The organism is Paraburkholderia caffeinilytica, from assembly GCF_046030355.1.
GTDB lineage: Bacteria > Pseudomonadota > Gammaproteobacteria > Burkholderiales > Burkholderiaceae > Paraburkholderia > Paraburkholderia caffeinilytica_B.
In genome coordinates this window covers 115,344-171,741 of the sequence record NZ_JAQQCQ010000013.1, presented here as the reverse complement: position 1 = coordinate 171,741, position 56,398 = coordinate 115,344, and the positions used below count along the sequence as shown (strand labels likewise).

The window sequence follows — 56,398 nt, the reverse complement described above, 5'->3', positions numbered from 1 at the left end:
GCCGAACGCGATGGTTGCCGCCGTGGATCTGTCCGCGGCGAACGCACCCGCACTGCTCGAGGCGCATGCGTCGTTCGCGAATACGCGTGGCATCAGGCAGATCCTGAACGTGCACGAAAATAAGCTGTTCGATTACGTGGGCCGTCATTTCATGCGCGAGCCACAGTGGCGTGAACATTTTGCGTTGCTGCGCCGGTACGACATGTCGTTCGATCTGCAACTGTATCCGTCGCAGATGGAAGAGGCGGCGGCGTTGGCGCGCATGCACGGCGAGACGATTTTTATCGTCAATCATGCGGGCATGTTCGTGGACCGCAGCAGCGTCGCCGGTTATCGCGCGTGGCGTGACGGCATGCGGACGCTCGCGGGTTGCAGGAATGTCGCGGTGAAGATCAGCGGGCTTGCAATGTTCGATCACCAGTGGACCGTTGAAAGCCTGCGGCCTTATGTGCTTGAGACGATCGATACGTTTGGTGTCGATCGCGCGATGTTCGCGTCGAACTTTCCGGTCGATCGCCTGTTCGGCTCTTACCAGGATTTGTGGCACGCGTACGCAGCGATCGTCGACGGCGCGAGCGTTGCCGAAAAAGAAGCGCTGTTTTGCCGTAACGCCGAGCGCTTTTATCGTATCTGACGTACCGGCCGCATCCGACGCATTCCCGAAGTCGAAAAAGAAGGAGACACGTAGTGCAGCAATCCCCATCCGCCGTGCCCAGACTCGAACTACGGCACGCGAGTAAATCATTCGGCCGGGTCCGTGCCTTGTCCGACGGCGATCTCGCGTTGTGGCCTGGCGAAGTGCATGCGTTGCTCGGCGAAAACGGCGCGGGCAAATCGACGGTCGTGAAGATTCTCGCGGGTGTGCATCAGCCGGATGTGGGCGAGTTGCGGGTCGACGGCGTGGCGCGACGCTTCGCAACGCCTGCCGAAGCGCGCGATGCGGGGCTGGCCGTGATCTATCAGGAGCCGACGCTGTTCTTCGATCTCTCGATCGCGGAGAACATCTTCATGGGACGGCAGCCGGTCGACCGGATCGGCCGCATTCAGTACGATGCCATGCGCCGCGAGGTGGACGGTTTGCTGACTTCGCTCGGCGTCGATCTGCGCGCGGATCAACTGGTGCGTGGGTTGTCGATTGCCGATCAACAGGTGATCGAGATTGCGAAGGCATTGTCGTTGAACGCGAACGTGCTGATCATGGACGAGCCGACCGCAGCCTTATCGTTACCCGAAGTAGAGCGGCTCTTTGCGATCGTTCGCAAGCTGCGCGAACGCGATGTGGCGATTCTGTTCATCACGCACCGGCTCGATGAAGTGTTCGCCTTGACGCAACGCGTAACGATCATGCGCGACGGCGCGAAGGTGTTCGACGGGCTCACCGCCGATCTCACCACTGAATCCATCGTCGCGAAGATGGTGGGCCGCGATCTGGAGACGTTCTATCCGAAAGCCGACCGGCCGCCGGGCGAAGTGCGTTTATCGGTGCGTGGCCTGACGCGCGTGGGCGTTTTCAAGGACATTTCCTTCGACGTCCGCGCGGGCGAGATCGTCGCGCTGGCGGGACTCGTCGGCGCGGGCCGCAGCGAAGTCGCACGCGCGATCTTCGGCATCGATCCGCTCGACTCGGGGGACATCTCGATTGGCGGCAAGCGTCTCGCCGCAGGCAGTCCGGCTGCCGCGGTGCGGGCCGGCCTCGCGCTGGTACCGGAGGACCGCCGTCAGCAAGGGCTGGCACTGGAGTTGAGCATCGCGCGCAATGCCTCGATGACGGTGCTCGGACGTCTCGTCAGACATGGCCTGATTTCCACCCGCAGCGAAACGCAACTCGCCAATCAGTGGGGCACGCGTTTGCGCCTCAAAGCGGGTGACCCGAATGCGCCGGTCGGCACGCTTTCCGGCGGCAATCAGCAGAAAGTCGTGCTGGGCAAGTGGCTCGCCACTCATCCGAAGGTCTTGATCATCGACGAACCCACGCGCGGTATCGACGTCGGCGCCAAAGCCGAGGTGTATGGCGCACTGGCGGAACTGGTGCGCGACGGCATGGCGGTGCTGATGATTTCGAGTGAACTGCCGGAAGTACTCGGCATGGCCGATCGCGTCCTGGTCATGCACGAGGGACGTATCAGCGCGGAGATCGCGCGCGCTGATGCCGACGAAGAGCGCATCATGGGCGCCGCGCTCGGCCAGGCGGTTCCACCGTTGGGGCACGCCGCATGATGCGCCATTCTTCGACCCATCCCGCGCCGGTTCAGGCGCCCGCCCTCAAGCGCGCCGGCGGTGCGCCTGGCGGTGTCATCGCGGGCATTGCGAAGAGCCGTGAGACGACGCTCTTTGTCGTGCTGATTCTGTTGATCGTGGGGACGGGGCTCGCGAAGCCGCAGTTTCTGAATCTGCAGAATCTGCGTGACGTGCTGCTCAATGTGTCGATCATCAGCTTGCTGACAGCCGGCATGACGGTCGTGATCCTGATGCGGCATATCGATCTGTCGGTGGGGTCGACGGTCGGCATCAGCGCCTATGCGGTCGGCAGTCTGTACGTTGCGTTTCCGAACATGCCGGTGATCGTCGCGTTGCTGGCCGGCCTCGCGATCGGTCTGGTGGCGGGCAGCATCAATGCCTTGCTCGTTGCCGTGGGGCGCGTGCCGTCGCTCGTGGCGACACTTTCCACGCTCTATATCTTTCGCGGCGCGGATTATGCATGGGTTCATGGCGGCCAGATCAACGCGACCAGTTTGCCTGACGCGTTTTCCCGTCTCGCGACCGGCACGTTCTTCGGCATACCGACGCTCGCGCTCATCGCAATCGTCGTGCTGGCCGGTCTGGCTGTCTATCTGAAGCAGTTTCGCGGCGGACGCGAACACTATGCGATTGGCTCGAATCCGGAGGCAGCGCGGCTTGCCGGCGTGAATGTCGAACGCCGCGTCATGGCGGGTTTTCTGCTGTCAGGTGCGATTGCCGGTTTCGCGGGCGCCTTGTGGCTGGCGCGCTTCGGGACCGTCGATGCCAGCACTGCGAAGGGCATTGAATTGCAGGTCGTTGCCGCCGCCGTGGTGGGCAGCGTGGCGATCACGGGGGGCGTGGGCACCATTCTCGGCGCCACGCTCGGCGCGCTCGTGCTGGGCGTGATCAGCATCGCGCTCGTTGTGCTGCACGTGTCGCCGTTCTGGGAGCAGGCGATTCAGGGTGCGCTGATCGTTGCTGCGATTACCGCCGACACTTTGCTGGCCCGTTCCGTCGCCAAACGCATGATGAGGAAACGCGATCATGGCTAAACCCGATTCCGCGCTGCTCACGCGCAAACGCGAAACGCCGTTGCAATGGGAAGTGCTGCTGGTCATCGTGCTGGCGTTGTCGCTCGTGCTCGGACGCGTGTTGTCGCCGGTATTTCTCACCGGGGCGAATGTCAGCAACATCCTCGCCGATCTGACCGAGATCGCGCTGATGGCGCTGCCCATGACGCTGATTATCGTTGCCGCGGAAATCGATTTGTCGGTTGCATCGGTATTGGGCGCCTCCAGCGCGTTGATGGGCGTGCTGTGGCACATGGGCTTGCCGATGCCGCTTGTCATCGTACTGGTATTGATTGCTGGTGCGCTGGCGGGTCTGCTGAACGGCCTCGTGATCGTCAAGCTCAATCTGCCTTCGCTCGCGGTCACCATCGGCACGCTGGCGCTGTTTCGCGGCCTCGCATACGTGCTGCTGGGCGATCAGGCCGTCGCGGATTTTCCGGCCGGGTACACGGCCTTTGGCATGGATACGGTCGGCTCGACCTTCATTCCGTTGCCCTTTGCGATCGTGATCGTCGGCGCGGTGCTGTTTACCGTGCTGCTGCAATCCACGGCATTCGGCCGCAGCCTCTACGCAATCGGTGCGAATCCGACGGCGGCGGCCTTCTCCGGTATCGAAGTCGCAAAGATCAGGCTGCGTCTATTCGTGCTGTCCGGCGCGATGAGCGCGCTGGCGGGCGTTGTGTACACGCTGCGCTTTACCAGCGCCCGCGGCGATAACGGCGAAGGCTTCGAATTGTCCGTGATCGCGGCGGTGCTGTTCGGCGGCGTGAGTATCTTCGGCGGACGTGGCTCGATGTTCGGCGTCCTGCTGTCGCTGCTGATTATCGGCGTGCTGAAAAACGCGCTGACGCTCGATGACGTGTCGAGCGAAACGCTCACGATCGTCACCGGCGTGCTGCTGCTGGCGTCGGTGCTGATTCCCAATCTGGTGGCGCGCTGGCGTGCGGCGCGCGACCGGCGTTTCATCGCGAAGTCCGCTTCTTCTTTATAAGGTTCTCTTAAACCGGCTCCACAAGAAATACCCAATACCAAATACCGACAACCCGGACAGCATGTCGTCCAACAACAAAGCAGGAGACGCCTCATGTTCAATCCTCTACGTCACACCGGCAAGACTGCGCTCTGCATTGCTTTAGTCGCGCTCAGTTGTGCCGCGTCCGCGGCGGGCCTGAAAAACGGCCTGAAAATCGCCTTCGTGCCGAAGCAGATCAATAACCCTTATGAAGTGATCGCCGACGACGGCGGCATGGCCGCGATCAAGGAATTCGGCGGCGTGGGCAAGGTCGTGGGGCCGTCGGATGCGGGCGCATCGTCGCAAGTGCAATACATCAATACGTTGATTACGCAGCGGCAGGACGCAATCGTGATCGCGGCCAACGACGCGAACGCGGTCGTGCCGTATCTGAAGAAAGCGATGTCGCAAGGCATCAAGGTCGTGACCTTCGACTCCGACACGGCGCCGGAAGGCCGTCAGTTGTTCGTCAACCAGGCGAATGCGGAAGGCATCGGGCGGGGACAGATCCAGCTGGTCGCGAAACTGATGGGCGGGGAGGGCGAGTTTGCGGTGCTGTCGGCCACGCCTAACGCGACGAACCAGAATACGTGGATCAAATGGATGCAGGAGGAGTTGAAAAAGCCCGAGTACTCGAAGATCAAGCTCGTGAAGATCGCGTACGGCAACGATGACGACCAGAAGTCGTTCGTCGAAACCCAAGGTTTGCTGCAAGCGTATCCGAACCTGAAGGCCATCGTCGCGCCGACCACCGTGGGTATTGCGGCGGCGGCGCGTTATATCTCGTCGTCGTCGAGCAAGGGCAAGGTGCAGGTGACCGGGTTGGGCACGCCGAATCAGATGCGTGCGTTCGTGAAGAACGGCACCGTCAAGGCGTTCCAGTTGTGGGATCCGAATCAGCTCGGTTATCTGGCGGCTTATGCGGCAGCGGCGCTGTCCTCGGGGACGATTGCGGGCAAGGAAGGCGAATCGTTTGATGCGGGCAAGCTCGGCAAGCGCACGATCGGACCGCAAGGCGAAATCATTCTTGGACCGCCCACCACGTTCGATGCGAGCAATATCGACAACTTCAATTTCTAGCCAGCGAGCCGGGCGTCGCCGCGCAAGACGTAAGGCACCCGGCGTGAGGCAGGAAGCTGCGCGTTGAAGTGTTGGACTCAGTTAGATTGCTCTGTTTGTCACTCCTCTACAGCGGCGCCGTCCCATCAATGGGCAAGGGCGCCGCGCCCACCTCGAGCGCGGCATCAGCGTTTCCTATCCGATCTTTTCTGGTTATCGAAATCGGGTACGGGATATGCATACCGACCGGTCGCGCCGGAAGTCGCTGCGGATACGCGCGGAAGGCTTGGGCGTGAACTTTAAGACCTATACTATGAATCGGTCAATCGACCGTGGGCGTAGCGGGCTCGAGCTGCTATCTTGAGTGAGAGCCGTTCGGACAGTAGGTGATTATTGACACGGCAGTTGATGGTCGCGTCTTTCCGCGAGGGCGAAGGCGAGCAGTTAGAACGGATGCCGTGCACGCAGACAAATTCCTGCTTAGAGGTGCATGATGATCGGAATGACGTGGCTTGTTGTGGCTGACGGAGGTCGTGCGCGTGTTTTCCAGACGCCGGGACTCACACTCGACTTGCATGAAAAAGAAAGTCTCATCAACACTGAATATACCGGCACGATGCTGACCGAAAAGGACCGCGAGAAATTCGCCAAGCGCGTTGCTGAATATCTGGAGGCAGGGCGGCTCCATCAACTCTACAATCGGTTGAGACTTGCCATCGAGCCGAAATTTCTCGGCATGGTGAAAGCGGATCTCAGTGAGGAAACGCGTCGGCTGATATTCGATCAGGTCAGCGAGGATCTGTCGACGCTCAATGCCCGGGAAATTGAGGCGCACCTGCGGCGACACTGATCGGTACGCCTGGCGTGTCATATAGCCTTCGCACCGTGATTGCGGCCCGGCCGCGGGTCGTCGTGGCCGCGCAGGGCCGCTGGGTTGACTACGCGTTGGTTTCCGGGTCACCCGATTCCTCGGTATCGCGGAACCAGGTTTCCGCATGAGCGCGCTCGGCAACCCAGGAGCGAGACTGCGGCGAGTTGAACTCACGATCGATAAACCGGCGTCCCCATTCGACCCCGTCTCTTACCGCCTCTTCTTCGGTCAGCCACTCGGGTTGAACGGTCATGGGAACCGTATCGACGACGGTTCGGGCGCCTTGACTCACGCTCACACTTGCAATCCAGGCGCCGAGCGTGTTGCGCTCAGGGTGCACGGTGATCTCGAATTCGCCGTAAGAAACAGTGCGTTCTGGCATCGTTCTCTCCTTTGCAGCATTCATGATCGATAGTCGCCCGCCATGCAGCGCGCGAGTTTCCCGTCAAGCGCCATCATGCCGTAACTCCAGCCGTCCGACACGCGGATCGTGAGGTTAAGTGACAAACCCCTAACCATATTTCGCCAATAGCTAGCATCGGAGAAATCCATGTTCACATGGACATGACTTGCTCATAGACTTCGGGTACAAAAGGAATCGTGAGGCTCAAACTTTTCGGTTGATGGGAGGTTTCATGGCAGAGAATGAACTTTCATACCGGCGGTTTTTGATCGCCGCAACGATTTCCCCTTTGCATGGTAACCGGGGGATCGTCACAGTCGATGTCACAACCTTGGATCAGGAGCGCGTTGCCGATCTGGGAACCGCACGCTTTCTCCATGTGGAGCGGTGGGTTGAACGTAATGAGCCCGCTTTCCTTCAGGTCGTTGTGGACGAATGCAAAGTCGCTATCGACCATTATGCGGACAACGTCGACGATAGTTGATTCTCCGTATGTCGCATGAGGTGTTGCCATGCAGCAGGAATTCGATTTCTACATCAACCTGAAGAAGCCGACACTCGGCCTCTATGTACGCACGGGAGCGGGCCTTCCCGACCTCGTTGACACGAGTGACTGGCAATTCGATGGACACGTGTGGCAAAGCGAACTGGCGCCAGACATCCTGAAGGGACTCGAGGCCAATGGCCATGCGTTTCAGGAACTGGGTGGATGAGGGTGGATGGCGAAGGAGAGAACCATGTCGGAACAGCAGGGTACATTGACCGCCGAGTTCATCGCGCAGCAGCGCACGCGCCTCCTCGCATTACGCCAGGAACTGTTGGGTGGCGAGGAGAAGACGATCGCCGGCGAGCGTGCGGCCGAGGAACTGCATGGCGACGAGGCAGAAGAGCTCGAGGACGAGGCGCAGGGCATGGCGCAGAATGAGGTCAACCAGGCGTTGCACGACGTGAACGACCAGCGCATCAGCGATATCGAACGCGCGCTGCAGAAGATCGCCGAGGGTACCTACGGTCTCTCCGACGTGAGTGGTGAACCGATACCGAAAGCCCGGCTCGAAGTCGCGCCGGAGGCGATCATGACTGTTGAAGAGCAAAGCCGTCGCGAGACCGGCCAATGATGGCGTCCAATGCCGCTGTGGTGTCAGAAAAGAGCTAATGCAGTCCTTATATTCTTCAGGCACCGCCGGAGGATTGCGCCCATGCCTATTATCGGAAAAGCCGATATTCCCTTATTCACAAACCGCTCATAGCTCACACGAACGCATCCTACAACCTTTTAAATAGCCGGATGCTTTAACCGAAAAGGTGACTCTCGATGCCAGCCCTCTGCGAAATCTGTAACGCCCGTCCCGCTGTCGCCCGTGTAACCGTGGTGCAAAACGGGGAGCGGAAATCTTTATCGATCTGCGACTACGACTATCGGCAATTAATGCGGCACCAAAGCATGCTGAATCCATTCGATTCGCTGCTGGGGGGCAGCGGCCTGTCGCGATTCTTCGGTGGCGGCATGGAGGACGGGGAGGATGATGACGCCGGCTTCGCCGCCGAGGTGCCGCGCGAATCGGTCGATGCGACGGATGCTTTCAGCGAGCAGACGCTCGAATTGCTGCAGCGCGCCGCGGAAAAGGCGCACGAGTTGGGCCGCAGCGAGCTCGACACCGAGCACCTGCTGTACGTGCTCGCGGACGCCGACGTGTGCGCGGCGTTGCTGAAGGAACTCAAGCTCTCGCCGGAGGACATCAAAGGGTACATCGATCAGCATGCGCAAAAGGGAACCGGTAACCCTGACTCGGCAATCGAGAAGATGACCGTCTCGCCGCGTTTGAAAAAGGCGTTCCAATATGCATTCCAGGCGTCGCGCGATCTGGGCCATTCCTACGTCGGTCCGGAGCATCTGCTCATTGGGCTTGCGGCCGTGCCGGACAGCATCGCGGGCACATTGCTGAAGAAATATGGCGTGACGCCGGAGGCGTTGCGGCAGAAGGTCGTGAAAGTGGTGGGTAAAGGCGCGGAGGACGGCCGCGTCGACACGCCAACCGGCACGCCCAACCTCGACAAGTTCGGACGCGACCTCACGGCCATGGCGCGTGAGGGCAAGCTCGACCCGGTGCTCGGTCGCGCGCAGGAAATCGAAAGCACGATCGAGGTGCTCGCGCGGCGCAAGAAGAACAACCCGGTGCTGATCGGCGAGCCGGGTGTCGGCAAGACGGCGATCGTCGAAGGGCTGGCGCAGCGCATCATCAACGGCGACGTGCCTGAAGTGCTGCGCGGCAAGCGGCTCGTCGAGGTCAACATCAACTCGATGGTGGCAGGCGCGAAGTATCGCGGTGAATTCGAGGAGCGCGCCAAGCAGTTGATCGATGAGGTCACGGCGAAGCAGGATGAGCTGATACTGTTTATCGACGAACTGCACACGATCGTGGGCGCGGGACAAGGCGGGGGCGAGGGCGGCCTCGATATCGCGAACGTGCTCAAACCCGCGCTTGCGCGTGGCGAACTCAGCCTGATCGGCGCAACCACGCTCAACGAATATCAGAAGTACATCGAAAAGGATGCGGCGCTCGAGCGGCGCTTCCAGCCGGTGCTGGTGCCGGAACCGACGGTGGAGCAGACCATCGTCATTCTGCGAGGTCTGCGCGACAAGCTCGAGGCGCACCACCAGGTGACCTTTGCCGACGATGCATTCGTTGCTGCGGCCGAACTGTCGGATCGCTACATCACGTCGCGTTTTTTGCCTGACAAAGCCATCGACCTGATTGACCAGGCGGCGGCGCGCGTGCGCATCGGCGCGACTTCGCGCCCCGCGGCCATCCAGGAGCTCGAAGCCGAAATCAGCCAACTCAAGCGCGAGCAGGATTATGCGTCCTCGCGCAAGCGCTTCGACGAGGCGAAAGCTTTCGAGGCGCGGATTGGCGAAAAGCAGGAGAAACTCGACGAGCAGATGGAGGCATGGCAGCGCAAGACCGGTTCGGAAACGCTCGAAGTGACCGTGCAGTCCATCGCCGAAGTAGTGTCGCGTCTTACCGGCATTCCGGTCACGGAGCTCACGCAGGAAGAGCGCCAGAAGCTGCTGGAGATGGAAAAGAAGCTGCGCGAACGCGTGGTCGGCCAGGACGACGCGGTGATTGCCGTGAGCGATGCCGTGCGCCTGTCACGGGCCGGACTCGGCCAGGCGAACCGGCCGATCGCGACGTTCCTGTTTCTCGGACCCACTGGCGTCGGCAAGACCGAACTCGCGAAGGCGCTGGCAGAAACGGTGTTCGGCGACGAGTCGGCGGTTATTCGCATCGACATGTCCGAGTACATGGAGCGTCACGCGGTCGCACGGCTGATCGGCGCGCCTCCGGGCTACGTGGGTTACGACGAGGGCGGCCAACTGACCGAGCGTGTCCGGCGGCGCCCGTACAGCGTGATTCTGCTCGATGAGATCGAGAAAGCGCACCCCGACGTGAGCAACGTGCTGTTGCAGGTGTTCGACGACGGGCGGTTGACCGACGGCAAGGGCCGTGTCGTGGACTTCAGCAACACGATCATCATTGCGACGAGCAATCTCGGCGCAGCGATCATCATGGACAACCTCGAAAAGCCCGAGTCGGATCGTCTGACTGAAAAAGCGGTCCGCGAGGAGTTGATGGGGGTGCTCAAGGGGCACTTCCGGCCTGAATTCCTGAACCGGATCGACGAGATCATCGTCTTCCATGCGCTCTCGCGCGACAACGTCCGCTCGATTGTGCAGATTCAGCTCGAACGGGTGGTGCGCACCGCTGCCGCGCAGGACATTACCCTCAAGATAGACGAATCGGTGATCGATCACCTTGCCGAGGCCGGTTACCGGCCGGAGTTCGGCGCTCGCGAGTTGAAGCGCCAGATTCGTCAGGAACTGGAAACGCGGCTCGCAAAGGAGATTCTCGGCGATGCCTTCAAATCGGGTGACAGTGTCGAGGTCAGTTACGACAAGGAAAACGACGAAGTGAAGTTCACCAGGAGCGAGGCGCCGCCTCCGTCCAAGGTGACGGGCGCGAAGGGGAGCCACGGGCGCGCGAAGAAGAAACCATCCAAAGAGGACAGCAGCTCAGAGCCAACCGAAAGCGCCGCCTCGAAAGCCTGATATCTGTAGCAAGCCGGGAGGAGCCGCCGCGTCGCCGCCGACGCGGTGCGGCGTTTCCTGCCTGAACGGGACAGGCGTGGGTGTGTCGTGTACTTGTACTGTGCACGCCCGCCATCGATCGATCTGTACCTTTCGCGGCGCATTAACCCAACTAGACTGAGCCGTATTCCAATCTTGCGCCGTGACGCGGCGTAACCCCACGCAGGACAGTCTCCAGGTCTCCTGGAGCAGCTCATGGAGTCACACATGACTAATCGACGCGAAGTGCCCGGTGTCCGGGAATATGACCACCCGGCTGGTGGTTGGGGCGCACTCAAGGCGACATCGCAAGCCATCCGGCTGCAAATGGAGAGTATCAAGGCGCCTATCACGTTGCTTCGGACCAATCAGCCTGACGGTTTTGATTGTCCTGGGTGCGCATGGCCTGACAAGGAGCACAAGTCCACGTTCCAGTTCTGCGAAAACGGCGCCAAAGCGGTCACCTGGGAAGCAACGACCAAGCGGGTACACCCGGAGTTCTTCGCCGCCAACACGGTGTCGTCCCTGCTGGAACGATCGGATTTCGAGCTGGAGGATATGGGCCGGCTCACGCATCCGCTCGTCTACGACCGCGCTACGGACACGTTCCGCGCCGTCGAATGGGAGACGGCGTTTGGCCGGATTGGCGAAATCCTGCGTGGCTTGCCGCCCGACCAGGTCGAGTTCTATACGTCCGGCCGCGCATCGAACGAGGCCGCGTATCTCTATCAGCTGTTCGCACGGGAGTTCGGCACGAACAATTTCCCGGATTGCTCGAACATGTGTCACGAACCGACCAGCGTCGGCTTGCCGCAATCGATCGGCATCGGCAAGGGCACCGTGTCGCTCGACGACTTCGAGAAGACCGATCTGATCATCTCGATTGGCCACAACCCGGGCACCAATCACCCGCGGATGATGGGCACGCTGTGGGAAGCGTCGCGCCGCGGCGTCCCGATCATCGTGTTCAATCCGCTTCGCGAGCGCGCGCTGGAACGCTTCCAGGATCCGCAATCCATGCTGCAGATGGCGACGTTCGGCTCAACCCGCATCGCGTCGACCTATCATCAGGTCAAAGCGGGCGGCGACGCAGCCGCGCTCAAGGGCGTCATCAAGGCGGTGCTCGCGCTCGACGCCGAACGCGGCGACGTGCTCGACCGCGAGTTCATCGACACATATACGGAAGGCCTTGACGCGCTCATTGCGGATATCGAGGCCACGTCCTGGGAAGACATCGAAGCGGAAAGCGGCCTGACCCGCGACGAGCTCGCGGATGTCGCCGAGGCGTACGCGAAAGCGAAGTCGACGATCATCACCTATGGAATGGGCATCACGCAGCATAACAAGGGCACCGCGAACGTGCGCCTGATCTGCGACCTGCTGCTGTTGCGCGGCAACATGGGCCGGGAAGGCGGCGGGATCTGCCCGTTGCGCGGCCACTCGAACGTGCAAGGCAACCGCACGGTCGGCATTACCGAGAAACCCTCGGCGGCATTCCTCGCGAAGCTCGAAGCGGTATTCGGCTTCAAGCCACCCGCGGAGCATGGCCATGACGCCGTCGCGGCCATGCAGGCGATGATTGCGGGCAAGTCGAAGGCGCTGATTTGCCTGGGCGGAAACTTCGCCGTCGCGTTGCCGGATTCGGACCAGTGCTTTCCGGCGATGAAAACGCTCGATCTGAGTGTGCATCTCGGCACCAAGCTCAACCGCTCGCACCTGCTGGTCGCGAAGGAAACGTATATCCTGCCGGTGATCGGCCGCACCGAACTCGATGTGCAGAACGGCATGGGCCAGTCGATTACCGTGGAGGATTCGATGTCGATGGTCCATGCGTCGGCCGGCAAGCTCACGCCCGCGTCCGAGTTCCTGCGCTCCGAGCCCGCCATTGTGGCGGGCATCGCCAGTGCGACGCTTCCGAACAGCAAGGTCGACTGGATGGAACTGGTCGCCGATTACGACAAGATCCGCGACCTGATCGAAAAGACGATTCCGGGTTTCGAGGACTACAACGCCCGCATTCGCGTGCCGGGCGGCTTCCGCATGCCGCTGCCGCCGACCGAGCGCGTTTTCCCGACGCCGACCGGCAAGGCGATGTTCTCGGTGTACCACGGTGTGAAGGAAGACGCGCACGTGGAGGGCGACGACATACTGCGTCTCGTCACGCTGCGCAGCCACGACCAGTACAACACGACCATCTACGCGCTGGACGATCGTTACCGAGGCGTGTTCGGCCGCCGTGACGTGCTGTTCATGAACGAGGTCGACCTTGCCGCATGCGGACTCGAACATGGGGACCTGGTCGACATCGAGACGGCCGTGCCGGGCCGGCAACTGCGCCTCGAGAAGATCACGGCGATCGCCTATGACATCGCGCCAGGTTCGGTGGGCGCTTATTATCCGGAAGCAAACGTTCTGGTGCCGCTCGACTATATTGACAAGGAAAGCGGCACGCCGTCTTACAAGTCCGCGCCGGTTCGTGTGGTCCGCTCAATGGTTGTTTGATGTTTGGCGGAAAGCGCTAATCTGTCGGCTGCGCGCGTGCGTTCAGCCGGCAGTGCCACACGTTGTCGAACACGAACACCGTCTTCGGGCGACGCCGGCCCGCGGTGATCTCACGCACGCATTGCCGCGTTCGCGCCTTTTATTGCCTGGAGCCATTGATCCATCATGGAAATCTTCGATGCATTCCACCTTGCCAGGTTGCAGTTTGCGTTCACGGTGTCGTTTCACATCATCTTTCCCGCGATCAGCATTGGCATGGCGAGTTTCCTTGCCGTGCTGGAATGGCGCTGGCTGCTGACCGGCGACGTCGCCTATAAGGACATGTTCCTGTTCTGGTCGAAGATCTTCGCGGTCGGCTTCGGCATGGGGGTGGTCTCGGGGGTGGTAATGGCTTATGAGTTCGGCACGAACTGGAGCGGATTTTCCAGCGTGGCCGGCAACATCACCGGGCCGCTCCTGACCTATGAAGTCCTGACGGCGTTCTTTCTCGAGGCCGGCTTTCTCGGCGTCATGCTGTTCGGCTGGGAGCGTGTCAGTCCACGCGCGCACTTCTTTGCCACGCTGATGGTTGCGGTGGGCACGCTCATTTCCACGTTCTGGATTCTTGCGTCGAATAGTTTCATGCAGACGCCACAAGGATTCGCCATCGAGAATGGCCGTATCGTGCCGGTCGACTGGATGAAAGTGATTTTCAACCCGTCGTTTCCGTATCGCCTCGCGCATATGACCATTGCCGCGTTCATCGTCGCGGGTTTCATTGTTGCCGCTTGCGGCGCGTGGCATCTGTTGCAGGGCCGGCGCGACAAACCCGTCAAGCGTAGTTTTTCGATGGCGCTGTGGATCCTGCTTTTCCTCACGCCGATACAGATTTTCATTGGCGATGCGCACGGACTCAACACGCGCAAATATCAGCCGGCCAAGATCGCGGCAATCGAAGGGCTATGGGAAACCGAACACGGTGGCACCGCACTCAACCTGGTCGGCCTGCCCGACATGAATGCGGAAGTGACGCGATACACGATCCAGATACCGCATCTGGGCAGTCTGATCCTGACGCATAGTTGGGATGGCGAGATTCGTGGCCTGAAAGAGTTTCCGCCGGAGGACCGTCCTTATTCGCCGATCGTCTTCTGGACTTTCCGGGTTATGGCGGGTCTCGGCATGTTGATGCTGTTGACGGCGCTGCTGGGCCTGCTGCTCAGAGTGCGCGGCCGCCTCTACGAGACGCGCTGGTATCAGGGCTTCGTTCTGTGCATGGGGCCGTCCGGCATCGTGGCGCTATTGGCGGGATGGATCACGACCGAAGTCGGCCGCCAACCCTGGACGGTTTACGGTGTCCTGCGTACGGCGGACTCCGTCTCGCCGGTCAGTTCCCAGCAAGTCGGCGTTTCATTGCTGATCTTTGTACTGGTGTATTTCCTGGTGTTCGGCATGGGTTTCTACTACATGATGAAGATGATGAAGCGCGGACCTGAGGAGCACGTCGACCGCCGCGAGTCCCGCAAGCATCCGGTCTTGCACAATCGCCCAATGGACGCACTGGAAAGGGAGTGACACCATGCAAATCGATCTTCCTGTGGTGTGGGCCGCGATCATCGGGCTTGGCGTTTTCATCTACGTGATGCTGGACGGATTCGATCTGGGCATTGGCCTGTTGTTTCCGTTTTTCGAGGAGAAGGGCGACCGGCAAGTGATGCTCAATACCATCGCACCGGTCTGGGACGGCAACGAGACGTTCCTCGTGCTCGGTGGCGCCGGACTTTATGGGGCGTTTCCCGTGGTCTATTCCACGCTGCTGCCGGCGAACTATATGCCGCTGATCCTGATGGTGGTGGGCCTGATCTTCCGCGGGGCGGCCTTTGAGCTGCGTGCAAAGGCCGTCCGGACCCAGCACGCGTGGGATCTCGCCTTCATTGGCGGTTCGGCGCTCGCGGGACTCTGCCAGGGCATCGTGCTTGGGTCGCTCCTGCAGGGCATCAAGATCGTGGATGGCCGTTTCGCCGGTGAGCCGTTCGACTGGCTCTCGCCCTTTAGCCTGTTCTGCGGAATCGGTGTGCTCGCCACGTATGCGACGCTCGGCTGCGGCTGGCTCATCCTGAAGACCGATGGCGAATTGCAGCGCAAGATGCGCGAGGTGATGCGGCCGCTCGTAGGCGTGCTGCTCGGGGCAATGGTCATCGTGAGTTTATGGACGGTGATCGGTTTGCCGGCGGTTGCACATCGCTGGTTCGGAAGCGGCAATCTCGGCTGGTTCCTGCCGGTGCCGATTCTTGTCGTCGCGTGTGTGTGGGGTGTCTTCCGTTCGCTTCGGTCGAAGCACGAAGCGACGCCGTTCCTTCTCACGCTCGCGCTGTGCTTTCTCGGCTACAGCGGTTTGCTCATCAGTATCTGGCCGAATATCGTGCCGCCTTCCCTGACGATCTGGGAAGCCTCGTCGAGCCATTCGAGCCAGCTGTTCGCGCTGGTCGGCACCGTGATTGTGCTGCCGGTCATTCTCGTCTACAACGTCATGCAATATCGCGTGTTCCGTGGCAAGGTGCGCGAAGGGGACGCCGGTTACCACTGAGGGTGACGGCGCAGTCAGACCATTAAAAGAGCACATTATTTATGATTGTGAGGCCAGGGCAAAACTGGTTCCGGCTGCTGTTTATCTGGAACGGTTCCGTGTTGCAGTCGATTATTCCGCAGCTGATTTTTATGGCCGCCGTCAGCAGTCTTGCCGTGGTAACGCAAGGGCGTATTTTCGGCGAAAAGATTCCGCTCAATACGGCGCCCTTCACGTTGTTCGGCCTCGCGCTTGCAATCTTTCTTGCGTTCCGCAACAACGCAAGTTACGAGCGCTTCAACGAGGCGCGGCATCTCTGGGGCAGCCTCCTGATCTCGGCGCGCGCGCTGACCTCGCAGATGCTGTCTTACGCGCCACGGAGCGATCACCACGTTCGAATGGCCCACACGTTGATTGCCACTGTGTACGCGTTGAAGCATCAACTGCGTGAGACCGACCCGACACCCGATCTCGTCCGCTTCCTCGGCCGCACGCGCACGGAGGCGTTGCAGCACACCTGCTACAAACCGACGGCGCTGCTCAATGAGATTCGTCGCGAGTTTGCCGATCTGCAAGTCCGGGAGGTCATTTCGGATACCAAGCTCTGGATGCTGGACGCGCAGATCAACGAATTGGGCAGGACAGTGGGCGGGTGTGAACGGATCGCCTCCACGCCCATTCCGTTCGCCTACAGTGTGCTGCTTCACCGCACCGTCTATGCCTATTGCGTTTTGTTGCCGTTCGGTCTTGTCGATTCGACGGAGTTTTTCACGCCGCTTCTTTGTGTGTTCATTTCCTATACGCTCATTGCGCTCGAAGCGATCGCGAGCGAAGTCGCCGAACCGTTTACGGTCGCGCCGAATGCGTTGGCGCTTGACGCCATGACCCGCAACATCGAACGATCGGTGCTCGAACTGTGTGGCTGTGAACTTCCCGACGAGGTCGTGCCGGTGCGCGCGTATCAGTTGACTTAAGCGAGGCGCTTCGGCACATCCGGCCTGCCAGTCCGGCATGACGCGCATTGGCCTCGCCGTGACACCCGATGCGGCGCACAAACTGTACTCCTGCAATACGACGCAGACTGTGCGTCCCGTCGAGCAGGCCGACGCACTATTCTGCCAGCAGGTGATCGAGGGACTGGCGGCTCTTCCGGTCAGACAGATCGACTGCCGTCATGCCCCTTGCTCCGTTTGCCGCCGCATGCAGCCCACCTTCGGATAGATCGTGAACATCATCGACCAGCCGCTACTCGCCGATACAGCATCCCGCCATAGCGTATCCGCCGGTGCTGTCACGACGCCGCTCGACACGCTCAATCGTCCGTTGCGGGACTTGCGTCTGTCCGTCATCGATCAATGCAATTTTCGCTGCACGTACTGCATGCCACGGGACACCTTCGGAGCGGACTACCGGTTTCTGCCGTCGTCGGAACGGCTGTCGTTCGAACAGATGCTTAAGCTCGCGGAAGCGTTCGCGCTGCTCGGGGTGGAAAAGATACGCATCACCGGCGGCGAGCCGCTGTTGCGGCGTGGACTCGAATCCCTGATCGAACAACTCGCGAAGCTGACCACCGCCAGCGGCAAACCGATGGAGCTCGCGTTGACGACGAACGGCTCCCTGCTTGCCGCGAAGGCGCGCTCGCTGCGCGATGCCGGCCTCGGGCGCGTGACGGTCAGCCTCGATGCGGTAGACGACGCCATCTTTCGCCGGATGAGCGACGTCGACATGCCCGTGTCGCGAATTCTCGAAGGGATCGAGGCCGCGCGTGCGGCGGGACTCGCGCCGATCAAGGTCAACGCGGTGATCGAGCGCGGCGTCAACGAGAGCCAGATTTTGCCGCTCGTGCGGCTGTTCAAAGGCACCGGCGTGACCGTGCGCTTCATCGAGTATATGGATGTTGGCGGCGCGGGCGGCTGGTCGAGCGCGAAGGTAATCACGGCTCGTGAGACGCGCGATATCGTCGAATCGGCGTTTCCTCTCGTTCCTGTTATCGGGCGTGAGCAAACGGCCACGGCGGTCAACTATCGCCATGCCGACGGCGCGGGCGAAGTCGGTTTCATCGCGAGCGTCTCGCAGCCGTTTTGCGGATCGTGTTCGCGCGCCCGTGTGTCGGCCGACGGTCAATTGTATTCATGCCTTTTCGCGACTCAGGGCACGGACCTCAGGCCCTGGCTCACGGATGCCGCCTCAGTCGAGCAACTGGCTGGCGTTGTGCGCAGCCGCTGGCTCCGGCGCGACGACCGCTATTCCGAGCTTCGCTCGACGCCGCGCCGGGCAGGATCGGGGAAAACGTATCCCACCGTCCGTATGTCGCTGGTGGGCGGCTGACGGCGGGTTAATCCTTGCGAAGCAGACACAGACCGGAGCGCTGCCATGACAATACCGTCGCCTAGTGATCGCGCACACGCTGAGGCAACGCATGCCAGCGTGTGTGCAAGCGACCCGGCGTTTGTCGGGGCCACTATCGCGTCGGGCTTCGAAGTGCGCGTCCAGCTTCAGCCGATCGATATCCAGTCGGAGATCATGCCGATCACGCGCAATCCCGACGTAGGCGCCATTGTCAATTTCCTCGGCGTGGTGCGTCATTGCGGCGATTTCGACGACGTCGTCGCGCTCGAACTTGAGCACTATCCGGGGATGACCGAACAGTCGTTCGGCAGCATTGTCGAAGAGGCTATCGCGCGATGGCGTCTGGAGGCGGTGAAGATTGTGCATCGGGTGGGGCGTGTCGCGCTCGGCGAGGCGGTGGTCCTCGTCGTGGTCGCCGCGCCGCATCGACGGGCGGCATTCGACGCGTGCGAATTCCTGATGGACTTTCTGAAAGCCCATGCACCGCTGTGGAAAAAGGAAATCCGCCGCGACGGTGAGGTCAGATGGGTCGAGGCCAAGGCGCGCGACGAGCAGTCGATGCTGCGGTGGGGTTGATGCGCAATTTACCTGCATCACGCACCTCCATCGCACCGGCAACAGGAATAGACGAATGAAACTCACCATCAGATATTTCGCCAGTGTTCGTGAACAGCTCGGCATTTCGCAGGAGATCGTGCACATCGATGCGCCCGAGCTCCCCGTTGACGGCCTGCGGCTCAGGCTCGCATCGAGAGACGAGCGGATGGCCGAGGCACTGCGCGCGGGCCGGCCGCTTCGCACGGCCGTCAATCACGAGATGGTCGCCGACACATTTGTCGTGCGCGAGGACAGCGAAATCGCGTTCTTTCCGCCCGTCACGGGGGGCTGAGGCCAGCCCTGGTAGATCCAGATCGAACCGCACGGGGCTCGCCCGTGCCGGCACGCGTCAGGCAGCAGCTATCGGTTACCCAACCGCGTCTTTTAACGGGCGCACATCGCAACAAGTTTGCCGACGGTAATCACCGCCTGTTCGATCTCGCTCGACCACGGGCTGCTGTAATTGAGGCGGATGAAGTTCCGATAGGTCGTCTCCGAGACCGAGAACATGTAGCCCGGCCCAATGGTGATGCCTTGCTCGAGCGCGAGGTTGTAGAGCCGCATTGCATCGACCTTGAGCGGCAGTTCGATCCACAGCACGTAGCCGCCCGCGGGGTTGGACATGCGGGTGCCTTCGGGAAAGAAACGCGAGACGGTGGCCTTCATCAGATTGGCCTGCTGCGCATACGCTCTGCGAACCCTGCGCAGGTGATGCTCGTAACCATCGCGCGCCAGAAATTCCGCGATCGCCATTTGCGGAATCGACGGAGACGTCAGCGTATTCAGAAACTTGAGTTTCTCGACTTGGTCGCGGTATCGGCCGGGCAGCGCCCAACCGATCCGGTAGGCTGCCGTGAGGGTCTTCGAAAACGACCCGCAGTGAAGCACCAGTCCCTTCGTGTCGAAGGACTTCAACGTGCTGGGATGGGTGCTGTCATAGTGAAGCTCGTTGTAGACCCCGTTCTCGATGACCGGAATATCCCGCTTCGTCAGCAATTGCATGAGTTCGCGCTTGCGTTCGTCCGGCATCAGAAAACCCAGCGGATTCTGGAAGTTCGGCATCACCATGCAGGCTGTGATGGTCTGGGATTCCATGATCGCGGCGAGCGCTTCGATATCGATGCCATGCTCCGGATGCGTCGACACCTCGATCGCTTTCATGCCCATCCGTTCGATGGCATGGAGCATCGCGTAGAAGGTCGGCGACTCGACGGCAATCACGTCGCCCGGTTTCGCGACCGCCTGAAGGCACAGATTGATCGCCTCGGTTGCGCCGACCGTGATGATGATCTCGTTCGGATCGACGGCCATGCCGTTCTCGAGGTAGCGGCGCGCGATCTGGCGCACGAGCGCCGCATTGCCGGGCGGCAGCGCGTCCGTTACGCCCCAGCGCGTCTTGCCGCGTCCCGCGTCGTAAGCGTAGCGATTGAGCCTTTCGAAGGGAAACAGGCCCGGGTCGGGGTAGGGCGAGCCGAGCGGCACGGCGTCGTCGACACCGATCGAGCGCAAGGTGGACAGCACCAGCCGGCTGACGTCGACCGGCGACGAAATCGGGATCGGTTTCGATGGCCGGAGTTCGAGCGTCTTCCGTTCACCTCCGTCGCCCCGAAAGTTGACAAAATAGCCCGACTGCGGCCTCGCGGTTAGCAAGCCCCGGCTTTCGAGCAGCAAGTAGGCGCGGATGACGGTCGTCACGCTGAGCCGATGCTGCTGGCTGGTCTGCCGTACCGACGGCAGGCGTTCGCCATGCCCGTACACGCCTTGCCGGATCAGCTTCTCGATGTCGTCTGCCAGCTTCTCGTAGAGATTCATCCGACGATTCCCTCAGCGTTTCGCAGCGTCACCTGATATCGGCCTCTCCCCTGGCTGGCCCGCACCCGCGTCGCCATGCCGCCGCCCGGTGCAGGGAGCGTAGCAGAACTGTACTGACTGGCGTCGGCCCGATGTGTGCACTCTGCGACTGATGCCCCGCCCTTAACCTGTTCTCCATCGAATACGCATAGGCAGGTCGCCATTTCAGGACCTTTTGATGCGTAAGAACGGACTCGAACAACACGAAATCGGCACCGAGGGAGGGTGGGCACTATGAATCTGCTAGAAGCCATGCGGATTTACGTCAGGGTGGTTGAGCGCGAGAGTATCTCCGGCGCGGCAAGGGACCTCAATATCGGCCAGCCGGCCGTCAGCGAACGTATCGAACGGTTGGAGAAATACCTTGGCTGCCGGCTCCTGCTCCGTAGCGCACGCGCTTTCAACTGCACGCCGGAAGGCCTCACCTTCTACGAGCGTAGCAAACGGATTCTGCATGCGGTGGAGCAGGCGGTCGCTGAGGTGTCGAACGACGAGCAGGGGCTCAAGGGAACGATTCGCATCGCCGCGCCTCATTGCTTTGGTGAAACGGTCGTGCCGGAGGCGTTGACGCGGGTGCGCGCGGCCTATCCTCAACTGGACCTGGAGCTGGTCCTGAACGACAGGATCGTCGACCTCGTGACGGAGGGCGTCGATATTTCGTTTCGTCTTGGGCAGCTTGGAGAAGGGGCATTCATTGCCCGTCAACTGGGGCAGGTGGGCCGCATTCTGGTTGCTGCGCCGGGTTATCTGAGCCAGCACGGTCCGATCACCGAGCCGTCCGAACTGGTCAAGCATCCGTTTATCCGGGTCCAGGGCATGTTCGGCACGGAACAGTTGCCGCTCAGGCACAGGGCGACCGTCGTGGAGAGCGCGCCGATCCGTACGGCGGTCAGAACCAGTCATTGGCGGCCCATGTACGAAATGATCCTCTCGGGTGCGGGCATTGGGGTGCTGGAAGAACCGGCGTGTGTCGAGGCGCTCGCCGCGGGCCGGCTCGTGCGCATACTGCCGGAATTCGAGGTGCTGCCCTTCGATCTGAATGTACTGATCCAGGCGCAGCGTCCGGTGCCGCCCCGGGTGCGGATGCTTGTGACGATGTTGAGAAAGTGCACGTCGGAAATCCTGGAGAGAGTGCACGTCGACTGCAGTGAGGTGACAGGTCGTTTTGAAGTGCTTGCCGACGACGAGGTGTCGGCACTTCTAGCGCCGTCGTTGCGGGCCTGAGCCTGCCGGGTCACTTCAATTTGATTATCGGCAATTCGCCGGTTTGATGCATCCCGATGCGTTCCGATTCTAAATATCGGTTCACGCCGTTTCTCGGTTTAGTCGGCGATAGACGGGGGGATTGACTTGATAGGATCGGCGCGATCGAAGGGGGCTTCGAAAAAAGGCATTCGATAAAGCCCGGAAGACGCAGTCAATCCGGGCTTTATGCGGGTGCTTATTCGGCTTGCGTCAACGAGACCGATGCTTCGCTCGTCAGCATCAGGAATGTCAGCGTTTCGCACAGATAGAGGCGCACGACCGTGTCGGTGTGGCTCACGTATCCAATCGACAGCTCTTCGCCAAGGTGCAGCTCGAAGTCGCCGCCGCGCGTGGATAGTACGCTGCCGCCGGCAAGCGCGGGCGCCCAGATGATGTCGCCATTCACGATCCGCTTGATGTGTTCGATCACCGGATAACCCTGATCGCGCGCCTCGCCGAGTGCCGTGTACGCGTCGGCGCCGAGCAGCACGGAATAGGGCCCGTCGACACCGGCAAGCCGCAGCTCTTCGAGCGCGTTGCTGATCGTGTTCGGATAGTCGCTGACGTCGGCCGGCAGTGCGAGCACCGGATTCGACGAGCCTTCGCGAAGGCCGCCTATGCCCGCAGCTTTATATCCATCGAAGATCGCGCGATCTTCGGCGTACGCGAGCTGCTTGGCTGCCTCCTTCGCGGGCTGCCAGTCGGCATCTTTCGCGCCGCGCAGGACGCTGTCGATCGCTTCGCGCTGCAGTTCGAACGGCACGGTCAACTGGACGAGGCTCTTTACCTCGGCCAGTTTCGCCACGACGCCCTGCTGCGGCGCGGCGATCGTGATCTGGTGGCCCGTGCCGACAGCGGACAGCTCTGTTCCCCCCGGACCCTTGACGTCAACCACACGACGGCCGGCGACGCTGCGCTTGAAAGTGCGAGCCACTTCATCTTCGATCTGCGACCAGGCGGCACGGGAGATTGGAGCAAGCTCGCGATGCAGGTTATTCATGTTGAGAGATTCCCTTGAGAGAGCCAATATTCAGCGAGCCGTCATGACGCGGCTCGGCGGACGAAGCAGGTTCGGGCTGTGGCTCGACAGCGGCGGCAGCTTGCGGATCGAGATCGGCGAGCGCCTCGAGCAAGGTGGCCGACGGCACGAAGAAGAGACTACCCGTGACCGCGCGGCTATAGTCGAGCAGCCGGTCGTAATTGCCTGGCGGCCGCCCGACGAACATGTTTTCCAGCATCTGCTCGATGGGCTGGGGCGAACGGGCATAACCGATGAAGTACGTGCCGAACTCGCCCATGCCGGGGCGGCCGAACGGCATGTTGTCGCGGAGGATTTTCACCTCCTCGCCGTTCTCGGTGATCGTGGTGAGCGAGCTGTGCGAACACGAGGGTTTGACCGCTTCGTCGAGTTCGATGTCGGTCAGTTTCGTACGGCCGATGATGCGCTCCTGGGTCTCGACGGACAGGCCGTTCCAGCCGGTCATGTCGTGCAGATACTTCTGCACGATGACATAACTGCCGGCCTCGAACGCCGGATCCTCGTCGCCGATGAGGGTGGAATCGACGGCCTTGCGACCCGCCGGGTTCTCGGTGCCGTCGACGAAACCCACCATGCTGCGCAGATCGAAGTTGCGAAAACCGTGTATTTCGTCGACCACCGAGATCGCAGCGCCGAGCCGTCCTGTCAGCTGCGTGGCGAGTTCGAAGCAGAGATCCATCTGATCCGCGCGGATGTGCAGCAGGATGTCGCCCGGCGTACGCACGGCGCGACGTTCGCCCTCGCCGAATTCGCGAAACGGATGCAGATTCGCCGGGCGCGGCGCGCCGAACAGGGTGTCCCACACGTCGGAGCCGAAGCCGACGACGCACGACAGGTTGCCGGAGGGGACGCGCTTGCCGACCGAGCGCACCAGGGCGGCAACGTCCCCACACCACGCGCGCACCTGTTCGGCGGCGTCGTCGCCCCCCGCGAAGGTCGCGACGATGAAGATCGCGCTACGCGTGATGTCATTACAAACGGCTTGCGATTCTGGGGTGTCTTTGGGCATCGGATTGAATAGGGATGAACCGTTATTGATGTCGGGAATGGCGCGAATGTCTTTCCGTCTTCGTGATCGTCAGTTTAAGGCGTGCGCAGATTTTTCGTCCGGATGGTGCGCATGGGTTGTTGCCGCAGACACACGCGAAGCGTTGCCTCGTCATCAGGTGATACGCAGCGATACGTGACATTGTTGATGTTCGACGATAGGTCCGGTGATGTTATACCGCCCAGGCATTTTATGGAAACAGTGCCAAGGCATTGAATGAGTTCGAATGTAGCATTTGGAAGCCAGATTGACGATCCGGTTGCGTTTCGTTGCTTTCCGCTGCGTTTCGTATAGCCCCCGCCGACAACGCATCAAGCGGCGTCAGGCGAGATCGTGTGCCGATAGCGTTTGACATTGTTTTGTCGAAAATCTCTGCTTCTCATTCGATACTTCATATCGGGTATGGCGGTCTTTTATTCTCCTGTCATATCGTTACCATCCGGTTATTCAGGGGCCGTCTATCTGATTTCCGTCTCTCCGAGGGTTTTCCACGCGACGTTGTATTCAGCGGTTCACGGCGGCCAATAGTCTGAAAATCCTTTCGTTCAGACCTGTTTGTCGAAGCAGGTCAGGTGGTATCGAATAATTCGCATTGCGAATGGAGGCCGGGTACGGTGAATCTGCTCGAAGCCATGCGTATCTACGTGAGGGTGGTTGAGCGTGGGAGTTTCTCCGGCGCGGCAAGGGACCTCAATATAGGGCAGCCGGCTGCAAGCGAACGTATCGAGCGGTTGGAGAAATACCTTGGCTGCCGGCTCCTGCTCCGTAGCGCACGCGCTTTCAATCGCACGCCCGAAGGGGTGACCTTCTACGAGTGTAGCAAGAGGATTCTGCGCGCGGTGGAGCAGGCAGTCGCTGAAGTGTCGAACGATGAGCAAGGCCTCAAGGGGACGATTCGTATCGCGGCGCCCCATTGCTTTGGCGAGACGGTCGTGCCGGAGGCGTTGACCCGGGTGCGCGCAGCCTATCCCCAACTGGACCTTGAACTGGTCCTGAACGACAGGATCGTCGACCTCGTGACGGAGGGCGTCGATATTTCGTTTCGTCTTGGGCAGCTTGGAGAAGGGGCATTCATTGCCCGTCAACTGGGGCAGGTGGGCCGCATTCTCGTTGCTGCGCCAGCTTATCTGAGCCAGCAAGGCCCGATCACCGATCCGTCCGATCTGATCAAACACCCATTCATTCGTGTCCAGGGCATGTTCAGCACGGAACAGTTGCCGCTCAGGCACAGGGCAACCGTCGTGGAGAATGTGCAGATCCGTACGGCGGTCAGAACCAGTCATTGGCGGCCCATGTATGAAATGGTTCTCTCGGGCGCCGGCATCGCGGTGCTGGAAGAGCCGGCGTGCGTCGAGGCGCTCGCTGCGGGCAGGCTGGTCCGGATACTGCCGGGTTTCGACTTGCCGCCATTCGAACTGAATCTCCTGAGTCAGACCCAACGCCAGATACCCGCGCGGGTGCAGCGGATTGTGACGATGCTGAACCACTGCACGCCGGACATTCTCAGCAGGGGGCGCGCGATGGTTAATGCGTACTTCGACCGATGCCATGAATCGGACATAAACACATGGCGCGGCCGACGAAACTCACTATCTTTGATAGACAACGTTAGCGATACGAGGAGCGATCAAATGGCGCAACAGTTGATTGTCGCGATTTTCGACAACGTGGACATTGCCGAAAGAGCCGGCCGGGATTTCCGGAACTTTGAAGAAAAAGACCTTGGTTTCAAAGTCGAGAGCGGTGTGCTGGTTCAAAAGGACGCTACCGGCAAACTGATCGTGCTCGATAAGCATACCCGGCCGTTTTGGGGCACCGTGATCGGCGCGTTGACGGTCGGACTGATCGGGCTGATGGGCGGACCGGCAGGGGCGATACTTGGTTTCACGATAGGCGCAAGCGGTGGACTGGCCGGGCATGCGATCAAGGAAACGCTCGACAGCGAACTGGTCGAATCAGTATCCAGCAAGCTCACCCCGGGCAGCGTTGCGTTCATCCTCGAGGCGCAGGAGGCTTCACCGTTTGAAGTCGACAATATCGTGCTCGGCTATGGAGGGCACGTTGTTCGCAAGCCACTGGCCTGAGCGCAAGCACGGAGCGCGCGAATGCTCGTCGAGGTAGACTTTGGAACAAACCAGACGGATGCCGCCTCAGATGTCTGCTGCCAATAGATAGGCCGGCATTCGTGCAGCATGGTTCGGTCCAGATTTTGTCGCGAGCCTACTTCAGGAGTAACCGAACATGACCCTACCGGCCAACGAAGATGTTACCCGTCAAGCGATCGAAGGGTTCTATCGCGCCTTCGAGCAGAAAAGCGTCGCGTTGTTGCGAGAAGTCGTCACCGCTGACTGGGAATATATTCCAGAACCCCCCGGGGCGGCGCCGGGACCTGACCAGATGAGTCAGGTGTTTGCCGAGATCACCACAGCACTACCCGATATGAAAGTCACCATTCTCGACTTGTTGATTCATGGGAACCGGGTGGGGGTTCGTGCGGAGATCAGCGGCACGCAAACCGGGAAACTGCTTGGCATTGCGGCAAGTTCGAAGCCCATTAGTTTCGCGATTCACTCTTTCCATGAGACGCGCGGCAATTTGATTGCGAAAACATGGCACCTCGAGGACTGGCTATCCGTGTTCCGGCAACTTGGACAGTTACCGAAAACGCTCGAGCGGCCTTGACAGGCGGCATGGTGCGCCCGCACGCATAGGTGTCGGGGCACGCGTGAATGCTAATGATGCATAGCCGCGGCAACCAGCAGGTGGAACGGCAACACGAGCAGCCCTGTGCCGATAACGCCGAGCAGCCACAATGCTATGAACCATAACAGGCTTTGGCGGGACGCCTTGCCGGTATCACGGCTTGTTTGTGACATGGCATTCCTTCTGTCGGCTAGTGATGCTGGTTACCCAATCGGGCCCGCTTGAAGTCTCACCTATGTGTAGACGCTGCAGAGTCCTGTTTGCATCGGTGTTAGTTCAAATATGACGCTAACGGTCGTTGCGTTTACCTGATTCATTCTAGGCTACTGGACGGCAATGTTTAAGGCCGCGTGGCGATCTCGTCTCAACCGCAATGCATATGCATATGCTATGCGCGAATAGCGAAGCGATGTGCGTAGGCGCCGGATGGCGTATCGCTACCCCATACCGTACCGTCGATTAGCACTTGGGAACCCTCATCGCCCGGCACCGCTATGCCGACGCGTGCAGCCGCCTCACGATACAACTGCGTCTGGTTGATGTGCGCCGCGATCTCCGCGTAGTCCGCGCGTGCGTCGATCATGCCCCAGCGTTCGAATTGCGTGAGGAACCAGGCACCGTCGGCGGCGCGAGGGTAGTTCACTGCGCCATTGTCGAAAAACCGCACGGGTAGTCCGCGCGGCGCCGAAGCCGCGATCTCGTTGCCGAGCCGCGTCGCAATCAATGTCTCATCGATACCGATGAATTCGGGCCGCGCAAGCCAGCGTGCAATTTCCTCGCGATGTCCCGCGCCGTCGAGCCAGCGGCATGCTTCGAGCATTGTCTGCACCAGCGCGCGCGCCGAGTTCGGATTGGCGCTGACAAAATCACGCCGGCACGCCAGTACTTTCTCGGGATGATCGGGCCACACCTCGCTCGTATAGGCGACCGTTCTACCGACACCCTCCGTTTCGGCCATCGCATTCCACGGTTCGCCGACGCATAGGCCGTCGAGTTTGTCTTCGGCAAGCGCGGCGACCATTTGCGGCGGTGGAATCACGACGCTCTCGATATCGCGCAGCGGATGCACGCCTTGCGACGCCAGCCAGTAATACAGCCACATCGCGTGCGTGCCGGTGGGGAATGTCTGCGCGAACATCGGCTTGCGGCCGAGCGTCGCCAGCGCCTTGGGCAGCGTGCCGTGTGCGGCCAATGCATCGGCGAGACGGTTCGACAGCGTGATCGCCTGGCCGTTGCGATTGAGCACCATCAGCAGGGCCATATCCGCTTGCGGACCACCGAGGCCGAGTTGCACGCCGTAGACGAGCCCATAGAGCACATGCGCCGCATCGAGATCGCCTGACAGGAGCTTGTCCCGCACGGCGGCCCATGAAGGTTGCCGGCACAATTCCAGCGTCAAACCATGTGCGTGGCCGAATTCAAGCAGCTTCGCGGCGACGAGCGGCGCGACATCGGACAACGCCACGAAGCCGAGTCTCAGATGAGTTTTCTCGAGCGGCGTGGGCGCGGACGATGAGGTGAGCGGGGCGGAAGAGTTCATGAGCGGCGCTTCATTTATGCGAGTCTGCGGACGCGACGACGGCGCGCGCGACTTCGGCGAGTTTGACACCCTGGTTCATCGCACGCTTGCGCAGGGTCGCGTACGCGGCATGTTCGGTGATTTTCTGCTGATCCATCAGGAGGCGCTTGGCGCGATCGATCAGCTTGCGTTCCGCGAGTTCGTTCTCGACCTGCGCGAGGCGTTCGCGCAACTCAGACTCCTGCGCAAACCGTGCGAGCGCGACTTCGAGAATTGGCGCAAGCCGCTCCGTGGCGAGACCTTCGACGAGGTAGGCCGTGACCCCCGCACCGACCGCAGCGCGGATCAGCTGCTGGTTCGCGTCGTGACTGAACATCAGCACCGGACGCGGCGCGGTGGCATTCATGACCGCGAGTTGTTCGAGCGTGTCGCGCGAGGGCGATTCCGTATCGATGATGATGACGTCCGGCCGTTCGCTCTGAACCACGCGGTGCAGCGCTTGCGGCGTCGCCGTGCCGGCAAGCATCTCGTAGCCAAGTCGTGCGAGGGCATCGCGCAGATCGCCAATGGGCTTATCGGTATCGGTGACGAGCAGGACGCGCAGCATGGGGTGGGGGTGATGGACGGCTGGCTACGGATAAAGCAACCTGTATGCCAGAAGACGGACGCTGCGGTGAAAGTCGTGCATTCATGGGCTTACGGACAGTGCCGATAATGGAGCGTGCACCCGAACGAGGCATGCGACGGGAATGCACCTGAGCGGCGCATTGTGCATGGAACGTGAGCTGGTATCGGTTCAGTGCCGCTTTGCCGCTGCTGATAGCGAGGCAAAATCTCACTCAACGCAAACTTGGGCGGCTGGTGTGTCCCGCCACGCCAGCAGCGCATCCTGCACTTCCTTGACAACGGGATCCCACTCGCCAAGCGTCTGCTGCCGGAACAGGCGCATTGACGGATACCACGGACTATCGGTTCTGCCGGTCAGCCATCGCCACTCGGAATAGGCGGGGATGAGCACCCAAACAGGAAGTCCGGCTGCACCGGCAAGGTGGGCGACCGACGTGTCGACCGTAATGAGAAGATCGAGCGTCTGAAGTATCGCTAACGTATCGGTGAAGTCATTGATTGTGGGCCCCAGCGTGTGCAAGTCGCAGTCGTGCGCGATGCTTTCGCTTTCATGCTCGCGGTCGCCTTTTTGCACGGAATACCAGGTGATCCCACGCAGACCGAACAAGGGCTTTAACGTCTCTAGCCGGATAGAGCGATAGCGGTCGAGAACGTGGTGGGGGCTGCCCGCAAATACGACGCCGATACGTTTGTGATGGGCATGTTTTCTACGCGGGGAAACAGCGTCGAGATGAGCCTGCCAATTGCGTACTTTTTCCGGCGTTGCGGCGAGATAGGGCATGACGACGGGAAGCATGGGTAAATCGAGTTTCATATGCTCCGGTATCCTGAGCATGTGACAGAAGTAGGCATAAGGTCCCGGCGGCACAGCGGTCAATACAGTCCGCACGCCCTTCATGCCGGCCGCCAGTTTCGCTATCGGCGGACTGACCAGCACGTCGACCGTCGCCCCCTGCCGGTGCAGCCACTCGGCGAATCGGATGAACTGTATTTCGTCGCCGCGACCCTGTTCGCCGACGAGCAGGAACTGGCAACCCGCGACGGGTTCACCGTTCCACTCAGGAAAATCAGGGCGAACTAGCTCGTTTTCCCGCTCGGGGAATTCGTAGAACCATCTGTATTGCTTCCAGCCTTCATCGAATTCGCCAAGGGCAAGCAGCACACCCGCGAGGTGGAATTGCAGATAGGGGTTATCCGGCAGACGTTGTGCCGCTGTCATGCTGTGTGGCCGACTGTCGATGACATTGCCGCTTATGCTTAATGCTCTTGCCGCGTTGTGATGCAGAAACGGGTGTTGCGGATCGAGGGTGAGTCCCTGCCGGGCTACGCTGAGTGCATCGCTGAAACGGTCGTGTGTGTTCAACACGAACGCGAGCGAGGTTAGCGCTGCGGCGTCGTCAGCAAAGCGAGTTCTGATCTGCGCAATAGCTTCGTCAAGCTGATGTGTGCGGCAGGCTTTTGCCAGTGCGGCGATCAGGTCCAGTCCGTCTTGCAGGCTGGTCGCGTCGAGCATCCACGCGCGTAGCCAATAGTTCGCAGCGTCATCCACTTTCCCGAGTTGCGTATTGATCCGGGCGAGCATGCGAACGGCGTGATGCAATTCGGGTTCGATTTCAATGGACTTTTCGTAATGGGTGATTGCCTCGCTGAGGTGGCCGGCCAGCCGCAGGGAGTCGGCAAGATTTCTGTGGAGACTGGCGGTATTGCCAGACAGGCTGATCGCGTGCCGATAGAACGTTTCGGCCGATGCGTGATCGCGCCTCCATGCGGCAAGCAGGCCCGCGTGTTCCCATAATTCGGCCCGCTCAGGAGCGGCTTGCAATGCCTGTTCCAGATATCCGCGCGCCGAATCCATCTGGTTCGCGTGAATACAGGCGAGTCCCATACGGTGTAGTGCGTGTGCATCATGAGGGCGTACGGCTAGTGCCTTCCGATAACCGCTCATTGCGTCGGTCATTCGCTGCGCGGAAAAATGCGCATCCGCGCGCGCGATCAAAGCGTTCGCGTCTGCGTCATCATGAATCATTGCATGCTGGGGGAGGGTGGAAATGATTGCCCCTGTTTTTATGAAGTAGTCGTACAGTGGTTATTGGTGACGCCACATCTCCATGCCACTCTTCGGTCCGTCAATGCAATCTATTTTTTGACTACATAAAGATTCCTAAATAATTATCCTGAGCGACGACATACTTGCTATGTGACCTTCTGTGGCTATTAATCGGCCAATCGGGTTCTTGTGTTGGGGTGCAGGCAATAAATAGCGTGTGTATGAGAATAAGTAGCCTGGTTGATGTAAACAATCAGGAGTATCTATTTGTCCATCAGATAACTTACCTGTCGCGTAAGACTATCGACGTGTGTCCACGCAGACCGACGTATCAAATCAGTCCGGTGGCTAAGGTAGGGGATGTGATGGAGGAGGTAAACGTGCTGGTTGCGCACCGGACGGCACGTATCGCGCCGGTGGCTGAGCGATGGCTTCCACACTGCCGCGTCAGCGTGAAAGCACCAGGACAAAGTCTGCCGAATCAACTCCATTTCGCATAACTGCGCGGCGAAAAGAAGAAACTCACGGCGATCATGGCCGCAACGCCACCGGCCAGCATGACCCAGGCGGCGCCGAAGCCGCCTGTCCAACTCCGGACCATGCCGGCAAAAACAGGCGCAATGGCCGCTACAACAAAGCCAACCCCTTGCGTGAACGCGACGAGCTTTCCCGCCACACTGTGGTGAGTCGAATGATCCATCGCCGTAACAAGCGTCAGCGAGAACGTCCCGCCAAGTCCTGCGCCCGTGACGCCGACCCACACCAATGGCGCGACATCGGGCCAGAAGATCAATCCAAGCAAGCCGACCAGTTGCGCCGACAATCCGAGAATCAACCAGGGGCGCCGATCGCGAAACGATGCAGCAGCAAGGGGCAGCAGTAGGGCGGCGATCGCTTGAAACACCGTCATGCCGGCAAGTAGCGAACCGCTATCCGCCACGCTCGCGCCATGTTGCTGATAAAACGCCGGCAACCACGCGATGAGCGTCGTATAGCCGCCGTTAACGATGCCGAAGTACAACCCGAGCGTCCACGCGCGCCGCTTGCGCCAAAGCGAGGGAACCAGCGCGTTTGCCGGAGCAGGCTGCGTCGCGGGGCCATGCGAAGGTCCCCGGTTCAAACCCAGCCAGCACAGCAATGCCACGACAGCGGGAAGAGCCCATACAGCGAGCCCTGCATGCCACGACCCCGACGCAGCGCTTACCCACGGACTCAAGCGCGCTCCGAGGCCGCCGCCACCCATGATCGATGCCGAGAAAACGCCCATCGCCAGCGGCACGCGTGCAGGAAAACGTTGTTTCATGACGGCGGGTAGCAAGGCCTGGATCGCTGCAACACCGACGCCCGCGAGTGCCGCCGTCGCAAGGAGCGCTGCGCCGCTGGTGGTCGACCAGCGGGCGCCGCAGGCAAGTGCGATCGCCAGCAAACCGAGCGCAACCCCGCGCGTTTCACCGATCGACCGGCTTAGCGCGCTAGCGCCGAACGCGCCGATGCCCATTGCGACAACCGGCAGACTGGTCAGCAGCGACGCGCCGTAGAAGCTCAGCCCGGTTGCGCCGCGGATCGTCGTCATCAAGGGGCTGATCGACGTTAGCAAGGGGCGCAGATTGACGCCGATCACGATGATCGCGCATAGCCATAGCGCGTCCCGCCGCGTAAGTGCGTGGGATGCGTCGTTGGCATGGTGTTGGGGCGAGCTGACGCTGGAGTGCGAATTCACAATAGACCTGAATGCGGGAGTGGGCGACGCCTTGCGAGCGGGAAGAGGGCGCTGCGCAACCGGCTGCGGCAAGACGGCTCAAGTCTGGAGCAGGGTCGAAAAAACTGTCCGAGACTATTTTGGTCAACCATAATAACTTAAAATGGTTAACCATTTTTCTGATGCCCGGTATAAGTCCCCGTCTCGGCGGATGGTGTCCGCCGTCTCGCGTCGCTACAATGCCGGGCGATATCGCTCCGTTCTCCGTCACTGAATTCATGGCCTCCCGTTCCTCTCGTATGCCGTCCGCCGACGTCGGCCTACCCATTCGCAGCGCGTCCGAAGACGACTCGATCAGCGTCGAAGAGTGCATTTACGCATCGATCACGGCTGCGTTGTTGCAAGGCCGCTTGCGGCCGGGCGCGCAACTGGTCGAGCGCGATCTTGCCGCCGCGTTCGGTTGCACGCGCGGCGCGTTGCGCAAAGTGCTCGCGCGGCTGGGTTTCGAAGGCAAGCTGGTGCTCGAGGCGAATCGCGGCGCGTTTGTGCCGTCGCCATCGGAAGAAGATATTCGGCAGGTGTACCGTGCCCGGCAGATTGTCGAGGCCGGCATCATCGCCGCGTTGTGCGGGACATTGAGCGCGGCGCACAAACGCCGCCTGCGTGCCCATGTGCGTAGCGAGGAAAAGGCTTTGCGCGCGGGCGCGATCGAGGAGTCCGTGCGGCTGGCGGGTCAGTTTCACGTGTTGTTGACGGAACTGGCGGGCGGTACGGAATTGCTTGGCCTCGTCGGACAACTCGTCGCGAAGACCGAGTTGTACAAGGCGTTGTTCGACCCGTCGAAGGGTTCGACCTGTTCCGCCGACGAGCACACGCAAATCATTGAAGCGCTCGATGCAGGAGACCTGCATGCCGCCTTGACAGCAATGCGCGAACATTTGTCGGAACTGGAGGGGCGGGTGATCGAACAGGTGCGCAAAAGCGCCGCAGGAGAGAATCTCGGTGCGGTGTTCGGGCTATAGGGAAAGGACGCTGCGCAGTGCGCAAGGTGCAGGACACCCGGCTGCGGCGGACGGCGCGAGGCGTCAAGGCCGACGGTCGTTGATGCGATGCGCGAGACGAATCAGCAAGCCGATCTGTCGGTCAGGCGTAGCGTGCAACGGGTAACACGGGTATAGCGAGTGCAACTCATACGACGCCGCAGCGCGCCGCTCGGGCTCGAGTCAACGAATCAAGCCGGAGGAAGGCGCGCGAAAGGCTTCGCGAACTACAAACCAGCAATAACTAGCAATAGGTCACGCAAAGATCGATCAAAAATGAGCCAAATAAGCAGCTCAATGAGCGATCAGCGTGCCGCCAGCCTTAACGGCGACGGAATTGCGTGTTGCGTGCGCCGCCGCCACCGGTGGCGCGCTCGTCTTTGTGACGGAAATTGATCCGGCCTTTGGTCAGATCGTAAACCGACAGTTCCAGCGTCACGCGGTCGCCCGCGAGAATACGGATGTGGTTCTTGCGCATGCGTCCGGACGCGTAAGCGCCAACCACGACGCCGTTGTCGAGCGTCACGCGGTAACGACTATCCGGAAGTACTTCGTCGACGATACCGTCAAGTTCAAGCAGTTCTTCTTTCGCCATGCATAACTCCTGGTCGATGGGATAAGTGGGTGTTGGCCGCACGGCTTAGCCGCCTGGCGCAACATCTGATACGGTTGACAGTTGGCTTTCAGGCCAGCTGTATTGCGGCAACAGCGGATTCGCTGATAGTACCGCTCAAAGATCGGCGACGGACTGGCCGTCTACACGGCCGTCGATCAATTGCTCGGCATGGGCCATGCACGCAATGCGCGCCTTGCCCGTGCCGTCGAACGGAAACAGATACTGCAGACGGAACACACGCCCGTCGGCCGCCGGATTGGCGCCCACGCGGCAGATGCGCACCGACGCGTCGTAACCTGCGTCCGGATTGCGGCTCGTCTGACCGTCCGTCGGGCGGCGCGGATAGACGAGCGGATGAATTTCGTAACCCTTGTACGTCTTGACAGCTGAATTCATGAAGCACGTGTCCTGTATTACGTGGCCCCTGTGTCACGCGTGTTACGCGCGACACAACAGGCCCGGCAGCGCAGCACCTTGGGGCGCGCCGCCATGGAAAAAGGTTGGCACAGGCCCAGTGGCAAGGGCATGAGCGCGACCGCGCAAAGTCGCGGATTCGATGGAGAAGAAACACGCTGATGTCGCGCAGACATCGGGCGCGTGAATGAACCACTCAGCTACACAACTCGCGACGGCGAATGCAGGCGGCGCATTGCCGGAGTGACGGGATCGCTGACTGGCAGCGGTCGAACAGTCGGGGGTGGTGCGGAGGCGCCGATTGATACTGTGCCGGGTACTGCCGCTTGTATTCCCGCTTCGCTTCTATTTACCGCTTCTCATCACGATAATGCGGATGCGGAATACAGCTATTCCAATATGATGCACTAAATGGGGCTAATTGGATAGCAAAAACTTCCGCGTGCGGACAAACCGCCCAGCCGGCGGGGCTTTGGGCGAAAAAGGGTCACCGCGGACGGCGCACCGGGCATGAGCCGCACGCCGTGTGTGAAGTGGCGTCGTAAGGACGAAGGCGGCTAGCTTCAGCGGGTGGTTTCGGCGACGCGCTTCTGCAACTCGCGTGAGGCTGCGAGCGGAATACGTGCGTCATCCCAGCCGGCCAGCCATTCGACTTCCTTCGAGGTAAAAATCTGCCCGTGATTGCGCAGCGTGTACTGCAACGAATCGATGATGTGATTGCGGATGATTTCCGGCGTGCCTTCGTCATCGAGCACGGCGCGAAACGCTTCGAGCGTGGCCATCGGTTGCTCCGTGAAATAGAGGATTCTTTTATCGCACGAAAAAAAAGCGCCCGCCAAGCGAACAAAAATCGCCGGGTGCGGATGCAACAACCGCAACGGGCGGACCGCGTGCCGTCGAGCGCTCATCAAGGTGCAACGCGCGATGCGGCCCCGCAATAAAATAGCCGCTGCGAATTCGCTATGCGTTCGCGGTCGTCGTCGCTGATTGGGGTCGTTACAATGGCGAGTTGCCGCGCCTGGCTGTCCGGCTTCATTGTGCTTATGCCGTCTGCCGGCCATAACCCCGGCGTCCTTTTGGCTCAGTGAGACGAAAGCGGCGCTGTATCCCTGGAACACTGCGATTTCTCAATGCGCAAGACAACCGTCTCTCCTGTGAAGGACCTGCTGCTGGACCGCTACGCACCGATTGCAGACGGCATCGCTGCGCTGTTCTATCCGTGTGCCGAAGTCGTGATTCACGACCTGCGTGACCAGACCATCGCGTATCTCGTGAACAATCTGTCGAAGCTCGAAGTTGGCGGCCCCTCGGTGCTCGACGAAGTCCATTACGCGGCGCGCGGCCGGACGATCGGGCCGTACGAGAAGCTCAACTGGGACGGCCGCCGCATGCGCTGCGTGAGCAACATCCTGTTCGACGACGACGGCAAGCCGGCCGGCATGCTGTGCGTCAACTTCAACATCGCGGTGTTCGAAGATGTGCGCTCCACGCTCGATCTGTTCATCAAAGGCGGCAATCTGACGGACGCGCCCGCGGAGGAACTGTTCCGCGACGACTGGCAGGACCGCATCAACACTTTCCTGCACACCTGGCTGCGCGAGCGGCAAATCGGCATCAATGCGCTCACGCGTGAGCACAAGCGGGAAATCGTCGAGGCGCTGCATGCGCAGGGCGCGTTTCGCGGCCGCAGTTCCGCGAATTACGTGGCCGCCGTGCTGACAATGGGGCGCGCCACCGTCTACAAGATTCTGAAGCAGATGAAAGAGGGCGGCTGACGACCCTCAGCTTCACGCGGGCGCCCCAACCGGCGGCACGGGGCTTCGACCCTCGCCCGCGCCACGACCGGTAGACAGTCGACGCAAATGCCTCGTCCGGCGACCGCGAGTAGCGCTCGAACGTAACGAAGCGGTCCGCTTCATCACCGCACTGTCGTGTCTGCTACGACGAACCCGCCTATCTGAAATCGACATCGCCCTGCGTACTTCATCGGCCTCCTGTCTTTGCTCGATATGGAGACGCTTTAGTCCATGCTTGCCTCCGTGAAAAATTAATGCTATTTTTTCATGAAATTAGCGATTGAATTTTTCATGAGGCAGCGCCGATGTTCCATCAGTCCGCCGAGCATGTCGCGAGCTACTACGCGCGCACCTATCCGGGCCCGATTCCACGGCGCCCGACTTTGGAAGAGCGCCTCGACACCGAGGTACTAATCGTCGGCGCAGGTTTCAGCGCCTTGCACACGGCGCTGCGCCTCGCGCATGCGGGCAAGCGCGTCACCCTGCTCGAGGCGAGCCGGGTGGCCTGGGCGGCGTCCGGGCGCAATGGAGGCCAGGCATTGCTCGGCTGGTCCTGCGATATGCCGCCGCTGGAAGCCGCGCTGGGGCTGGAGCGCGCCCGCCAGTTATGGGACAGCATGCGCTGGGCCGCCATGGAGATACGTGAGCTGCCGGCGCGCCACGGCTTCGATGCCGACTACCGCGCCGGCAGTTTGTGGGCGGCGGTGCTGCCGCGCCGCGTTGCCTTGCTGGAGCAGGTCCGGCGGGAGGCCGAGGAAAAGTGGGGCTACGACCGGATGCGCTTCATTCCCCGCGAGGAGATGCCTGAATGGATTGCGAGCGAGCGCTACCATGCGGCGCTCTACGATCCCGAGGCTGGCCACCTGAATCCGCTGAAGCTGGCTCAAGGTCTGGCGGCGGCGATCGAGCAAGCCGGTGGGCGCATTTTCGAGCAGAGCCAGGTGCTGGACTACCGCGAAACGCCCGGCGGTTACGTCGTGCGAACTCCCATGGGAGAGGTGCGGGCGGACGCGCTGGTGCTCGCCTGTAATGCCTATATTGACCGCCTCGATCGAAAACTTGCCAGGCGCATGCTGCCGGTCGGCACCTATCAGGTGGCCACGTCGCCGTTGGGGCCGGACGTGGCCCATTCGCTGCTGCCGCGCAACAGCTGCGTGATCGACAATCAGTTTGTTCCCGACTACTTTCGCCTCAGTCCTGACAACCGCCTGCTATTCGGCGGCGGTTGCACCTACGCGGGCGGCATTCCAAAAGATATTGCGGCGGCTACCCGGCCTTACCTGGAACAGGCGTTTCCGCAACTGCGCGGGGTCGAACTGGAGTTTGCGTGGGGCGGCCATATCGATATCAGCATGAAACGCACGCCCGATATTGGCCGGCACGGCGAGCGCTACTGGCTGCAAGGCTATTCGGGGCACGGTGTGCTTCCCACGCTCGCCGCTGCCCGGGCAGTCGCCGACGCCATCCTCGGTGACGACGAATTGCTGGGCCTGTATCAGTCCATCGGCAATCCGCCTTTTCCCGGCGGCGCGTTGCTGGCGGCGCCGCTGGAGGTCATTGGCAAGACCTGGTATCGTCTGCGCGATAGAGTCTGAGAGAAGAGGCGGAAGATGAACAAGCAGGAAGAAATTGAAGGTCTTGCGATACTGATTCGGGACCTGCGCAAGCACAAGAAGGTGACGCTGGGCACACTGGCGGAAAAGATCGGCCGGTCGGTGGGTTTTCTCTCGCAGATCGAGCGCGGCCTCTCGCGTCCGACCGTGGGCGATCTGACCGCCATCGGCGAGGCCCTGGGCGTACCCACCACCTATTTTTACAGCCTGAGCAAGCCGCGCGCTTTGCCTTGGGTGACCCGGCCGGATGAACGCCGCACCCTCTATTACGCCGAGGGCATAACTGACGTGTTGGTGTCGCCGAACATGTCAGCGGGTTTTTCGATGCTGGAAAGCCACCTGGCCCCCGGCGCCAGCAGCGGTGACAAACCTTTGAACGACAGCGACGAGCAAGGTGGCTTCGTCCTCGAAGGCGAGTTGACCATCTGGCTGGACGACGAGGCGCAGCCGGTCACCCTTGGCGCAAACGACGGCTTCCAGGTGCCGGCGCATGCCCGGTTTCGCTACGCCAACCTCTCTGGGCAGCCGACACGGGTACTTTGGGTGTTCACCTAGAATCCCGGCCGAACGTGGGCGCCGCAGGGGACGCTACGCGGCATGAAAATTTGGATGACTAAGTAGCAATGTCATGCACGCTACGTTCCAGTTATGACTTCGGCCTGCCTGCCTCGGTCCACGGCCACTTTGCACTGAATCTCAATCATCACCTATTGCGTGAGAAGGACAACACCATGACTTCCCCCAGCGCCGATCTGCTCAGCGAAGTGCGGGCTTTCCGTGCGGCCTGTCCCGAGGTGCGCTACGTCGACCTCATTTGCCTGGATATCCCCGGGCACTTCTACGGCAAGCGATACCCCGTGGACATGCTCGAGAAAGTCGCCGCCGGCAGCCTCCTTAAGCTGCCGCAGAACTGCATCCTGCTGGGCGCGCAAGGCGGCTTGTACCCGATCGGCGACTATTGCTTCAACGACGGCGATCCGGATGCCGTGCGCCGCCTGATTGCCGGCACCCTCAAGCCCGTGCGATGGGAAAGTCAGCCGTTGGGGCAGATGTTGATCAGTTCGGACGGCACGGAGGCGCCCATCGAGTTCGAACCGCGCGAGGTCCTGGCGCGCGTGCTGAAGCGCTTCGAACGGCGCGGCATTCGCCCGGTCGTGGCCTTCGAACTCGAGTTTTATCTGTTCGACGCCAGACTCGCCGACGGTCTGCCGCAGTTCCCACGCGATCCGTTCTGTGACGACAGGGACGATCAGCCGAACATGCATATCGAGCGATTGTCGCGATTCTCCGGCGTACTCAACGAAATGGTCGAAGCCACGCGCGAGCAGGGTGTCGATGCCACCGTGATCACCGCTGAACTGGGACCGGGGCAGTTCGAGATCAACTTTGGCCACAACGACGATGGTCTGCGCGCCGCGGACTGGGCCGCCTTGTTCTGCCGCAGTACGCGCGGCGTGGCGATGAAACACGGCTACCGCGCCAGCTTTATGAGCAAGCCTTATCTGCAGGCGCCGGGCAGCGGCATGCATGTGCACGTCAGTCTTTACGACGAGGCCGGCAACAACCTGCTGGCCATGGACGGCAGGCGGCCGCTGCGCCATGCCGTGGCCGGGTGCCTCGCGCTGCTGCCGCATTGCATGCCGGTGTTCGCGGCCAATCACAACGCTTTTCGCCGCTACGGCTGGAAAGCGAATGCCGCCAGCCGTGGCAGTTGGGGCTTCGAAGACCGCGACGCCTGCATTCGCATTCCCGAATCGGATGATCGCAACCTGCGCATCGAACATCGCGTGGCGGGCGCCGATGCGAACCCCTACCTTGTGCTGGCCGCTATCCTCACCAGCATGGAACACGGTCTGGATGCCGCTCGCGAGCCCATCGCGCCGCTCAATGAGGACCGCGGGAGCGGAATCGACTTCCCGAAAGACATGCTCGCGGCCGTCGCCGCGATGCAGAATCATCCGGTGGTGCGCGAGGGAATGGGCGAAGAGTTCGTCATGGTCTACTGCGAGAACAAACGGCAGGACCATCTGGATTTCATGGACGAGGTGAACGCGCGGGAATACCGCTGGTTTCTTTGAACGCCAGGGTGTTTCACTGTTCGGCAGTCATGTGTCGCGACTGTCGATAGCGACAGCGCAAGCCCGCGTCAGTGATTTTTCGCGCGGCGGCACGCGATTACAATGACGGTCGCAACAGAACCGCGTGCCCGGCTTTCGGGGATGCCGGTCCGTTTATAAAGAAATCCGTTGATCCCCACAGGAGGCGTTGGATGGTGCGTTATCGACACTACAAAGGCGGCATCTACGAACTGGTTTGCGAGGCGACGCTGGAGTCCGATCCGACAGTCACGATGATCGTCTACAAGGCGGCCAATGATACGATCTGGACGCGTCCGGCTTCGGTGTTTTTCGAGCTGGTCGAAGTCGACGGCGTCAAGGTGCCGCGTTTCGCACCGGTCAATTAGGCGGCCTCGTTCAGCGATCGCGTGCGAAGATCGTGTATCGCCGTGTCAATACAAACAGGAAATCTGAATGCGTCTATTGCTTGCCATCATTCTGCCGTGGTTTCAGTTCTTTACGATCGGCCGGCCATTTGCCGGCATCATCTGCCTGATCTTGCAGATCACGCTGATCGGCTGGATTCCGGCCGCGATCTGGTCCGTGTATGCATTGAGCCAGTACAACACCGACAAGAAAATCGCCCGGGCAATGGGCAACGGCCGCTAAGGCTGAATGCGAAGTTATGCGCCGGGCGGCGGAAGTTCAACCGCCTCCGGCGCTTCGATCACCACGTCGGTTTCCGCGATCGCCACGCATGGCAGGCTATAGCCCTCCGCTTTTTCTTCGCGACTCAAACCTGGCCATTCGATCGTGTAGCGCACGCGTCCCGCCGTCATTTTGCATAGGCATGTGCGGCAGGTGCCGTTGCGGCACGAGCGCGGCAGACGCAGATTCGCAAAGCCGGCGGCTTCGAGGATCGTGAGCGAATCGGGTGCTTCGAAACTTTGTCCGAGCGGTTCGACGCGAACGAGAGGCGAGCGGGTGGAGTCGGACATCGTGTGAACGGGTGACGGATTGCGCCACACTTTACACGTATCAGCCGGTCACTTGCCTGATTTGGAAAGTCGACTTCCCAACCCGAGGGTGTGTTGCAATCTGCCCGATAGAAAGCGGTACGTGGGGATTTTTCCATGCGACGGCGGACGGATTCGATCCTGACGTTGTGCCGGATGTCCCCCGAGGTGAGTGCCGACGACCCAGAACAACGCGATGTTGCGGTGATCGCCTCGGAGGCGGTGATCTGGGCGTTGCTGGACGGCAGCATGAAGTTCGAGGCGGCTTCGACGGCGGGTCTGGTTATCGTGGATGCCCTTCCACCAGAAAAAGCGCGTCTGCTCGATGCGTTAGCTGAATCGTTCGGAAGCGGCAGCCCGATCTTCCTGCCGAAATACAATTTGACAGAAGGACACGCCGCCGACACGCCCATTTAAAACGATGGAAGATGAGGACTGTTTTACTGACAGCCATTGGGTAATTTCGGAAAGCGTCAGGCAGTCCTCGAATCTTCGAGCAACCCTGCACGTTTTCGCCGTTCTGGCTTGGCTGCTTCAACTCGTGTGGCAGGTATCCGATGAGCGATAGAGCGTACCCGCGCTCTTCGGGTACCCGTTGCCGAAAGCGAAGCAGGTATCCGGTTGACCGGCTATGTCAATGCGTCGTGTCCCCGCGCCGCAAATACCGGTACACCGTATTTCGCGCAAGCCCCAACTCGCGTGCCGCCGCCGACACATTCCCGTCGAGTCGCGCGAGCGTTCGCGCAATCAGCGCGGCCTGCCAGTCTTCCATTCGTGCGGGCGACGCATCCTCCCGAGGCGCGACCGGTTTTTCGCGCCCGTTACCGCCATCGCCGTTGCTCGAACGCCCCACGGCCGGCTGGATGTTTACGTTGACCGCCGCATCCGCGCAGTCCTGCAGAAAATCTTCCGGCAAATCCTCGAGTTCGATCTGCGCCGTGCCTTCGGCCATGATGCTTGCCGTGCGCAGCACGTTAGCCAATTGCCGCAGATTGCCCGGCCAGCGGCATTGCGCAAACCGTTCCAGCACTTCATCGGATACGCGGCGCGGTAACCGCTCGCCATCCGGCTGCAATGCCAGCATGCGCTCGACTAGCGCCGCCAGATCGCTGCGCTCGCGCAGCGCCGGCAAGGTGACGACCAGACCGTTGATCCGGTAATACAGGTCTTCGCGGAAGGTGCCGGCTTCGATCATCGCGCGCAGATCGCGGTGGGTCGCGCAGACGACGCGCAGATCGACCGGAATCGCCCGCGTGCCGCCAAGCGGCACAACGGTGCGCTCCTGCAGCACGCGCATCAGCCGCACTTGCTGGGCGAGCGGCATATCGCCGATCTCATCGAGAAAAAGCGTACCGCCGTCGGCCTGCACGATCTTGCCGACACTGCCGCGTTTCTTTGCGCCGGTGAACGCGCCGTCCTCATAACCGAACAACTCCGCTTCGATCAGCGTATCGGGTAACGATGCGCAATTCAGCGCGATGAAGGGCGCGGCCCGCCGCGGCGAATCGTGGTGGATCGCACGAGCTAGCCACTCCTTGCCGGTGCCGGTTTTGCCGAGTACGAGAATCGGAATATCGCGTCCGCGCAGCTTGGCGACTCTGCGCAGGATCGCGGACACCGTTGCATCGCCGGTATCGAGCGTTTCGAGTGTGGCGAGTGGCGCCGCCTCGCAGAGCTGAGCCGCAGCACGCGTGACGTTGGACGTGGCCGTACGCGTTGCGTCGGCAAAGCCTTCTGCCGAGGCAATGTAGCGGGGGGCTGCAAATTCGCCGCGCGCGACCACGCGCACGCCGCTCGGCAGCGTCAACTCGATACTTTCGCCCGGCGCGCGGGCGATCTGCTGCAGCACTCTGGCCAAGGCGGTGCCGAACAGCGCGTCGAACGGTTGTCGTAGCAACTCGGCGAGCGGCCGCCCGAATTGAAACAGCGCGCTGCGATTCGCAGACAGGAAGGTGCCGTCCGGCGCGAACGCGGCGAGTCCTTCGTACAGCGTGCCGATGAATTCCGCGCGCGCGTGAAAGTGAATGCGAATGGCGTCGACGAATTGATTGGAGAACAGATGATTTTCGATCATCTGCGCCGACATCCGCACGAGCGCGAGCGTGTGCTTGTGGAAGCCGCGCGTGTCGCCGCTGACGTCGAGTGCGCCGATGGTGCGCCCGAACGGATCCGCGATGGGCGCGCAGGAACAGGTGAGAATCCGGTTCGCGTGCAGGAAGTGCTCGCCGGCGTGCACGACGGTCGGCTGCCCGTCGATCAGGGCGGTGCCGATCGCGTTCGTGCCGCGATCCGCTTCGGCCCATGACACGCCCGGACACAACGCGACGCGATTGGCTTTTTCGACGAAGTCGCTGTCGCCGAGACTGTGGAGAATCACGCCGTGACTGTCGGTGAGCAGCACCATGCTTTGCGTGTCGACGATCTGCGCGTGCAACGTCTCCATGACAGGGAGCGCGTGGGTATAGAGCGACTGATTGCGATCGACGAGTTCACGCAGCGCAAGGCGGCGCAGCGGATGAAAGTCCGGCGTTTCCGACGCACGCAGGCCGACTTCGAGCGAGCGGGCATGAGCTTGCGCGATGACATCTGGCCGCCCAATGGTGGGCGGCGTGGCAGGACGATGGCTCAAAGCATGTCTCCGGGTTATCGGACCCGGCGGGTGCGTTGCCCGCCGTTGCGTTCCGCAGTGCAACATATGCATCCGCAGCCTGATACCGATATTACAGGACGAAACGGGACCCGCGCAAAAGCCCCATGACCGCGGAGAAAACCGGTCGCGCAGTAACGCGCGAGTGCCCCAAAACACCCCGGCAGGCACCAAAATCAAGCAAACAAAAAGGAAAACTTGCGCCGCGCCCGAACTCGTCTACAGTGAATCAAATCACCTCCGCGGGGCGCGAAGTACGGCGCCCCCGCATCCGTGGGGTGACGGACCCGCGCCGCGTGCATTCGACAAGGAGGAAAACGCGCTGCCGGTGCGACCAGACTCAACCAGCGTGCGCAGTACCAATCGACCCATGCGCAGCACCCAATTTCTCAGGTGAACTCCCATGCAGATCCTATTCCCGAACGAAACTCCTGAATATTCAGGTCGCGAACTTACCTTGGCGTTCCCGGCGATGGTTGATGGGCAAAGGGTGGAGTGCATGATCACCGCTGAGGCGCTGGAAGATCACTTCGGCGCCGCATCGCCGCGTCTGGAGGACATGGTCGGCGCATTCGACGCGCACCGGTCTCGCATCGAAGCGGCCACGCGGCGTCTGCTATCGGAAACGCGGGCGCAATGCCTGGTGCTGAGGAGCGGTTACGTGCGGTTCTATGAGGCGAACTGGCGCAACTGAGCGAGTCCGCGCCTGGCTACCCTGAGCGCAAACACCGGCGCTGCATGCGCCGGAGACTGGACGCCGGTCAAACCATCCGCCGCAGCGTCCGATCCTTGAACACCACGTGGTGCGCAATCGCCGCAAGCGCGTGCAAGCCGATCACCCAGTAAAACGCATTGCCCAGCCACTCATGCGCTGTCTTGAGCAATGGCCGTGCAACCGGATCCGCGCCGATCAGCGTGTAGTCCAGGTTGATCCACGCCAGCCTGACCGGATGCCCGCCGGCATTGATCGTCAGGATGCCGAGCAGCGGCTGCGCGAAGATAAAGACGTACAGGGCGAGGTGTGCGGCGCGCGCCAGAAACGTGAGCAGCCGGTTACCTTCGATTTCCGCGGGTGTGCCGGCCCACAGTCGCCATAGCAGGCGCAATACTGCCAATCCCAGCACCAGGGTGCCGGCCCAGAAATGCACGCTGCTCCAGAATGCGCGGCTCTCAGACCCTTTCGGCCCGCGTATTTCGATTGCCAGATAAGCGAGTGCGATCAACAGAAAGATCGCCCAGTGGAAGAAGATTGCCGGCCTCGTGTAACGGTCCGAGGCGCGGTTGTGGGTGTAGGACATGCAGGGAACTCCTGTGACCAGTTCGTTGGTTTTTTTCAATCATCGGATGATAAAGGGTGCCCGACCGGAACGGGCGCCTTCAATAAAATGATTGTTGATCCAGACCGAACCGTGATCAGACAACGCGACGATAGCGCAGATGCTTTCCCTCAGGATGTGACGCGCTGCGTGGCGTTGCATAGCGCATCGCCATGCCGTGTGGCGTCACATCTTGCCCTGTGCCTTCGCCTCAGGTACCGCCGCGCTTATTCGCTGCCGAGGTAGAAATAGCGGAACAGGAAAATCGCCGCGATGATCCACACCACCAGTTTCACTTTGCGCGCCTGGCCGGTCAGCAGTTTCAGGCCGGCATACGAGATGAATCCGAACGCGACGCCATTGGCGATCGAGTAGGTGAACGGCATCAGCAGTGCGGTCAAGGCGGCCGGTACGACTTCGGTGGCGTCGTCCCACGGCAGATCGAGCATTTCGCGCAGCATCAGGCACGACACGTACAGCAGGGCCGGCGCCGTCGCGTAACCGGGCACCACGCCCGCCAGTGGCGCGAAAAACAGCGCCGCGAGGAACAGCACGGCGACGGTGATCGCCGTTACACCCGTGCGGCCGCCGGCCTGCACGCCCGACGCGCTTTCGATATACGCAGTGGTCGACGACGTGCCCAGCATCGAGCCGGCCAGAATCGCCGTACTGTCGGCCAGCAATGCGCGGTTCAGCCGGAACATCTTGCCCTCGACCAGCAGCCCGGCGCGATTGGCCACGCCCATCAGCGTGCCGGTCGCGTCGAACAGTTCGACGAGGAAAAACACTAGGATCACGTTCAGCACGCCGCCGGAGAGCGCGCCGCGAATGTCGAGCTGGAACAGCGTCGGTGCAATCGACGGCGGCGCGGAGACGATGCCGTGAAACTGATTGCCGCCGAAGAAAAAGCTCAGCACCGTCACGCCGACAATGCCGATCAGGATTGCGCCGCGCACCCGCAGATAGTCGAGCGTGACGATGGCGAAGAAGCCGATCACCGCGAGGATCACATGCGGGTTATGCAGGTCGCCGAGCGTGACGAGCGTGGCCGGATTGCCGACCACCACACCGGCCGATTTCAGCGAAATGATCGCGAGAAAGAGGCCGATGCCCCCGGTAATGGCAATGCGTATGGAGTGCGGAATCCCGTTGACGATCACTTCGCGCACGCGAAACAGTGTGACGATCAGGAACAGGCAGCCGGAGATGAACACCGCGCCAAGCGCGGCTTGCCACGTGAAGCCCATGCCTTTCACGACGGTGTAGGCGAAGTACGCATTCAGGCCCATGCCGGGCGCGAGCGCGATCGGGTAGTTGGCGTAGAGCCCCATGATCAGCGAGGCCAGCGCGGCGACGATGCAGGTCGCGACGAACACCGCGTCCTTCGGCATGCCGGCGTCGCCGAGAATCGCCGGGTTGACGAAGATGATGTAGGCCATCGTCAGGAAGGTGGTCAGCCCCGCGAGCACCTCGGTGCGCAGGTTGGTGCCGGCGGCTTCGAAGCCGAAGTATCGTTTTATGGAGTCCATGAGGCGGGTCTCTCGTTGTTCAAAAAGCGTTTCTTGTGGTTGATACGGGCGATTCGTGGTGAACAGGCGGGCGGCTGTGCCGTCCGGCGCGGCGCCCCGCGGCCAGGCCTACGGGCGGATTGTAGTCACGATTGGCTGCGCCTGACCGGTTTGCGTGACTGCGGCGCTTGCCGAAGGGACGAGATGATACCTTGCCAGCGCACAGGCCGGCGCGGCAAGCGAATTTGCGATGTGATGGCGGGAAAGGGCGGGTTTGCGGAGGCGCGGGGAAAAGCGAAGCCTCGCACAGCGGCGTGAATCGAACGGGTTACGCAGAAGCCGGCCGTGAAAAGGCGGGTAGAAGGCGCAAGCGGGGAAAAGGGTGCGGCAGGTGATTTGCGCAGAGATGGACAGCGCGTCCGGGGCCGGCGTCGCCTGCGACCCTTGCAGTCGCGGACGGCCCGGCCTGCCGTTTCAAGGCCAGAATGAGGCTTGATTACTGCGTCGTGCTCCCACCCATTTGCTGCGCTCGCCGCGCGGCGATGACGCGGCCCGCGCGTTGCGCGTTATCCGGATAGTTGATCCAGTCGAGCGGATCGTAGCCGGCGGCGCGCCAATCGGCCAGATCGGCCTTCACCTGAGCGCGCGTGAGCGGCGCCGACGGGTCGTAAGACCGCGAGGTCTGCGCAAACGCGCTGCTTATACTCACGGCGGCTAACAGCGCGCCGAGTCCAACTAGAGAAACGATTTTCATGATTGGCTCCTATGGAGCAGTTAAAGACAACCCCCTGATTTTAATTTTCACGGGCGTTCCGATTAAGCCGATTGAAGACAATGCACCGTTTCACCCCGTGATCCAAAGCGGGATAAAGTGAAGCGGCGCGCTCCCCCGGTTCAGGACGCCGACGGCTTGCTGAAGCGATCCAGCACCGCGCTCAGCAGATCGATCGGCAGCGGAAAAACGATCGTCGAATTCTTGTCGGCGGCGATCGTCGTGAGGGTTTGCAGGTAACGCAACTGCATGGCCTGCGGCTGTCTCGACAGCGTCTGCGCGGCCTCCAGCAGATGCTGCGAGGCCTGTAGCTCGCCTTCCGCATGAATCACCTTGGCGCGGCGTTCGCGCTCGGCTTCGGCCTGACGGGCGATCGCGCGGATCATCGTTTCGTTGATGTCAACATGCTTGATCTCGACGATCGACACCTTGATGCCCCACGCGTCGGTCTGGGCGTCGAGCACCTTCTGGATATCGGCGTTCAGCTGCTCGCGATCCGCCAGCAATTCATCGAGTTCATGCTTGCCGAGCACCGCGCGCAGCGTGGTTTGCGATAGCTGGCTGGTCGCCTCGAAATAACGCGCCACCTGGATGACGGCCTTCTCCGGATCGACGACGCGGAAATACACCACCGCGTTGACCTTCACTGAAACGTTGTCGCGCGTGATCACGTCCTGCGGCGGCACGTCGAATACCACGGTGCGCAAATCCATGCGCACGGCCTGCTGCACGATCGGGATGATCAGAACGAGGCCGGGCCCCTTGACCTTCCAGAAGCGCCCGAGCATGAACACCACGCCGCGTTCGTACTCGCGAAAAATCCGTATCGATGAAGCAATCAGGGCGGCCACCAGCAGAATCAGAATGCTGCTAAAGCCGAATGTGAAACCGATCATGAGCGTTCTCCTTGTTGTTGTGCTTCCGCGGGCACCACGGTCAGCGTCAGTCCGCGCCGCGCGGTGACGCGCACCGCGTGGCCGGCCGCGACCGGAGCCGTGCTGGACACCCGCCAGCGTTCACCCTGCACCTGAGCCCAGCCGGCCAGCGTGCCGCCCGCTGCCGCGCCTGCCATGGTGTCTGCTGCCGCGTCTTCCTGCGGCAGGCCACCGTCCGGCAGAAGGCCGCCGTCGAGCACGACGCCGAGACTGCCGATCAGCCCTTCCGAGCCCGTCACTATGGGCCGGCGGCGCGCCCGCAGGGCGAGCCTCGACACCCCGAACACGAACGCGACACTGAACACGGTTACGGCCGCGATCAGGGGCAGGGGAATGCCGTAGCCGGGCACGTCGGTATCGATCAGCATCAACGCGCCGATCACGAACGCGACGACGCCGCCGAAGCCGAGCGAACCGAAGGTCGGCAGAAACGCCTCGCCGATCAGGAAGGCGATGCCGAGAAAGATCAGGCCGAGTCCGACGTAGTTGACCGGCAGCATCTGCATCGCGAAGAGTCCCATCAGCAGACTGATGGCGCCGACCACGCCCGGCAGCACGAAGCCGGGATTGGCGAACTCGAAGAAGAGGCCGTACATGCCGATCATCAACAGCACCAGCGCGACGTTCGGATCGGTGATGACCGCGAGGAACTGGCTGCGCCAGTCGGCTTCGAGGGTGACGACGGGTGCGTTGGCGGTGCTGAGCCTGACGTCGCCGTGGCTGGTGCTGATCGTGCGGCCGTCCACCTGGCGCAATAGGTCGGGAATGTCGCGTGCATTCAGATCTACGACGTGCTGGGCGAGCGCTTCGCTGGCGGACAGGCTGACGGCTTCGCGCACGGCGCGTTCGGCCCAGTCGGCGTTGCGTCCGCGCATTTGGGCGAGGCCGCGAATGTAGGCGGCCGCGTCGTGGACCTGTTTGCGCAGTTCGGTGGATTGGGTGTCGAGCGGGAGGGGGGCGTTGGGGGCGCTTGCAGAGTTGCCTGCGTTCGCCGGAGTCACCGAGTTTGCTGAGTTTGCTGGGGCAGCCGGGTTCGCCGAATCCCCTGCGGCCGGCGCTCCGGATCCATTCTTTGGCGCGCCGCTCCCAGCCCCCGTACCGGGCAATCCAGGCAATCCGCCGCCGCCCGCAGGCGGCTCCGCACCGCCGATGCCCATCTGGATCGGCGTCGCCGCGCCAAGATTGGTGCCCGGAGCCATCGCCGCAATATGGCTGGCGTAGACGATATAGGTGCCGGCGCTCGCCGCCCGCGCGCCACTCGGGGCGATAAAGGTGGCGACCGGCACCGGCGAGCCGAGAATCGCCTTGATGATCTGCCGCATCGACGTATCCAGTCCGCCGGGCGTATCGAGTTGCAGCACGGCGAGTTGCGCGCGTTCGTCGGCGGCGCGCTGCAGGCTGCGCACGATGAAGTCGGCGCTGGCCGGACTGATCGCGCCGTTCACCGGGATCACAACAACGCTACCCGGCGCGACGGCGGCCTCGGCGGCGCCAAACCGCGGCGCGCTTTCGCACAACGCGAATCCAAGCGCCAAAAGTACGCCTAACGCGGTCATGCCGCGCATCAACCGGCCCACGACTCTGCCACGGATAAGCGCAAAGCGCGGACCAGACTGCCGGAACGGGAGACGCGGATACGTGCTCATCGCTGACGGCTGCCGCGCCATGCCGACGGGTATCGGCCGGCGCGGGCCGCTACCCCAAAAAGGCTGGCCTGCTCCTTACAGCTTAGTCCGATTCGGTGCGCCGCGTGAAATCCGCACGCGCCGGCCGGTAATCGGTCGGCCGCATCCCGGTCCACTTGCGAAACGCGCGATGAAACGCGCTCGGCTCGGCAAAACCCACGGCGGTGGCGATGTCGGCGATCGTGCGATCGGTGTCCTGCAGTTCGCCGATTGCAATGTCGCGCCGCAAGTCGTCCTTGATCGACTGATACGTATAGCCTTCCTGTTTCAAACGCCGCCGCATGGTGGCCTCCGCGACGTGCAGGCGCAGCGCCATCTGGTCGGCGGCGGGCCAGCCGGCCATCGGCAGCGCGCGCAGCATCTTGCGCACGCGCGCGGCAAGCGAGCCGGGATTGCGATACTTGACGATGAAACTGCCTGGCGCATCGCGCAGGAACGGCCTGGCTGACTTGGTCGTCTGCATGACCGGCAGGTCGAGAAATGCCGGCGACAGATCCACGTACGACTCGGCTTGATCGAACGTCATATCGTCGCAGAACATCAGGCGGTATTCATGCGCGGCAGGCGGTTCGGCGCAGCGAAAGCGCGCCTCGATCAGCGGAATGCGCCGCCCGACCAGCCAGCACAGCAGACCGTACACGACGATGAAGTAGGTCGCATAAGCGAACATGGCAGGCGGCTTCGCGCCTTCGCGCTCGACGAACCGCAACCGCACACGCTGCGCATCCGTCTCGATCTGTGCGCCGAGATCGTCCAGCACGAGCCGCATGAAGCCGACCGCCCGCGCGAGCGCCTGCGCGCCGTTACGCGCGGTCAGCGTGGTCTGGGTCATGGCGATGAAGCTGCCGCTCTTCATGCGGTGCGAGTCCTGACCGAAGAACTCGTCGTCCAGCGCGCGGGCGATACCGGCCCACAGCGCGCCGTACTGCGCCGACGAGACCCGGCTTTTCGGCGACGCCAGCATTGTTGCCGCGATGCCGGCGGCTTCGGCGAGCGGCAGCGCCTCGAAACCGCGAGCCCGCGCCAACGCGAGAGCCTCCTCGACGAGACTGACGGAAACCGTGCCCCTGTCGCTCCTGGCATTCTTCATGTTTTTCATGCTCATCTGGCAAACGCGCTCAACATTTTCCTTGTGGCGATCCGCTAAGCCTTTGAAAACGTGGCCTGAATCAATCCCGCATGATACCGGTATGGCAAATTCGCTCAGCCAGAATGATCGGGCTGAGCATCGAACCTGTCCAGCAGCTTCCCTACACTTGGCCTGAATCTATCGCGGGACGGCTTGCCTCGGAGACACCACGGCGAGACCGGTTATCCCCGCGATGAGTCGTGGACGACGAGGCCGCACCTCGCCACCGCGACGCGATGCACATAACAGGATCGAGCCATGGACAGCTTCTACACCGACGAACAGCGGATGATCCGCGACGCCGCCCGCGACTTCGCCACCAAACGCCTCGCGCCGCACGCCGGACAATGGGATCGCGACGCGAAGCTGCCAGCGGACGTCGTGACGCAAATGGGCGAGTTGGGTTTTCTCGGCATGATCGTGCCGTCCGAGTGGGGCGGCTCCTATACCGACTACGTGGCCTATGCGCTCGCGCTCGAAGAGATCGCCGCGGGTTGCGCCGCTTGCGCCACGCTGATGAGCGTGCACAACTCGGTCGGCTGCGGGCCGATTTTGAACTTCGGCACGGACGCACAAAAAGATCGCTATCTGCAAGACCTCGCCACCGGACGACGCATCGGCGCGTTCAGTCTGACCGAGCCGCAGGCCGGCTCCGAGGCGAACAATCTGCGCACCCGTGCAGTGCTGCGCGACGGCAAATGGATTCTCAACGGCAACAAGCAGTTCGTCACGAACGCCGCGCGCGCCAGCATCGCGATCGTATTTGCCGTCACCGATCCCGACCGCGGCAAGCGCGGCCTGTCCGCCTTCATTGTGCCGACCGATACGCCGGGCTTCAACGTCGGTAAGCCTGAGCACAAACTGGGCATTCGCGCCTCGGATACCTGCCCGATCTCGCTCGACGATTGCGCGGTGCCCGAAGCCAATCTGCTCGGCGAACCGGGCGAAGGCCTGCGCATCGCGCTGTCGAATCTCGAGGGCGGGCGCATCGGTATTGCGGCGCAGGCGGTCGGCATCGCGCGAGCCGCATTCGATGCCGCGCGCCGCTACGCGAACGAACGCGTGCAGTTCGGCAAGGCGCTGAAGGACCACCAGACCATCGCCAACATGCTCGCCGACATGGCGACGCGTTTGAATGCAGCGCGTCTGCTTGTGCATCACGCGGCGCGTTTGCGTACGGCGGGCAAGCCGTGTTTGTCCGAGGCGTCGCAGGCCAAGCTGTTTGCCTCGGAACTGGCTGAGGAGGTCTGTTCGAACGCGATCCAGATTCACGGGGGCTACGGCTATCTCGAGGACTACGCGGTGGAGCGGCACTATCGCGACGCCCGCATCACGCAGATTTACGAAGGAACCAGCGAAGTGCAGCGGATGGTTATCGCACGGCACGTTTAGACGCAGGTTAGACGGCTTTTGAGCGCAAAATAGCTTGCCGGCAGGGCAAAGGCACAGGCAAAAATCAGAGCGCATACCGCGCCGGAAGCATGGGACCTGAGTAAGCACTATGGGGCTGGAGTAAGCGCTAAAGCGCCAACTCCAGCCGACACGCTAACTCAGGTCGACACAGGAGACGACGATGACTGCAGCGAAGGGCTTTCTCGAAGCGCGCGATCTGTTATTGCGCCACCGCACCGACTACGACCGCGCCTACCGCGAATTCGCGTGGCCGACGCCAGGCCAGTTCAACTGGGCGCTCGACTACTTCGACGTGATCGCGCGCGATAACGACAACCCGGCACTGTGGATCGTCGACGATCCCGCAAGCGACGGCTTGCGTCTGTCCTACGCGCAGATGTCCGAGCGCTCGTCGCGCATGGCGAACTTCCTGCGCAGCCTCGGCGTGGGGCGCGGCGACCGCTTGCTGCTGATGCTGCCGAACCGCGTCGAACTCTGGGACGTGATGCTCGCCGCCATGAAGCTCGGCGCAATCGTGCTGCCGGCCACCACCCAGCTTTCCGCCGACGACGTGCGCGACCGCGTGCAGATCGGCGGTGCGCAGTTCGTGGTGGTCGATAGCGCGGAGCTCGCCAAGTTCGATGCACTCGACATGCCGCTCACGCGCATCTCCGTCGGCACGCCGCGCGACGGCTGGATCGATCTTGCCGCAGCCTATGACGCATCGCCGCAATTCACTCCCGAAGGCGTGACGCACGCCACCGATCCGCTGCTGCTGTACTTCACCTCGGGCACCACGTCCAAACCGAAGCTGGTCGAGCATACGCACCAGAGTTACCCGATCGGGCATCTGTCGACCATGTACTGGATCGGCCTGCAACCGAACGACATCCATTGGAATATCAGTTCGCCGGGCTGGGCCAAGCACGCATGGAGCTGCTTCTACGCGCCGTGGAATGCGCAGGCCTGTGTGTTTGTTTTCAACTTCCCGCGCTTCGTGCCGAAAGATACGCTCGACGTGCTGGTGCGTTTCAACGTCACCACGCTGTGCGCGCCGCCGACTGTGTGGCGCATGCTTGTGCAGGAACATCTCAACGACTATCCGGTGAAGCTGCGCGAGATCGTCGGCGCGGGTGAGCCGTTGAATCCTGAGATTATCGAACGCGTCAAACATGCGTGGGGTATCACGATTCGCGACGGTTTTGGCCAGACCGAAACGACCTGCCAGATCGGCAACCCGCCGGGACAGCCGGTGGTGCCGGGTTCGATGGGCCGCCCGCTGCCGGGCTACAAAATCGAGCTTCTCGACGCGGACGATCAACCCGTCACCGAAGGCGAAATCTCGCTGCCGCTGGCCGAACGTCCGCTCGGTTTGATGACCGGCTACGCGAACAACGCCAACGCCACCGCGCAAGCCATGCGCAACGGGTTCTACCACACCTCCGACGTCGCGTTGCGGCGCGATGACGGCTACTACGTCTACGTCGGCCGCGCCGATGACGTTTTCAAATCGTCCGACTACCGGTTGAGCCCGTTCGAACTCGAAAGCGTGCTGATCGAACACGAAGCGATCGGCGAAGCAGCCGTGGTGCCGAGTGCGGACCCGCTGCGCCTCTCAGTGCCCAAAGCGTTCGTCACCGTGCGTCAGGGCTATGAAGCCAGTCCCGAACTCGCGCGCGCGGTCTTCGCGTTCTCGCGCGAAAAACTCGCACCGTACAAGCGGATTCGCCGCCTGCAATTCAGCGATCTGCCAAAAACCATCTCCGGCAAGATCCGCCGCGTCGAACTACGGCGCCGCGAAATGGAGCGCGCAGACGAACCCGCACGTCTGCCGGACGAGTATTGGGAAGAGGACTTCCCGGATCTGCGTTGATTTTTTTTTATTCCACATCACTGTCCGGCCGCCACGCGGCCACTGCACAGGAGTTTCAGCATGAGCGCAACTGCTTCGAACAAGGCCGCCACGGTCAAATTGCTGATCAATGGCGAATTCGTCGAATCCAAAACCACCGAATGGCGTGACATCGTCAATCCGGCTACGCAAGAGGTGCTCGCCCGCGTGCCGTTCGCCACCGCCGACGAAGTGAACGAAGCGATCCGCTCCGCGCACGCCGCGTTCAAGACGTGGAAAGACACGCCGATCGGCGCGCGCATGCGCATCATGCTGAAGTACCAGGCGTTGATTCGCGAGCATTCGCCGCGCATCGCTCGCACCCTCAGCGCCGAGCAGGGCAAGACGATCCCCGACGCGGAAGGCGATATCTTCCGCGGACTCGAAGTCGTCGAGCACGCCTGCTCGATTGGCACCTTGCAGCAGGGCGAATTCGCCGAGAACGTGGCGGGCGGTGTGGACACCTACACGTTGCGTCAGCCGATCGGCGTCTGCGCCGGCATCACGCCGTTCAATTTCCCCGCGATGATTCCGCTGTGGATGTTCCCGATGGCGATCGTCTGCGGCAATACCTTCGTGCTGAAGCCGTCCGAGCAGGACCCGCTGTCGACCATGCAACTGGTCGAACTGGCGCTCGAAGCCGGTGTGCCGAAGGGCGTGCTGAATGTCGTGCACGGCGGCAAGGAGGTGGTCGACGCGCTCTGCACGCACGATCTGGTGAAGGCGATTTCATTCGTCGGCTCGACCGCGGTGGGCACGCACGTTTATCGCCTCGGCAGCGAACATGGCAAGCGCGTGCAGTCGATGATGGGCGCAAAGAATCACGCCGTGGTGCTGCCCGATGCGAACCGCGAGCAGACCTTGAATGCACTGGCCGGTGCAGGCTTCGGTGCAGCGGGACAACGTTGCATGGCGACCTCGGTGGTAGTGCTGGTCGGCGCGGCGCAGCAATGGTTGCCCGATCTGGTCGCCAAGGCGAAGACGCTGAAGGTCAATGCGGGCAACGAGCCGAATACGGACATTGGCCCGGTTGTCTCGCGTGCCGCGAAGCAACGCATTCTCGGCCTGATCGAAACGGGCGTGAAAGAGGGCGCAACGCTGGCGCTCGACGGCCGCGACGTGAAGGTGCCGGGTTACGAGCAAGGCAACTTCATCGGCCCGACGGTTTTCACCGATGTCACGACCGAGATGGAAATCTATCGTCAGGAAATTTTCGGCCCGGTGCTGGTGGTGCTGACCGTCGCTACACTCGATGACGCGATCGCGCTCGTCAATCGCAATCCGTTCGGCAATGGCGTGGGTCTTTTCACGCAAAGCGGCGCGGCGGCGCGCAAATTCCAGAGCGAGATCGATATCGGTCAGGTCGGCATCAACATTCCGATTCCGGTGCCCGTGCCGTTCTTCAGTTTTACCGGTTCGCGTGGTTCGAAACTCGGCGACCTCGGGCCATACGGCAAACAGGTCGTGCAGTTTTACACGCAGACCAAAACCGTCACCGCACGCTGGTTCGACGACGATACCGTCAATGACGGCGTCAACACCACCATCAGCTTGCGCTGAGCCGTTCGGTCTATTGGAGAGAACACCATGAAAATAGGCTTTATCGGACTCGGCAACATGGGCGCGCCGATGGCGCTCAATCTGCTGAAGGCGGGCCATGCGGTCAACGTATTCGACCTCAACGCGCAAGCCGTGCAAGCGCTGGTCGACGCGGGCGCCAAGGCGACGGGTTCGCCGAAAGCCGCGGTGACCGACGCGGAATGTGTGGTGACGATGTTGCCCGCCGCGGCGCACGTGCGCAGCGTGTTGACAGCGGACGACGGCGTTTTCGCCGGCATCGCGAAAGGCGTGACGATCATCGATTCGAGCACCATCGACCCGGCAAGCGTGAAGGCGTTTGCCGAGCTGGCCGCGCAACACGGCAATACCTTCGTCGACGCGCCCGTTTCAGGCGGCACCGGCGGGGCGGCGGCGGGCACGCTGACCTTCATGGTCGGCGGCAGCGCGAGCGCGTACGAGCAGGTCAAGCCAGTGTTGTC

At 61.6% G+C, this 56,398-nt stretch carries 53 protein-coding genes and 1 pseudogene (2 of these 54 only partly in view); 34 read left to right on the top strand and 20 right to left on the bottom strand.

Annotated features, from left to right (window positions below; genetic code table 11):
* From PQQ95_RS20565 to PQQ95_RS20540, 6 genes are all read left to right on the top strand, one after another.
* Nucleotides 1-634: the 3' portion of an amidohydrolase family protein gene (locus PQQ95_RS20565; protein WP_408439916.1), read on the top strand. The gene continues 260 nt to the left of window position 1, outside the view; 634 of the gene's 894 nt are visible here — the last part of the coding sequence; the start codon falls outside the window, past its left edge; its stop codon occupies nucleotides 632-634.
* A 53-nt stretch (nucleotides 635-687) separates the two neighbouring features.
* Entirely contained in the window at nucleotides 688-2,217 is a 1,530-nt protein-coding gene (locus tag PQQ95_RS20560; RefSeq protein ID WP_408439915.1) for a sugar ABC transporter ATP-binding protein, read from the top strand.
* A complete protein-coding gene (locus PQQ95_RS20555; protein ID WP_408439912.1) occupies nucleotides 2,214-3,272 on the top strand; it encodes an ABC transporter permease in 1,059 nt (352 codons plus the stop codon). Before PQQ95_RS20560 ends, PQQ95_RS20555 begins: the two co-directional genes overlap by 4 nt.
* Nucleotides 3,265-4,281, top strand: a complete 1,017-nt coding sequence (locus tag PQQ95_RS20550; RefSeq protein ID WP_408439909.1) for an ABC transporter permease — start codon at nucleotides 3,265-3,267, stop codon at nucleotides 4,279-4,281. The genes PQQ95_RS20555 and PQQ95_RS20550 overlap by 8 nt, the downstream gene beginning before the upstream one ends.
* A 93-nt stretch (nucleotides 4,282-4,374) precedes the next feature.
* Nucleotides 4,375-5,382: a rhamnose ABC transporter substrate-binding protein gene (gene rhaS / locus PQQ95_RS20545; protein ID WP_408439906.1), complete on the top strand. Its 1,008-nt coding sequence runs from the start codon at nucleotides 4,375-4,377 to the stop codon at nucleotides 5,380-5,382.
* Between the two features lie 469 nt (nucleotides 5,383-5,851).
* A complete protein-coding gene (locus PQQ95_RS20540; protein ID WP_408439904.1) occupies nucleotides 5,852-6,211 on the top strand; it encodes a host attachment protein in 360 nt (119 codons plus the stop codon).
* Between the two features lie 88 nt (nucleotides 6,212-6,299).
* Here the strand turns inward: PQQ95_RS20540 and PQQ95_RS20535 are convergent, their stop codons facing one another.
* Nucleotides 6,300-6,614 (bottom strand): DUF6566 family protein, encoded by a 315-nt coding sequence (locus PQQ95_RS20535; RefSeq protein WP_408439901.1) that lies wholly within the window; start codon nucleotides 6,612-6,614, stop codon nucleotides 6,300-6,302.
* A gap of 253 nt (nucleotides 6,615-6,867) precedes the next feature.
* Between PQQ95_RS20535 and PQQ95_RS20530 the strand changes: the two genes are divergently transcribed.
* From PQQ95_RS20530 to PQQ95_RS20480, 11 genes are all read left to right on the top strand, one after another.
* Entirely contained in the window at nucleotides 6,868-7,119 is a 252-nt protein-coding gene (locus tag PQQ95_RS20530; RefSeq protein ID WP_408439898.1) for a hypothetical protein, read from the top strand.
* Between the two features lie 28 nt (nucleotides 7,120-7,147).
* Entirely contained in the window at nucleotides 7,148-7,348 is a 201-nt protein-coding gene (locus PQQ95_RS20525) for a hypothetical protein (protein WP_408439896.1), read from the top strand.
* 24 nt (nucleotides 7,349-7,372) lie between these two features.
* Nucleotides 7,373-7,753 carry a TraR/DksA family transcriptional regulator gene (locus PQQ95_RS20520; RefSeq protein WP_408439893.1) on the top strand — a complete coding sequence of 127 codons (381 nt, stop codon included), beginning with the start codon at nucleotides 7,373-7,375 and terminating at the stop codon, nucleotides 7,751-7,753.
* 197 nt (nucleotides 7,754-7,950) lie between these two features.
* Entirely contained in the window at nucleotides 7,951-10,743 is a 2,793-nt protein-coding gene (locus tag PQQ95_RS20515) for an ATP-dependent Clp protease ATP-binding subunit (protein ID WP_408439891.1), read from the top strand.
* 246 nt (nucleotides 10,744-10,989) lie between these two features.
* Entirely contained in the window at nucleotides 10,990-13,263 is a 2,274-nt protein-coding gene (locus PQQ95_RS20510) for an FdhF/YdeP family oxidoreductase (protein WP_408439889.1), read from the top strand.
* 165 nt (nucleotides 13,264-13,428) lie between these two features.
* Nucleotides 13,429-14,817 carry a cytochrome ubiquinol oxidase subunit I gene (locus tag PQQ95_RS20505; RefSeq protein ID WP_408439887.1) on the top strand — a complete coding sequence of 463 codons (1,389 nt, stop codon included), beginning with the start codon at nucleotides 13,429-13,431 and terminating at the stop codon, nucleotides 14,815-14,817.
* Nucleotides 14,818-14,821: 4 nt separating this feature from the next.
* Nucleotides 14,822-15,829 (top strand): cytochrome d ubiquinol oxidase subunit II, encoded by a 1,008-nt coding sequence (gene cydB, locus PQQ95_RS20500; protein WP_408439884.1) that lies wholly within the window; start codon nucleotides 14,822-14,824, stop codon nucleotides 15,827-15,829.
* 41 nt (nucleotides 15,830-15,870) lie between these two features.
* Nucleotides 15,871-16,782, top strand: coding sequence for a bestrophin family protein (locus PQQ95_RS20495; protein WP_408439881.1), 912 nt, complete (start codon nucleotides 15,871-15,873; stop codon nucleotides 16,780-16,782).
* Between the two features lie 250 nt (nucleotides 16,783-17,032).
* Nucleotides 17,033-18,136: a GTP 3',8-cyclase MoaA gene (gene moaA, locus PQQ95_RS20490; RefSeq protein ID WP_408439879.1), complete on the top strand. Its 1,104-nt coding sequence runs from the start codon at nucleotides 17,033-17,035 to the stop codon at nucleotides 18,134-18,136.
* 45 nt (nucleotides 18,137-18,181) lie between these two features.
* Nucleotides 18,182-18,733, top strand: a complete 552-nt coding sequence (locus PQQ95_RS20485; protein ID WP_408439877.1) for a molybdenum cofactor biosynthesis protein MoaE — start codon at nucleotides 18,182-18,184, stop codon at nucleotides 18,731-18,733.
* A gap of 55 nt (nucleotides 18,734-18,788) precedes the next feature.
* Entirely contained in the window at nucleotides 18,789-19,046 is a 258-nt protein-coding gene (locus PQQ95_RS20480; RefSeq protein WP_408439874.1) for a MoaD/ThiS family protein, read from the top strand.
* 92 nt (nucleotides 19,047-19,138) lie between these two features.
* Here the strand turns inward: PQQ95_RS20480 and PQQ95_RS20475 are convergent, their stop codons facing one another.
* The gene (locus PQQ95_RS20475; protein ID WP_408439872.1) at nucleotides 19,139-20,566 is read right to left on the bottom strand and encodes an aminotransferase-like domain-containing protein; all 1,428 of its coding nucleotides are present in this window, start codon (nucleotides 20,564-20,566) and stop codon (nucleotides 19,139-19,141) included.
* Between the two features lie 273 nt (nucleotides 20,567-20,839).
* On the opposite strand from PQQ95_RS20475, the gene PQQ95_RS20470 reads away from it, so the two are divergent.
* Nucleotides 20,840-21,829, top strand: coding sequence for a LysR family transcriptional regulator (locus tag PQQ95_RS20470; RefSeq protein ID WP_408439870.1), 990 nt, complete (start codon nucleotides 20,840-20,842; stop codon nucleotides 21,827-21,829).
* Nucleotides 21,830-22,046: 217 nt separating this feature from the next.
* On the opposite strand, the gene PQQ95_RS20465 is transcribed toward PQQ95_RS20470, so the two are convergent.
* Nucleotides 22,047-22,850: a family 1 encapsulin nanocompartment shell protein gene (locus PQQ95_RS20465; protein WP_408439867.1), complete on the bottom strand. Its 804-nt coding sequence runs from the start codon at nucleotides 22,848-22,850 to the stop codon at nucleotides 22,047-22,049.
* Nucleotides 22,843-23,898, bottom strand: a complete 1,056-nt coding sequence (locus PQQ95_RS20460; RefSeq protein WP_408439865.1) for a Dyp-type peroxidase — start codon at nucleotides 23,896-23,898, stop codon at nucleotides 22,843-22,845. Before PQQ95_RS20460 ends, PQQ95_RS20465 begins: the two co-directional genes overlap by 8 nt.
* Nucleotides 23,899-24,551: 653 nt before the next feature.
* Between PQQ95_RS20460 and PQQ95_RS20455 the strand changes: the two are divergent.
* From PQQ95_RS20455 to PQQ95_RS20445, 3 genes and pseudogenes are all read left to right on the top strand, one after another.
* Nucleotides 24,552-25,448, top strand: a pseudogene (locus PQQ95_RS20455) (LysR family transcriptional regulator); the annotation flags it as partial.
* Nucleotides 25,449-25,457: 9 nt separating this feature from the next.
* A complete protein-coding gene (locus PQQ95_RS20450) occupies nucleotides 25,458-26,021 on the top strand; it encodes a DUF1269 domain-containing protein (RefSeq protein ID WP_408440070.1) in 564 nt (187 codons plus the stop codon).
* A 157-nt stretch (nucleotides 26,022-26,178) separates the two neighbouring features.
* Complete coding sequence (locus PQQ95_RS20445) at nucleotides 26,179-26,619, top strand: ester cyclase (RefSeq protein WP_408439863.1); 441 nt, start codon at nucleotides 26,179-26,181, stop codon at nucleotides 26,617-26,619.
* 50 nt (nucleotides 26,620-26,669) lie between these two features.
* Here the strand turns inward: PQQ95_RS20445 and PQQ95_RS20440 are convergent, their stop codons facing one another.
* From PQQ95_RS20440 to PQQ95_RS20420, 5 genes are all read right to left on the bottom strand, one after another.
* A complete protein-coding gene (locus tag PQQ95_RS20440; RefSeq protein WP_408439860.1) occupies nucleotides 26,670-26,813 on the bottom strand; it encodes a hypothetical protein in 144 nt (47 codons plus the stop codon).
* Nucleotides 26,814-27,028: 215 nt separating this feature from the next.
* Nucleotides 27,029-28,180: a CmpA/NrtA family ABC transporter substrate-binding protein gene (locus PQQ95_RS20435; protein WP_408439858.1), complete on the bottom strand. Its 1,152-nt coding sequence runs from the start codon at nucleotides 28,178-28,180 to the stop codon at nucleotides 27,029-27,031.
* A 10-nt stretch (nucleotides 28,181-28,190) separates the two neighbouring features.
* Complete coding sequence (locus tag PQQ95_RS20430) at nucleotides 28,191-28,766, bottom strand: ANTAR domain-containing response regulator (protein WP_408439855.1); 576 nt, start codon at nucleotides 28,764-28,766, stop codon at nucleotides 28,191-28,193.
* 228 nt (nucleotides 28,767-28,994) lie between these two features.
* Complete coding sequence (locus tag PQQ95_RS20425; protein WP_408439853.1) at nucleotides 28,995-30,812, bottom strand: tetratricopeptide repeat protein; 1,818 nt, start codon at nucleotides 30,810-30,812, stop codon at nucleotides 28,995-28,997.
* Nucleotides 30,813-31,314: 502 nt separating this feature from the next.
* On the bottom strand, nucleotides 31,315-32,553 hold the full coding sequence (locus tag PQQ95_RS20420; protein WP_408439851.1) for a cyanate transporter: 1,239 nt from the start codon (nucleotides 32,551-32,553) through the stop codon (nucleotides 31,315-31,317).
* A 278-nt stretch (nucleotides 32,554-32,831) separates the two neighbouring features.
* Between PQQ95_RS20420 and PQQ95_RS20415 the strand changes: the two genes are divergently transcribed.
* Nucleotides 32,832-33,554: a GntR family transcriptional regulator gene (locus PQQ95_RS20415; RefSeq protein WP_408439848.1), complete on the top strand. Its 723-nt coding sequence runs from the start codon at nucleotides 32,832-32,834 to the stop codon at nucleotides 33,552-33,554.
* Nucleotides 33,555-33,894: 340 nt separating this feature from the next.
* Here the strand turns inward: PQQ95_RS20415 and infA are convergent, their stop codons facing one another.
* The 3 genes from infA to PQQ95_RS20400 form a co-directional block, all read right to left on the bottom strand.
* Nucleotides 33,895-34,167, bottom strand: coding sequence for a translation initiation factor IF-1 (gene infA, locus PQQ95_RS20410; RefSeq protein WP_012427521.1), 273 nt, complete (start codon nucleotides 34,165-34,167; stop codon nucleotides 33,895-33,897).
* A gap of 135 nt (nucleotides 34,168-34,302) precedes the next feature.
* Nucleotides 34,303-34,584: a hypothetical protein gene (locus PQQ95_RS20405; protein WP_095421108.1), complete on the bottom strand. Its 282-nt coding sequence runs from the start codon at nucleotides 34,582-34,584 to the stop codon at nucleotides 34,303-34,305.
* Between the two features lie 581 nt (nucleotides 34,585-35,165).
* Nucleotides 35,166-35,384: a hypothetical protein gene (locus tag PQQ95_RS20400; protein ID WP_028194708.1), complete on the bottom strand. Its 219-nt coding sequence runs from the start codon at nucleotides 35,382-35,384 to the stop codon at nucleotides 35,166-35,168.
* 348 nt (nucleotides 35,385-35,732) lie between these two features.
* Between PQQ95_RS20400 and PQQ95_RS20395 the strand changes: the two genes are divergently transcribed.
* From PQQ95_RS20395 to PQQ95_RS20370, 6 genes are all read left to right on the top strand, one after another.
* Nucleotides 35,733-36,377 (top strand): helix-turn-helix transcriptional regulator, encoded by a 645-nt coding sequence (locus tag PQQ95_RS20395; protein ID WP_169484638.1) that lies wholly within the window; start codon nucleotides 35,733-35,735, stop codon nucleotides 36,375-36,377.
* A gap of 326 nt (nucleotides 36,378-36,703) precedes the next feature.
* Nucleotides 36,704-37,993: an NAD(P)/FAD-dependent oxidoreductase gene (locus PQQ95_RS20390; RefSeq protein ID WP_408439846.1), complete on the top strand. Its 1,290-nt coding sequence runs from the start codon at nucleotides 36,704-36,706 to the stop codon at nucleotides 37,991-37,993.
* 15 nt (nucleotides 37,994-38,008) lie between these two features.
* Nucleotides 38,009-38,566 (top strand): helix-turn-helix domain-containing protein, encoded by a 558-nt coding sequence (locus PQQ95_RS20385; RefSeq protein ID WP_408439844.1) that lies wholly within the window; start codon nucleotides 38,009-38,011, stop codon nucleotides 38,564-38,566.
* Between the two features lie 176 nt (nucleotides 38,567-38,742).
* Complete coding sequence (locus tag PQQ95_RS20380; protein ID WP_408439841.1) at nucleotides 38,743-40,089, top strand: glutamine synthetase family protein; 1,347 nt, start codon at nucleotides 38,743-38,745, stop codon at nucleotides 40,087-40,089.
* Nucleotides 40,090-40,280: 191 nt separating this feature from the next.
* Nucleotides 40,281-40,475 carry a DUF1653 domain-containing protein gene (locus tag PQQ95_RS20375; RefSeq protein WP_408439838.1) on the top strand — a complete coding sequence of 65 codons (195 nt, stop codon included), beginning with the start codon at nucleotides 40,281-40,283 and terminating at the stop codon, nucleotides 40,473-40,475.
* Nucleotides 40,476-40,542: 67 nt separating this feature from the next.
* Nucleotides 40,543-40,737: a YqaE/Pmp3 family membrane protein gene (locus tag PQQ95_RS20370; protein ID WP_028194701.1), complete on the top strand. Its 195-nt coding sequence runs from the start codon at nucleotides 40,543-40,545 to the stop codon at nucleotides 40,735-40,737.
* 14 nt (nucleotides 40,738-40,751) lie between these two features.
* Here PQQ95_RS20370 and PQQ95_RS20365 read toward each other — a convergent pair whose 3' ends face one another.
* Nucleotides 40,752-41,066 carry a 2Fe-2S iron-sulfur cluster-binding protein gene (locus PQQ95_RS20365; protein WP_408439836.1) on the bottom strand — a complete coding sequence of 105 codons (315 nt, stop codon included), beginning with the start codon at nucleotides 41,064-41,066 and terminating at the stop codon, nucleotides 40,752-40,754.
* Nucleotides 41,067-41,252: 186 nt separating this feature from the next.
* On the opposite strand from PQQ95_RS20365, the gene PQQ95_RS20360 reads away from it, so the two are divergent.
* Complete coding sequence (locus PQQ95_RS20360; protein WP_408439833.1) at nucleotides 41,253-41,501, top strand: hypothetical protein; 249 nt, start codon at nucleotides 41,253-41,255, stop codon at nucleotides 41,499-41,501.
* Nucleotides 41,502-41,718: 217 nt separating this feature from the next.
* On the opposite strand, the gene PQQ95_RS20355 is transcribed toward PQQ95_RS20360, so the two are convergent.
* Nucleotides 41,719-43,713, bottom strand: coding sequence for a sigma-54-dependent Fis family transcriptional regulator (locus tag PQQ95_RS20355; protein ID WP_408439831.1), 1,995 nt, complete (start codon nucleotides 43,711-43,713; stop codon nucleotides 41,719-41,721).
* A 421-nt stretch (nucleotides 43,714-44,134) separates the two neighbouring features.
* Between PQQ95_RS20355 and PQQ95_RS20350 the strand changes: the two genes are divergently transcribed.
* Nucleotides 44,135-44,425 carry a DUF1488 family protein gene (locus tag PQQ95_RS20350; RefSeq protein ID WP_408439828.1) on the top strand — a complete coding sequence of 97 codons (291 nt, stop codon included), beginning with the start codon at nucleotides 44,135-44,137 and terminating at the stop codon, nucleotides 44,423-44,425.
* Between the two features lie 67 nt (nucleotides 44,426-44,492).
* On the opposite strand, the gene PQQ95_RS20345 is transcribed toward PQQ95_RS20350, so the two are convergent.
* The 6 genes from PQQ95_RS20345 to PQQ95_RS20320 form a co-directional block, all read right to left on the bottom strand.
* Entirely contained in the window at nucleotides 44,493-45,029 is a 537-nt protein-coding gene (locus tag PQQ95_RS20345; protein WP_408439826.1) for a cytochrome b, read from the bottom strand.
* A gap of 245 nt (nucleotides 45,030-45,274) precedes the next feature.
* Nucleotides 45,275-46,576, bottom strand: a complete 1,302-nt coding sequence (locus tag PQQ95_RS20340; protein WP_169484647.1) for an NCS2 family permease — start codon at nucleotides 46,574-46,576, stop codon at nucleotides 45,275-45,277.
* A gap of 475 nt (nucleotides 46,577-47,051) precedes the next feature.
* Nucleotides 47,052-47,309 (bottom strand): DUF4148 domain-containing protein, encoded by a 258-nt coding sequence (locus tag PQQ95_RS20335; RefSeq protein WP_408439823.1) that lies wholly within the window; start codon nucleotides 47,307-47,309, stop codon nucleotides 47,052-47,054.
* A 140-nt stretch (nucleotides 47,310-47,449) separates the two neighbouring features.
* Entirely contained in the window at nucleotides 47,450-48,223 is a 774-nt protein-coding gene (locus PQQ95_RS20330; RefSeq protein ID WP_408439821.1) for a slipin family protein, read from the bottom strand.
* Entirely contained in the window at nucleotides 48,220-49,908 is a 1,689-nt protein-coding gene (locus PQQ95_RS20325; RefSeq protein ID WP_408439818.1) for an NfeD family protein, read from the bottom strand. The genes PQQ95_RS20330 and PQQ95_RS20325 overlap by 4 nt, the downstream gene beginning before the upstream one ends.
* An 82-nt stretch (nucleotides 49,909-49,990) precedes the next feature.
* Entirely contained in the window at nucleotides 49,991-51,037 is a 1,047-nt protein-coding gene (locus PQQ95_RS20320) for an AraC family transcriptional regulator (RefSeq protein ID WP_408439815.1), read from the bottom strand.
* 297 nt (nucleotides 51,038-51,334) lie between these two features.
* Here PQQ95_RS20320 and PQQ95_RS20315 point away from each other — a divergent pair, with 297 nt between their 5' ends.
* The 4 genes from PQQ95_RS20315 to mmsB form a co-directional block, all read left to right on the top strand.
* Complete coding sequence (locus PQQ95_RS20315) at nucleotides 51,335-52,468, top strand: acyl-CoA dehydrogenase family protein (protein WP_408439813.1); 1,134 nt, start codon at nucleotides 51,335-51,337, stop codon at nucleotides 52,466-52,468.
* Nucleotides 52,469-52,649: 181 nt separating this feature from the next.
* Nucleotides 52,650-54,341, top strand: a complete 1,692-nt coding sequence (locus PQQ95_RS20310) for an AMP-binding protein (RefSeq protein ID WP_408439810.1) — start codon at nucleotides 52,650-52,652, stop codon at nucleotides 54,339-54,341.
* Nucleotides 54,342-54,401: 60 nt separating this feature from the next.
* On the top strand, nucleotides 54,402-55,919 hold the full coding sequence (locus PQQ95_RS20305; protein ID WP_408439807.1) for a CoA-acylating methylmalonate-semialdehyde dehydrogenase: 1,518 nt from the start codon (nucleotides 54,402-54,404) through the stop codon (nucleotides 55,917-55,919).
* Between the two features lie 27 nt (nucleotides 55,920-55,946).
* A protein-coding gene (gene mmsB / locus PQQ95_RS20300) for a 3-hydroxyisobutyrate dehydrogenase (protein WP_408439805.1) crosses the window boundary here: on the top strand, nucleotides 55,947-56,398 show its start. The gene runs 463 nt beyond the window's last position; the window shows 452 of its 915 coding nt (coding positions 1-452); its start codon is at nucleotides 55,947-55,949; its stop codon lies off the right edge, out of view.

Excerpts from the sequence above, each read along its gene's own strand:
- PQQ95_RS20475 (WP_408439872.1), bottom strand. The coding sequence starts at position 20,566 with ATGAATCTCTACGAGAAGCTGGCAGACGACATCGAGAAGCTGATCCGG.
- PQQ95_RS20445 (WP_408439863.1), top strand. The coding sequence starts at position 26,179 with ATGACCCTACCGGCCAACGAAGATGTTACCCGTCAAGCGATCGAAGGG.
- PQQ95_RS20510 (WP_408439889.1), top strand. The coding sequence starts at position 10,990 with ATGACTAATCGACGCGAAGTGCCCGGTGTCCGGGAATATGACCACCCG.
- PQQ95_RS20540 (WP_408439904.1), top strand. The coding sequence starts at position 5,852 with ATGATGATCGGAATGACGTGGCTTGTTGTGGCTGACGGAGGTCGTGCG.
- PQQ95_RS20480 (WP_408439874.1), top strand. The coding sequence starts at position 18,789 with ATGAAACTCACCATCAGATATTTCGCCAGTGTTCGTGAACAGCTCGGC.
- PQQ95_RS20385 (WP_408439844.1), top strand. The coding sequence starts at position 38,009 with ATGAACAAGCAGGAAGAAATTGAAGGTCTTGCGATACTGATTCGGGAC.
- cydB (WP_408439884.1), top strand. The coding sequence starts at position 14,822 with ATGCAAATCGATCTTCCTGTGGTGTGGGCCGCGATCATCGGGCTTGGC.
- PQQ95_RS20520 (WP_408439893.1), top strand. The coding sequence starts at position 7,373 with ATGTCGGAACAGCAGGGTACATTGACCGCCGAGTTCATCGCGCAGCAG.
- PQQ95_RS20390 (WP_408439846.1), top strand. The coding sequence starts at position 36,704 with ATGTTCCATCAGTCCGCCGAGCATGTCGCGAGCTACTACGCGCGCACC.
- PQQ95_RS20310 (WP_408439810.1), top strand. The coding sequence starts at position 52,650 with ATGACTGCAGCGAAGGGCTTTCTCGAAGCGCGCGATCTGTTATTGCGC.
- PQQ95_RS20400 (WP_028194708.1), bottom strand. The coding sequence starts at position 35,384 with ATGGCCACGCTCGAAGCGTTTCGCGCCGTGCTCGATGACGAAGGCACG.
- infA (WP_012427521.1), bottom strand. The coding sequence starts at position 34,167 with ATGGCGAAAGAAGAACTGCTTGAACTTGACGGTATCGTCGACGAAGTA.
- PQQ95_RS20315 (WP_408439813.1), top strand. The coding sequence starts at position 51,335 with ATGGACAGCTTCTACACCGACGAACAGCGGATGATCCGCGACGCCGCC.
- PQQ95_RS20430 (WP_408439855.1), bottom strand. The coding sequence starts at position 28,766 with ATGCTGCGCGTCCTGCTCGTCACCGATACCGATAAGCCCATTGGCGAT.
- PQQ95_RS20505 (WP_408439887.1), top strand. The coding sequence starts at position 13,429 with ATGGAAATCTTCGATGCATTCCACCTTGCCAGGTTGCAGTTTGCGTTC.
- PQQ95_RS20405 (WP_095421108.1), bottom strand. The coding sequence starts at position 34,584 with ATGAATTCAGCTGTCAAGACGTACAAGGGTTACGAAATTCATCCGCTC.
- PQQ95_RS20555 (WP_408439912.1), top strand. The coding sequence starts at position 2,214 with ATGATGCGCCATTCTTCGACCCATCCCGCGCCGGTTCAGGCGCCCGCC.
- PQQ95_RS20525 (WP_408439896.1), top strand. The coding sequence starts at position 7,148 with ATGCAGCAGGAATTCGATTTCTACATCAACCTGAAGAAGCCGACACTC.
- PQQ95_RS20435 (WP_408439858.1), bottom strand. The coding sequence starts at position 28,180 with ATGAACTCTTCCGCCCCGCTCACCTCATCGTCCGCGCCCACGCCGCTC.
- PQQ95_RS20330 (WP_408439821.1), bottom strand. The coding sequence starts at position 48,223 with ATGATCGGTTTCACATTCGGCTTTAGCAGCATTCTGATTCTGCTGGTG.
- PQQ95_RS20380 (WP_408439841.1), top strand. The coding sequence starts at position 38,743 with ATGACTTCCCCCAGCGCCGATCTGCTCAGCGAAGTGCGGGCTTTCCGT.
- PQQ95_RS20535 (WP_408439901.1), bottom strand. The coding sequence starts at position 6,614 with ATGCCAGAACGCACTGTTTCTTACGGCGAATTCGAGATCACCGTGCAC.
- PQQ95_RS20320 (WP_408439815.1), bottom strand. The coding sequence starts at position 51,037 with ATGAAGAATGCCAGGAGCGACAGGGGCACGGTTTCCGTCAGTCTCGTC.
- PQQ95_RS20395 (WP_169484638.1), top strand. The coding sequence starts at position 35,733 with ATGCGCAAGACAACCGTCTCTCCTGTGAAGGACCTGCTGCTGGACCGC.
- rhaS (WP_408439906.1), top strand. The coding sequence starts at position 4,375 with ATGTTCAATCCTCTACGTCACACCGGCAAGACTGCGCTCTGCATTGCT.
- PQQ95_RS20425 (WP_408439853.1), bottom strand. The coding sequence starts at position 30,812 with ATGATTCATGATGACGCAGACGCGAACGCTTTGATCGCGCGCGCGGAT.
- PQQ95_RS20335 (WP_408439823.1), bottom strand. The coding sequence starts at position 47,309 with ATGAAAATCGTTTCTCTAGTTGGACTCGGCGCGCTGTTAGCCGCCGTG.
- PQQ95_RS20460 (WP_408439865.1), bottom strand. The coding sequence starts at position 23,898 with ATGCCCAAAGACACCCCAGAATCGCAAGCCGTTTGTAATGACATCACG.
- PQQ95_RS20340 (WP_169484647.1), bottom strand. The coding sequence starts at position 46,576 with ATGGACTCCATAAAACGATACTTCGGCTTCGAAGCCGCCGGCACCAAC.
- PQQ95_RS20375 (WP_408439838.1), top strand. The coding sequence starts at position 40,281 with ATGGTGCGTTATCGACACTACAAAGGCGGCATCTACGAACTGGTTTGC.
- PQQ95_RS20550 (WP_408439909.1), top strand. The coding sequence starts at position 3,265 with ATGGCTAAACCCGATTCCGCGCTGCTCACGCGCAAACGCGAAACGCCG.
- PQQ95_RS20485 (WP_408439877.1), top strand. The coding sequence starts at position 18,182 with ATGACAATACCGTCGCCTAGTGATCGCGCACACGCTGAGGCAACGCAT.
- PQQ95_RS20365 (WP_408439836.1), bottom strand. The coding sequence starts at position 41,066 with ATGTCCGACTCCACCCGCTCGCCTCTCGTTCGCGTCGAACCGCTCGGA.
- PQQ95_RS20325 (WP_408439818.1), bottom strand. The coding sequence starts at position 49,908 with ATGAGCACGTATCCGCGTCTCCCGTTCCGGCAGTCTGGTCCGCGCTTT.
- PQQ95_RS20350 (WP_408439828.1), top strand. The coding sequence starts at position 44,135 with ATGCAGATCCTATTCCCGAACGAAACTCCTGAATATTCAGGTCGCGAA.
- PQQ95_RS20465 (WP_408439867.1), bottom strand. The coding sequence starts at position 22,850 with ATGAATAACCTGCATCGCGAGCTTGCTCCAATCTCCCGTGCCGCCTGG.
- PQQ95_RS20470 (WP_408439870.1), top strand. The coding sequence starts at position 20,840 with ATGAATCTGCTAGAAGCCATGCGGATTTACGTCAGGGTGGTTGAGCGC.
- PQQ95_RS20515 (WP_408439891.1), top strand. The coding sequence starts at position 7,951 with ATGCCAGCCCTCTGCGAAATCTGTAACGCCCGTCCCGCTGTCGCCCGT.
- PQQ95_RS20495 (WP_408439881.1), top strand. The coding sequence starts at position 15,871 with ATGATTGTGAGGCCAGGGCAAAACTGGTTCCGGCTGCTGTTTATCTGG.
- PQQ95_RS20440 (WP_408439860.1), bottom strand. The coding sequence starts at position 26,813 with ATGTCACAAACAAGCCGTGATACCGGCAAGGCGTCCCGCCAAAGCCTG.
- PQQ95_RS20370 (WP_028194701.1), top strand. The coding sequence starts at position 40,543 with ATGCGTCTATTGCTTGCCATCATTCTGCCGTGGTTTCAGTTCTTTACG.
- PQQ95_RS20345 (WP_408439826.1), bottom strand. The coding sequence starts at position 45,029 with ATGTCCTACACCCACAACCGCGCCTCGGACCGTTACACGAGGCCGGCA.
- PQQ95_RS20305 (WP_408439807.1), top strand. The coding sequence starts at position 54,402 with ATGAGCGCAACTGCTTCGAACAAGGCCGCCACGGTCAAATTGCTGATC.
- PQQ95_RS20530 (WP_408439898.1), top strand. The coding sequence starts at position 6,868 with ATGGCAGAGAATGAACTTTCATACCGGCGGTTTTTGATCGCCGCAACG.
- PQQ95_RS20450 (WP_408440070.1), top strand. The coding sequence starts at position 25,458 with ATGGTTAATGCGTACTTCGACCGATGCCATGAATCGGACATAAACACA.
- PQQ95_RS20415 (WP_408439848.1), top strand. The coding sequence starts at position 32,832 with ATGCCGTCCGCCGACGTCGGCCTACCCATTCGCAGCGCGTCCGAAGAC.